Raw genomic sequence first — 55,134 nt, forward strand, 5'->3', positions numbered from 1 at the left:
TAAGGCTAATGCTTTTTCATAATCTATTTTTTCTAAAGCATTTAATTCTAATTCCGCGATGAGAAGCTTTTCTTGTTGAATTTTTGTGTAAGAATCCCAAAAGATGTGAATATCTAAATAAATTGGATGCAATGCAAAAACAGAAATGGCACGATAAGGATATGAATCACGCCAGTCCATAAAAGTACTGGTATCATTAATTGGTAATAATTGAATGATGTCCATCCCAGAACGGTGGGCAAAATCGGCTAACTCTTTCAAATCTGAAAATTGCCCTACCCCACTTGAGTTTTCAGTTCTTAGTGAAAAAACTGGAACTGCTATCCCTGTATGGTAAGCTTTTTTTCCGTAAGGTTCAATTGAAAAATTATTGGTGAGCATTTTTACTCCTTAATTCTCTAAAAATAGTGTAGAATCGCAAAAGAAAACGTTTTCTTTTATTATATATCTTTTAAAAAAAATATACCAATATTTAGTGTGATTTTTCAGAAAATTAATAAGTAATGTTAAATAAGATAACTCATTAATTACAAAAGCTAGAAAAACGTAATAAAAAAAAGCTACAGATAAAATCATCGGTAACTTTTTTATTAATTTTATTTTAAGAAGTTAGTTAATACACCATTAATGAATCGGCTTGATTTTTCATCACTAAAGTCTTTTGAAAGCTCAACTGCTTCATTGACCGCAACAACATCAGGTGTTTCTGTATATAATATTTCATAACTAGAAACTTGAAGGATTGCTTGTTCAACAAGAGTCAAACGTGAAAATGACCAAGTTTTTGCCAAATATTTAGAAACATTTGCTTCCAAATCTTCTTTTTTATCTAAAACTCCATCAACAAGTTGTGTAAAGTATTCAGGAGCTTCAAGATCTTCTGGACGATCATTGTCATAATTGAGAACAAAGCGTTTTGTATTTTTCAAAAGCTCTGACAATTGTGATTGAGCATTATTTTCTGCTTGTGCTAATTGTTCATCAAGTTCTTCTTTTAAAGTGCTTGGAGTGAATAAATCACTTGTATATTTTTCAAGAACATTTTCATGAAGGAATGAGAAGGTTTTTTGGAAAGTTTCAAGAGATTGTTCAGCTGTCGCATTTTCTGGAAGATTTTTGAAAAATTCTAGAACTTTTGGCGCAACAGGTTCTTCATCAAGTTCAATTTGGAACAAACGAATCAATTTCAAATTTGCCATGACACCAACAAATAAATTTGTTGCTTCATATTCATTCATTTTCTTAGCGTAACCACCAAAATCTCGCATGAAAGCAAGAGCTTTAGCAACCGTTGTTTTCTCGATATCTTTAAGTCCAAGAATTTCATAAATTTCATAAATGGCTTCTAAAGGTTGAGAAAGTCCTTTTGGAAATTTACGAACAGTAATTCGTTCATCACGAAAATCAACGTCAAAACGAATAGTTTGAGAAAGTTCTTCTTCTAATTTCTCGACGTTTTCTCTAAAAGAGCTTACGACATTTGTTGCCATTTCTTTTTGGACAGCATAAGAAAATAAGACCTGGACCGCTCGTTGACGAATCTGGTGTTGAGTGAGCGTCTTAGGCATCAAAAAATCCCTCATCAAACAAGTCTTCAAGCGCTGGTTTTGGTTGTTTTTCAGTCATAATTCCGACAACGTGGATATTGACTTCATCAACAATAATCTCAGTAGCTTGGGCAACTGCTTCTTTCACTTCTTTTTGGATTTTTGTAGCAACGGCTGGTAGGCTTACACCGTAAGTAAGGTACACATATATATCAACAGCTACTTTATCATCTTTTGAGTCAATATAAACACCACGGCCTTCATTTTTCTTACCAAGGCGGTCTGAAAAACGTTTGTTACGAAGGGCGTGTACCCCATCGATTTTGGCTGTTGTAATACCGATAATTACTTCAAGAACTTCAGGGGCAATGACGATATCCCCAAGTTCTTCAGAATGTACAGTTTTTTCTGCCATTTTGATTTCTCCTTTTGTCTTTGCAAATTTTTCCAATTGGAAAAATTTCACTTACAAAATGAATTTTCTTTACTGACGAAGTCTTTAAACTTCATAAAGTTACTGACAAAAGGCTGTCAGTAACTTTTTTCAGTAATCGTACTTAATTAAGCACGTTTCAAGTATTCACCTGTTTGTGTGTTGATTTCAAGTTTTGTTCCAGCTTCAACGAAATCAGGAACGTTAACAACAAGACCAGTTTCCATAGTTGCTGGTTTACCAGAACCTGTTACTGTTGCACCTTTAATAGATGGTTGTGTTTCAGTAACTTCAAGAACAACTGTTGTTGGAAGTTGAATACCAATTACTTCTGTACCGTAGAATTGAATTTTAACATCTGTATTTTCAAGAACATAAAGAAGTTCATCTTTAACTTGTTCTACTGGAATTTCATATTGTTCGTAAGTTTCATTGTTCATGAAATTAGCAATACCATCCATTGAGTAGAGGTATTGTGCTGTTACAGTTTCAATAACAGCTTGTTCAAACTTATCTTCAGGACGGTAAGTGTCATCAAAAGTTGAACCTGAGCGTACGTCTTTAAGTTTCATACGCATGATTGTATTCCCTTTACCTGGTTTGTGATGACTTGCTTCCATAACGCGGAGAAGTTTTTCCCCATTCAAAAATGTCATGCCTGATTTAAGGTCTTTTGCTAAAACCATGTTTATGTTTCTCCTAGTATTTATAAATTTAGATATTCTGTCATTTTTCTTTTGTCAGCAATTTTTCTGTACACAAAAGAAGTGAAATGACAGGATTTAACATCTTATTTTATCACAAGTTATTGCTTTTTTCAAATAACGATAAGCTCTTTTGGGGCTTTTGTTAAGACTTCACAGCCATTTTCTGTCACTAATAAGTCATCTTCAATTCTGACTCCACCAAATTCAGGAATATAAATTCCTGGCTCATCTGTAATAACCATCCCAGCTTCCAAGTGATTTTCTGTCATTGATTGATTAAAATAAGGAATTTCATGAACATCTAAACCAAGTCCATGTCCAATTCCATGCGTAAAATACTGACCAAAATTGGCTTCTTCAATGACGGTACGCGGAACCTTATCATATTCGGCATAAGTCATTCCCGCTTTGACTTCTTTGATAAGTGCTTCATTAGCCTTACGCACGGTTTCATAAATTGTTCGCATCTTGTCGTCTACAGAACCCACGAAAATTGTTCTGGTCATATCGCTAGCATAATGTTCATAATAACAACCAAAATCAATGGTCACTGGATCACCAAATTGAATCATTTTACTGGTCGCAACGCCATGAGGCAAGCTACTTCTCTTGCCTGAGGCAACAATGGTTTCGAAGGAAATTCCGCTCGCCTCTAAATCACGCATTTTGAAATCAAGAAAATTAGCAACTTCAATTTCAGTTCGGCCCGGCTCAATGAATTTTAAAGCTGACATAAACGCTTCATCAGCAATTGCACAGGCTTTTTTTATCAAATCAATCTCTGTGTCATCTTTAAATTGGCGCAATTCCAAAACAAAATTACTTGTGGCTAAAAGTTCTAATCCTAGAGTGGCGTCAGAAAGTCTTTTAAAGAAAGCATAGTCAACTGTTTCTTCAAAAGCTATATTTTTAATTGATTCACTTGCTGACAGGTCTGTCAGTAAACTTATTGGATCTCTTGTTTCGATAATTTCAAAATCACTAATCAATCCACGCGCCATTTCACTATAACGGCTGTCTGTCATAAAAATATTTCGCTTCGCTGTCAAAAAAACTGTGCCCGCGGTTCCAGAAAATCCTGTCAGATAAAAGATATTCTTCATATCAGTAATCAATAAACTATCAATATTTTCTGTCAGCATTTTTGCTTTTAATTTTTCAATTCTCATTTTATTCTCCTTTAAATTAAGAATTAAACTTTAAAATATTTCTTCATTTTCTTACATGATAACACAAAAACGCTAACATGAGTTAACGTTTCCTTTTAATTTATTTTTTAAGCGGAAGTAGGGCATCAGCTAATTTAGCAAATTCTTCAATAGATAAGGCTTCACCACGAATTGTTGGCGATATTTCTGCTTGTGCCAATAATTTTTCAATTTCAGGTTTACTTTCTTTACCAAAAGCTGCTTGTAAATTATTCATCAATGTTTTACGACGATGAACAAAACTGCTGTGCATCGTTTTAAAGAACCATTCTTCATCTTCTACTTCAACCAATGGTGCTTCACGACGAACCATTTTCAAAATAGCTGAATCAACATTTGGTGCTGGAATAAAGACAGTTCGAGGTACAATAAAGGCTACACTTGCTTCCATATAATATTGAACAGCAATTGATAATGAGCCGTAAGCTTTCGTTTTAGGACTTGCAGCAATTCGGTCTGCCACTTCTTTTTGCATCATCACCACAAATTCTGAAAATGGAATTTTGCTTTCAATCAAATGCATCAAAATCGGTGTTGTGATGTAATAAGGTAAATTCGCAACCACTTTGATTGGTAAATTTGGATTTTTAAATTTTTGAATTTCTGAAAGTAAATCAACTTTCAAAATATCTGCCGAAACCAAGGTAAAATTATCGTAAGGTGCCATCGTTTCTTCTAAAATTGGAATCAAAGATTTGTCAATTTCAAAAGCCATCACTTCAGCTGCTTCTTCCAATAAATATTGGGTCAACGAACCAATACCTGGGCCAATTTCAATGACATTTACTTCTTTTGAAAGTACAGCGGTTTGAGTAATTTTTGTCAGAATATTATGGTCTGTCAGGAAATTTTGTCCAAATTTTTTCTTAAAATTAAAATCATGGCGACGTAAAATGTCCTGAGTACGGATAATATTGGAAATGCGGTCTATGTTATTTTCTGTCATTTTTTCTTTCTTTTACTTTTTATGTATTTTAAAACTGATATTCAGTTTTTGTCAGTAAATTTTACTGACAGAAACCATTGATGTATTCTATCGGCGATATTTATCTTCTGTCAGTAATTCTTCATTACATTTTCAATTTGTTCTTTTGTAATTTTAAACATGTTAAGTCGTTTCTTAATTTGTTTTCCATTCGCATAACCAATTCTGAGTTGCTCACAAAGAAATTCTCGACGTTTTCTACTGTCAGCGGCCATAACTAAGCCAAAGCTCATTAAATCAGTTTGTGTCAGTTCTGTCAGCACTTCTTTTTTACTGACAGAACTTCTGTCAGAGGATAGTCCTTGCGTTTTAGCACTTCCAAATTCATCAGTAACTTTTTCTCCACCAAATACTTCTGCCAAAGCCTGATTCAGTGCTTCAAAATTTGCATGCTCAACTCCTAAAGAACCTTTTCCTTTAGGTCTTGCCTCATCACGATTTAAAAACGCATGTTTAGCATTTGGAACGGCTTGCATTATGATTTTACGAATTCTTTCTCCTTGGAAATCTGGATCAGTAAAAACAATAATTCCTCGCTTATCTTCTAACCTCTTTAGTCGTTCTAAATCTCTGTCATCAATAGATGAACCTCCTGTTTCATAGGTCTCACAGTCAAAATAACGCTTAAGATTGGCTGTGTCATCTCGTCCCTCTACCACAATTACTTCATTAATTTTTTGCTTTTCTACCATAATTTGCTAAATATTTCTCTTTATCTTTTCGATTTTTAAGGATAATCACTTTACTTTCAGCATTAAATTCTTTTATTTTTTGCTCAATCTGTGGAAACTCTTTTTCAGGAAAGGTCCAAACAAATTTCAAAAATTCCAGATATTCTTTGTCCCATTTTTCTTTAAACTCTTCAGCAATATCTGGGCGATTTTTACCAAAAACACGACTCTTAATCGAGCGCTTAATCACCCGAAACGTTGTTTTTAAACGGGGTGTCTTCAACCAGATTACTTCATCAGCAAAAGGTAATCGCTCATCTAAAGTTGAACCGTAATTTCCATCAATAATCACATTTTCATTTTGGAAAATAAAAATTCTTGTCGCCTCACGTAACTTTTCTCTGGCAATTTCACTTGGATATTTATGAAAAACCTTATCTAAATGCAAAATAGGATAATTTGTAATTTTTCCTAGTTCTCTTGCAAAAGTTGATTTACCACTTCCTGAACTACCAATAATCATAATTTTCATAAAAATAGCTCCTATCCAAATCAAAATAAATACGAATTTATTTTTTCAAGCCAAAAATCCTCAAGGCATTTTCTGTTGTCATTTTAGCCACTTCATCAGCAGAAATTTCACGTAATTCAGCAATTTTCTCAACAATAAATTTTGTGTAAGCTGGTCTATTTTCTTTTCCACGATATGGCGTTGGTGTTAAATAAGGCGCATCAGTTTCCACTAAAATTTTATCCAAGGGAACTGTAGCCGCAGCCTCCTGAACATCAAGAGCCTTCTTAAAAGTGACCACACCTGAAAAAGAAATCATCATTCCAAGTTCCACAAATTTCAACGCCTCATCAGCTGTCCCAGAAAACGAATGCATAATCGCACCAGCAGAACCAACACCTTCTGATTTAATAATTTCATAAGTATCATCAAGAGCATCACGTGTATGAACTTGAAAAGGCAGACCCATTTCCTTAGAAATCTGAATTTGTCTTCTAAAAACTCGTTCTTGTTCTTCTTTCGGACGGACCATCCAGTGATAATCCAAACCAATTTCTCCAAGAGCAATAACTTTTTTTGCTGACAGCTTGGTCAGTAAATAATTTTCAGCTTGATCATCAAATTCAGCAGCATCATCAGGATGCCAGCCAATTGTTGCGTAACATTCTTCAAACTTATCAGCCAGCAAAAGTGCTGCATCATTTAATTCATAATTACTTCCAACATTATTAATTCTTGTCACTCCAAATGTTTGAGCTTGGACTAATTCGTCTTGAATTCGTCCTTCAAATTCACTAGTATTTAGATGTGTATGGGTATCAAAAATTTCCATTATATTTTTATTTATACTTCCTTATTCTTCCTCAAAAGTCTCTAACAATAGTTTTTAGAAGAATTTCAAAAATTGATATTCCCTAATCTTCCTTATGATTCTCTTTGCTTTGGTTAGTTCTTGGTTAGTCTCTTGGTTAGTTATTTTACAGATTAATCTGGTTCAATTTTTGACTAATTTCATTTTTAATTGTACCACTTATATGAGAATAAATCCTCAGAGTAATTGACTCGTCTCTATGACCAACCCGTTCCATAATTGCTTTAATTGGCACTCCAAGTTCCACGAGTAATGATACATGAGAATGTCTCAATAAATGAATACCATATTTTCTTTCACTCCCTAATACTTTTTGACAATTATCACAAATAAACTTATAAAATACAGGTTGTCTGAAAATTCCACCAACCGCATTTACAAAAACAAACTTATCATCTAAACAGTTTTTTTGGAAATAATCAATAATTTCCAAGCAACGATTACTTAAACTAATAGTGCGGATTGAACCTACCGTTTTAGGTGTTTGAATAACTCGATCATCATATTTTGCAACACGATATTCTAAAGTGTGGTCAATTCTTAGTAACTTATTTTTGAAATCAATATCTTGATAACGAATAGAAGCAAATTCACCGAATCTACATCCTGTTAGAAAAATAAATTCCATAGCTAAAGTGTACCTTATATCTTTTTTATAAGATTTGCAAAATATCAAAACGGAACTCATTTCTTCTTTACTTAAAAATTTTTCATTTGCCCGTTCTAATGTTTCAATTTCTAACCTTACTTTAGGTAATACTACTTTGTCAGCTGGATTTGAATCAATATACCCGATGTTTTCAGCATATCTGAACAAAATTCGAATGTAAATTCTACGATTTTTTCTTGTTGAATTTGCAATATCTAATTCCATCAAATAGCTTTGTATATCTGCAGTCCTTACTTCTGAGACTTTATATTTTGAAAATTTTTCGATAAATCCTCTTAAAGAAATTTGCTCCGCTACAAAACTCGCTGGCTTAACGTCTTGTTTTCTAATTACAATCCACTCTTCATAAATTTCTTGTACCGTCTTATTTTGAACGATTTGTTTCTGAAGCTCGTTAGCAGTTGGTACTTTTTTTGATTGTTCAATTTTTGTTGCTAATCTATTTTTAGCTTCTGATTGAGCAACCCTTGATTTTGATTTTAAAGTGACCGTTACTTGTCGCCATTTATTCCTCTTTTCATCAAAGTATTTTTCAAAGTATCTATATTTTCCACTATCAAGTTGCTTAAAAAACATATTTCCTCCTTTTACCAAAGATAAAAGAAAGCTATACAGCACTTATATTATATCATATCTGTATATTACTTTTATCTTTTTTTTAAATTGTACTTTCTCTTAATTTTTGCTTATATTCAAGAAAAGATTTATAACCCTCGACATTTATATAAACACGTTTATGACTTGGTCGTAATATATAAACATTAAACTCTGTCCGTCTCATTTCAGTTAAATCATTATTAAGTGTTTTTATAGGTACATCAAATAATTCTGAAATTCCCCGTTTATCTTTATAATTTTCTTCCATTTTTTCCTCCAACAAAAAATAGAGCAAGATTTTTCTTGCTCTTTACTTAAACTTTAAATATCTCTAATATATCCATGACTTGTTTTTGAATAATCACCAATCGCTAAATCTCGACCATAAGCAACAAAGTTAAAATATCTTTGTAACGTTTCTATACTTAGAACTTCTAAACCACCCATTTGTTCAACTAATTCCTGTGCTAAATCTTCATCATTTTCTGCTTCCACAAAGTCCAAATCATCTTTATTATCGATAATATCATCAATACTATAAATTTCAAGAAAATCTTTTAAATGATCTATATCAGAAATTTCTTCTAATTTTTCCGCATACTCATTAAGTTCCTGAATTGACGAATACTCGCCTACTTTATAACCATAAAAATTTTCAAAGTCATGTATTGCATATTCTTCCCCATGCTCTACATCTAAAAGTAAGTCTGATTTAATTCTTGAAAAATCAACAGGTAATTCATACCACTCACCCCTTGTTCTTCCATTGTTATAACTGTTTAAATTTACAACATAAATTTTTGGTGTTTCCATTTTTATTCCCTCTTATTTTATAATTAATAATTTAAGATACTCAACCAGTTCATATCACTTAAATTTCTACTTTCAGCAAGTATTCCAGTTATAGAAAATCCTTGCTTTTCTAAATCATCCGCATATCTTTTTAGGTAGCGAACACTATTATCTAAATTGTTCGCAAAAATACTTAATCTTTTCCGATACCGCTGTTCCAATTGAACAAGGAAAATAACATGGTCAGAAAATACATGAATAAATGCTTTGTCTATCTGCAAATAACCCAACATTTTTTCTTCTAAGATTCCCCATTCTTTTTTAGATTTTATAATACTACTTTCTTGTATTGCTTTAATTTTCCCAATTGCTATTTTTAGTTGTTCAGCCCATGCTATAACTTCAGATAAAGTCGCATAAGGGTAGAGTTTTAATTCTCCTTCTATTTCTCGTAGTCTGTGGTCAAAGTGTCTAAAATTATTCTCTAATACCCTTTCTGACATTTTCCCACTTGCTCTAACTTCTTCAAGTTCGGTCATACTCTCTCCTTTCCATTGTTCGGAAATAACTTTAAAAATCCTGGAATTTTCAACATGAAAACTATGCTAATACCGAACGTTAATTGACTATTTTTTATTTTCCTATCACATAATGTAATTGACTAGCTTGTACTTTTGTTAATACTTGGAAAGTATAAACTGTGCTAAAACCAGTTCCTGACTGTGAAATCAATACTGAACCGTCTGAATCTATTCCTTCCACAAAAGCCACGTGACCATAAACTGGGTCTGCGTTCCATTGACCGCCTACTGTTTGACCACCGATAAAGCTAACCGCACTATGAATTGTTGGAGTAGTCGTTACAGTATATCCTGCTTGATGTTGCCAATCAGCACCATTTCCCATAAATGGACTAAAAGTAATACCAAATTCTTTCGCTCGATTCCACGTAAACCAAGTACATTGTTTATATTCATAACTTGAAGCAATATAACCGCTTGTGTTAATTGGTTTATCCAAAGTCCAACCAGAAGGTATATCTGGAGTAATTCCTGAACCACCACCAGTTCCACTATCACCACCAGTCGTCATGAACGTGTACCAATATTCCGCAAAACCTTGACGTTTTGAAAGGCTATCAACCGCCCCTGCACGTTCCCAATTTCGCATAATATCTTCAGTCGTTTGCTTAACATTAGTTCCTTTGACTAATTGTTTAAGTAACGTTGAATCTGTACCGTCTTGCTCAAACATAAACTCAACTTGAAGATTAGTATCTGTCCAAGATTTTTTCTGACTTTTCGCATAGTGAAGTAAGTTTACTCGCCTGCCACTATCCCATTGAGCCAAGCCGAAAGCATAACCACCTAGAGTGGCATCCATTGCTTTTGTTTCATTATAAGTTGCATTAGATTGAATAATTGAAGGTTGAAGTTCACTTTCTGCTTGATTATTACCAAGTAAAGCAGCCGCCCCTTCTTTCGTTCCACCTTCTTTTAGAACCCTATCCCAAATCACTTTAGCAGTTTGTTGCTGTGGTGTATTAGTATTCACATCTGCATTTGTAGATGAATCACTTGAACCTACAAATAGAGCAAAGAAAGCTAGAATTGGCAATAAAAGCAATAAAAAAGGAAGGCTAAATAATATAACCTTCCGTTTAATCACCTTTTTCATTTTTCCCCTCTCTATTATTTAATCACAAATGGATTATCTGGTATTTTTTGAGTAAATGGATTGTCATTATCCTTCTCCCACGGCTCTTTTTTCTTTTGTTGTGGTTTTTTTATCCCTTCAGCCATATTTTTACCATGTAAAACTTTTGGTTTCCCTGCATTTTCAGCAATTATTGGTGATGCACTAGAATTATTCTTATTGCCTTCATTAATCACATTTTTATTAATTGACGGTTTAATGGTGTCACCTGATTTTGATTTATTTTTCATCATTGGGTCAACTTTATCCAATGTTTCACTTTTTGATTTTTTATCATTGGTTGAATTAGGTTTATTTTTAAGAAATTCCTCTGCTCTAGCATTAGTTGCATCATACATATTTTTTATTCCTTCACGTTTACCATTGCGTTTATTTTGAAGATTATTATATGCTTCAGTATTTTTACGCAAACGTTGTTTATCAAACGCTTCACGGAATTTAGAACGCTTTGTATTTTCTGACTGATTGAATTTACCTTGACGTTTATTCATTTTTTCTCTCAACTTTTGTTCACGTTGATTAAGTTTTTGACCCTTTTCAGAATCAGAACCCTTTTTTTGCAATTTATTTAAGATTTTGTTGTAACGTTGATTATCCCAACCATGTCTAACCGAACCAGTACCTGCTGTAACTTTATCTTTCGCAAATTTACCTGCAAGCATACCTGCGGTTACTCCACCAGTTACCCCTGCTAAAACAGGAGCTTTCAACGTTCCCATTGCTTTAAATTTTGCATTTGATAACATGTTATCCATACGACCAGTGAATTTTCCTCGCCCCATGTGATGAGATGAGAAAATACGTATAATTTGTTTACGTTTAATATAAACAAAAATATAAAGTCCAATCTTTACTAGGGTTATAAAAAAATAGTTACTTCCTAAAAGAGAACTTAGTGCTAGACTAACAATTCCGTCAAATAGACCAATGAGAGCTGTTCCAAATACCCCTAAACCTGATAAAATTAATACACCAAAACTTGTTTTACCCCATTGAATGATTGTCTTTTCAAAATTTGGAAAAAATGATGCAATCGCTGCAAATGGTAATATAAACACTAGAATAATGAAAAAGAAATCCATAAAGAATGAGAAAATAGAAAAGAATAAATAAATTGCCCCAAGCAACAAAGCATTAAATACACTTGCTAGTGCTGTTAAAAATTTATCCCCTAGTTTTTTAAAGGTTAAGTGTTTATCTTTTAAATCTTCTTGTATTTTCTTAATCGAATCGTTATCATCATCTGAAGTAAGCAAACGGTCAATATCACTCTGCTTAATATTTATTTTTCCGTCTTTATCTATCTTGACATTATCAAAATTAAGGTAAAGAAAAGGAATTTTAACCATTGTCGTAAATAAGTCATTTTTATCAGTTCCTGAAACACCTGCTACTGAAATAGTTTTAACAACACTTGTTGTAACATCATTCATTGCATCATGAACTTTAGTTACTAGGCTATTTCCCCCATAAACAAAAAATGTACTTAAAGCAATGATTAAAAGAACTTTTCTAATTCCCTGCATCATTTGCTTATTTAAAAAATAATATAGAAGTGTCAAAAACAGCCCCATAGCGACTATCGGAAGTAACTCTGGACTCATAAACTTACCGTAAATGGTTTGAGCAGTTTGGAAAACAGATGCTCTCCAATCACTAAGTATTGAATTACCATTTAAGCCTTGATTGACAAAATTTACAAACTGATAAATGGTTTTCGTCACGAAAAATTGTGACCGTATAAACACCATTTGAATACCTGCGGTAAATGAAGGAAGTATCACGACTTTATCACTTGCATACATATAAGAGGTATAATTATCTAAATCTTTTCTAGCTTCCTCATTTTTGGCTTCATCTACTACTGTACTTGGAGAATTAGCATCTCCATAGTCATTCATATTATCAGCAATTGGTGGATTGATTAAACCACTATTCCCTGTATTAGAGGAATCTTTTTTATTAGATGTATCATTTGAGCTATTCTTTGAATCATCTTTTGAATTATTTTTATTGTCTGAAACAGAAAAATCAGGGGTTGACGGAGGAGTAAAGCCTGAACTATCTGCATAAGTGTGTAGGGCTAAAACACTTAAAAATGCGAATAGCCCCACAAATAACAACATTTTCTTTTTCACTATGCCACCGCCTTTGTATTTTTCATTTTAGTTTCTACAGTATCAAATAAAACTGTGACTTCTGGTAATTGGAAATCAACCGTAATTCTAGCTGTCCGTCCAAATGGATCACGCATGATACATTGTCCTTTAGTCATATTGTCATACCATGCCTGCGTTGTTTCCTCAACTGGAAGTTTAAAGTAATTAAGGACTTTATCTGTTTCAGTCGGTTCACGAAAAGCAAAAATTGTACCAAAAGCCGTTGAATCATCTTCTGTTTCCACATCTGAAATAGATTGTGTAATCAATCCTAAGAAATTGTTTTGAGAACGTCCGACACGTTTCATTGACATTAAAATAGATGCTCCGATTTCTGTCTTATTAAAGAACCACGCTTCATCAACAAATATAATGGTTTCTTGTGTTCGGTCACGTTCCCCAAATTCACGACAAAATTCGCCTAAAGCATACATGACAATTAATGACTCTTTATGGTCGCTTGTGATTTTTTCATCTGCTTTAGGAAGATTTAAACCAGTAACACCCAGTACTGTAATGCGTGCGTCCATATCAACTGCTGAATTTTTACCGTGAGAAAAAACTAGCTCCATTTGAGAATTTTTAATTTTTCTTAAAGCCAAATTAGCACGTGTAGAAATCATTTCATCTGTTGAATCTAGTAATCTTTCAAAAACATTTAATAAACCAACTTTTTTTCCTTTTTCTCGTTCACTCATTACTGCATCTAAAGATTCAAGAAAGGCAATTTCAAACTTATCTTCTTTTGTATATTTTTCACCAAGTAATTCTTCAGTAACTTTTACAGAAATTTTCTTACAAGCATCACCATGTAAAAATACTAGAGGGTCTAATGCTCCATGATTGCTTTCTTCTTTTGCATCTAAGCTGACAAAGTGAATGTTATTAATATAATCAACAACTGGTTTATAATACTTATATTCAATCCCTCGAATTACCCAGTAAAGCTGTTCTTCATCTTCAATTGCTTCACGTGCTTGCTCAATTTCAAACTCCATTTTTGGAAAATCGGCTTCATATTTTGCTTTGATTTTCATATATTGAGCCTTCATTTCATTTTTAGGGTCAATATAAAGTGTCAGAGCTTTAAGAAGTGAGTGACAAAGGAATAGTCCTTTAGTTAGGAATGATTTACCTTCACCAGTTTGTCCTACAATGGCAAAAGCTGGATTGTCTGTGATTTTTCCTGCAATCCCTTGCTTATTCGCTTGAAACAGGTTAAGAAATACAGCATTGGTAGAACTAGCAAGTGCTTTTTTATAGTCACCTGCCCAAGATTCGACTGCATGGTCGATTCGCCCAATAGGAAAACCGATATCTGAACCAATTTTTTGACTAGTGAAAAACAGATTTTCACAGGCTGATGAAAGTTTCATAGCTTGAATACAATATTTGTCTTTTTCTTCCAATTGTTCGATAAATCGATTTTTATAAAAGAAATAAAGTTGGTCTGACATGCCAGAAACAACTTGAACTCCAATATCTTTCATATCAGATTGAATAATTTTTTTATAATAATTAACCTCTCTCATACTTTGACCTGCAACTACAAAAGTCGCTAGGTAATTGACAAAGAGTTCACGATTATCTACACCGTCAGTCATTTCATCAAGAATAACACGAGCAGTTGCAAGTGAGCCTTTTTGATTTGAACCATTTTCATAGGCTTCAATTTGGTTTTCTTTGATTCGGTCTGATGCACGTTCTCCTTTTGATGCTAAAGAAAAAGCCCCTTTCATTTTAGAGAAATGGAACTTCCAATGCAATTCAATAGGAAACGGTAATTTTTGAGCATGTTCTACTAAATGAAGATTATTTACAACGTTTGGCATATTAGCAATAGGCAACGTTTTTACTAAACTTTTTCCGTAGCTATTTTTCAATCCAATTACGCCATTTGATAATGGTTCAATAACTGTATCATCAATATTTTGTACGCTACTTTCAATTGATGCTATTTCTTCATCACGATTATAATTAAGACCTCGTAAATAATCTACTCGTTGATAAAAGCCTGTTTCTTTTTTTGTTGTTTTTCGACCTTGAATTAATGAAAGATTTAACTCTAAATCTCTATTCGCCTTGTCATAGGCTTCATACCAGTTCATCTCAAATTCAAGTGTTTGACGAACGACAGCAACTGCTTTTTCTTTAAAGCGCCCCCACGCATCTTTTAACATTTGCTTAATATCACCTGAAACTTCAAACGATTTTAAAGGGATAGTCATAAAGAACTTATAGTTAATCAGTTGACCAATTGAACCATATAAATCTTCATTTGTTTTTTCTAAGAAATAAAGCGCCATATCATAAGTATCATCTGCGCAATCTTCTAGGAGAGCCCCAAAACGTTCTTCTAAATTAATCGGAACTGGTAACATTCCAATATCAAACGATAAATTAGGTGCTAAACTAGCAAATACCGCTTCAGTTCTTTTTTTAAATTTTATCTTTCCTTCTACGTCCATACTTGAAATAATAGACGCAGGCACTTCATACATTGCAATGACTGAACCGTCATCTCTTAGTGCTAAGTTATCATGAACAGAAATAACTCTATTCTCAAAATCGACTTTATTCACTTTTTATTCTTCCTCCATAAATTCTTCTACACTTCGCAATTTTGTTTTTTCATATTTTTGACCCTTATATATTTCAATTGCTTTCAAACCATACCCAAATTGATAAACGATAAAGTCCCACAAAAATACTGGTGGTAATTTATCATCTGGGCGCAAATCAGATACTTTAACCGAAATTTGCCATGATGCAAAAAGGGTGAGCGCTACTTTCACTTGCCATTGAAAATATGGAATCAATTTTCCAACTGTAAAATATAGCAAAATGAATATTAAGAAAAAATAAGCAAATAAGGAAAGACGGACTGCCTTTCTCAATGCAAAATTATCTGTCAGTTGCTGTATCCAAAAAGGTTGGTCTAATGACAATTTATAGGAAAACTTAGGCACTTCTTCTTTTTTTGCTTTTTCAGACATTCCGCCTTCCTTTCTAGCCTAAACCGAGAACTTTTTTCACTAAATTACCAACTGGTGTAAGCAAACCACCTGGATTATTGACGAGTAGAGCCAATAATGAACCAAAAACAATAACAACTATCATTTTCCCATACTTTCGACCGAAAAATTCTTTTCCTGCAAGATAACCAAGCGCTATCCAAACTACGATTTGCCCTTGTTGTTGAAACCAAGACCAACCACCAGTCAACCCAATATCGCCAAAAATAACATTGTTAATTAATATATTTCGTAACATTTTTTCTCCTATTCTTTTTTACCTTCAGGTAAAGTGTGTTTAAAGTCAGTCGCAAAATATGACTGCTTTTGTTTTTCAATCGTAAATTGATAATTTTCTACATGCGTACCGAGTGCATTTTTCATTGTGATTTGAACTACCGCATGATATTTATTGTCCCCTTTTGATTCATAGGTCGCTTGGTCTAAAGATTTAAACTCTTGACCCTTATTAAGAGATAACCCTTTTGAAATCAATTTCAACGTATCACCGTCAGTTGTATAAGCGGTAAACAATGATTTTGTGAACTTATCCAAATCTTTTTTTACAGAATCACTCGTTTTTCCTAAATCAGACCACGTTTTAGTAGGCACTTGATTTTCAGTTGCTTGTAAATCAGGAACACTTGAAAAATAAGGTTCATCTGAAATATAGTAAGCTGAACCTACTTTTTGGTAAGGAATCGTAAACAAAGTTGTTTCATCATGATATTTCACCACATTTTGTTTCGTTGTATCTTTTCCCTTTTTGACTTCTTTTGTTGTGACTTCACCAGCACTATAAGTCACTTTATAAGTCGCTTCATTATCCGTCAAACTCATCATGACCGCACCCTCAAATTTGGAAGGTGTACGTTGAATACCTTGACTAATCACTGGCAGATTTTGAACAAAATAAGCATTAATATCTTTAACTGCTGTTTCTTGTTCTTTTTCATCTTCAGGGAATGTGAAATAAGTTTCAATAAAGCCGTCAAGATAATTTTTCGCTTGCAAATCAAGCCCATTACCTGATGCTTTTTGCGTAGCACTCACTTCTTCACGAATGATTTTATGAGTGGGTTTATATCCACTTGCCATTAAGCCAAACAAGACCACGTTTGACAATATTAAGAAACCGACCCCTCCCACAACCAAAGCCCCTCCCTGTTTAGCTGACATCCGTTTAAATTTAGGAGGTTTTTCATTTGGTAACATCCGCAACATTTCCGTCTTTTCTTTCTTAGGTTTAGCTGAAAGAATTGAAAACTTAGACTTCTTTTTTTCAGGAATTTCAGTTGTTTTTGAAACTTTTGTTTCCACTATAGGTTCTTCTTTTTCAATAACTTCTGAAGTATCTGATTTTTTATAGAAATTTTCTAGTTTTAATACTTCAGCGTCACTCAAAGATTTTGATGTTGATTTAGCTGAAATTCCAAATTCTTGAGCCTTAGAGAGTAACTCTTTCCGCTCAATTCCTAGTTTATCAGCTAATTCATAAATTTTAATTTTGCTCATATTCCTCACTTTCTTTTTCAACAGCTTTAAAAGATACATCACTTCTTAACCATTTTTCAGCCACTTCTTCATCTTTCTTTTTAGTATCAAAAGTAGTAGCAAATTTTAAATGTTTAGTCGCTCCACCATTGGCACAAAGATAGCCACCACGCATTTTTACAACGTACATTTTCACCTCTTTTTCAATTTAAAATAATATCTCACCAAAATAATTTGGCGGAGTTCTTGATTTATATTTTGTTTTTTTCATTTTCACCCAAAATAAAAAGCAGACAATTAAATCTGCTCTTTTCTAAACAATGTCATGTTCATAAGTTTGCTCATATTCATCACAAAAAATAATCACATCTTCATCAAATTCTACAATCTCAAAGTTTTCTCTAATAAAATCATGGAGTTTAACTTCATTTGTTTCGCCTGTTTGTCTTTCTTGTAATTTCAGAAAGAATTGACGAGCCTGTCTTTCAAGTATTCGCCACGCTTTTTCATAGGTCAACTTATTCACCTTCTTCTTTAGCTGATTTTTTCTTTTTCATATAATAAACAGCACCAGTACCAAGAGCGACTAAAACGGCTAATGCACCACCATACATAATCATATCTCCTGTTTCACTACCTGTAGTTGGTAATGAAACTTTAGGGGTTGGTGTAGGAGTGGTACTTGGAGTAGTAGGTTTTGAACTTGACGGAGTTGTTGAACTTGGTGGAGTAACTGGTTTTTTGACTTTTTCGACTGTCAACGTTTGGTCTTGGTCTTTCAAATCATCATGTTTTGCTTTTGGTTCATCTTTTTTAGTGTCCTTCCCTTCATCAAATAAATCTTCAGTCCAAATATAAGTAACCGTTGATGTTTCGGGAACATCAGCATCTTTTGTTGTATCAACAGTAGATTCAATTTGTTTTTCTTGTGCTTTGACCGTTTCATCATCAACCGTGAAATTCAAAGTACGGATAACTTTTGATTCTGTCACTTTTCCGTCTTTATCCGTCACAACACGGTGAAGTGTAGCCACCATTTGGTCGCCTTTTATAGCATTTGTTGTCATGATTTTATCGTAGAGAGGAGTTGTTTTTGACACTTCTACTTTTTGAATAGTTTGGTCACCGTCTTTTGTATGTGCTTTTGTCTTGATTGTAGGAACAACTGGTGTCACAGGTTTATCTACTAATGTTCCAAGATTGACATTAAACATAGTAGAATTATCAGTCACTTTAGTAGTTGTGACATCAAGCGTTGTAATTACTTGTTTTGTAACAGTATCAGTAAATGTTACTGTATATCCTGTGATATTTCCGTCCTTATCTTTATTTGTTGTAGTAACAATAGAGATTGGATTGATTAATTGAAGGGTATCACCTTCTTGTGGTAATTCTTCAAGAAGTCCGTCACCAAACGGAATTTTGGTGAAATTAACTTGTCCGTTGTTAGTCACACCGTTAGAATCTTCAGTTGCTTTAGAGGTTACCTCAATTGGTTCACCTTTTGTTCCATTGGTTGGAGTATAACGGAAAGTACGACCATTTAAACCAGTATGTGATCCATTGACATCTTGAGCTTTTATGAACCCAAAGCTATAATCTAATGGTTTATCAGTAGCGATTACACTATCAACATAGTTATTTGTTTTTGAATCAAACTTATCGTTTTTATCAAATTGAACTTTAATACGTTTGGTGCTTAGGTCATAACCTTCAGGTGCTTGAAGTTCTCCCCACTCATATTCTTTGCTATTATCAAGATTTTTAACAGCAACACCTGCTTTTAAATCTGTCATTTTCAATTAAACAGTATCGTTATTGGTTTTTGTACCTGAAACTACAGAAATTGGATAACCCTTTTGACCGTCAGAATATTTAACCAAAGTGTTTGTTCCTGCTTTGTAAAGCCCCCAAACAGAATTTACTAAACTTCCTTTCCCTTTTTCTATTTCAGTAGAATTGGTATCTGCATCATGTTTTAACAAATCAGCTTCACCAAGTCCGATAATGTTCAAATTTAATGAACCTGATGCCTTTGAAGTGTCTTGAGATGCTAGAACTGATTGACTAGATTTACCTGTACTATCTCCGTCTGTTGAATAAACATAATAAGGGAGTGTCGAGGTTGATTGAGCTTTATTTTGGAACAAAATAGCTTTAGAAAGCAACCCTAATTTACTAGAAATATCAGCTTTAATTTTCACATCATTTCCAGAAGTGCCGACTGTTACACCGTCCACATTACTTTTGAAATAAGGGAAATTTGGAAGTACAGCTTTGGTATCTGTAACTTTCTTTTCTACTCCTTGAATAACATCAACTGTTGAACCATTAAAGCTAGGTAATTCACGCATTTTCTTAGCTTGATTAATTAAATCATTTGCCCCTGTTTTAATTGTATTAGCATCATGAAGTAATGTATTGTCTTTGACTACTAAATCTTTTGTTTGATTTTCAGAAATGCCTGCTTCATCGAGTAAAAGATATGTAGCGTGTTGAGCTTGTGCATAAGCAAGCTCTGAGCCGTCTTTTTGTGCAAGATAATCTACATTATTAAGAACTGCTATTTGTTCATCTGTCAAAGCATTCAAAATTCCATTTGTTGCATCTAATTGAGCTTTTGTGGAATTGTTTGGAAGTGGAACTCCTAGACCAAGACACCATGCAGGTGTACCGTCTGCTAGTTTAAGCATAGGTTTTGGGTGTTCTTTTCCTGTTTGGTCGATTTCATAATACAAAGGCTTGTTATTTTCCCAGTTAACCGTTGTATTCGTCGGTAAACTAGCCTTCGCACTTGTACTTTGTGCACTAGCATATACAAGTCCTGCTGTACCCAAACCCACGGCCAAAACTCCTGCAAAGGCAACAAATGCTTTTTTTCGCTTGTGCATTTTCCAATTTGTGACTTTCTTTTCCGTCAAGTCATTCAACAATTTTTCCAATTTACGCATGAGTAAATCTCCTTTTTTAATTTAGCTAAAATAAAAAAACTGCCATTTCTGACAGTTAAGCGACTAGTTTTTTGTCGTTTCGGACACGACATGCAAATAAATGTTATAATATACACAAATATTTTAACGAAATGGTAATGAATCAAATGAGAAAAAATAAAAATAATTTTAACCTATTGATCGAAATAGCAATGATTCAACAAAAATATTCAAGACTTTATAAGAAGTTTTTGCCTTCCTTTCGATTTCAGAAATTAATACAAAAACTATATAAAAAAAATAAAATTATCTATTTCAAAAATAAATAACTTTTTTACCAAACATTCTTTCCTTACTTCTTTTATAAAATTTCTTTTCGGAATAATTATCGTTGGTCGTATAACTTATCAAATTAATTCTTTTTTTAATTCATTGAATTCTCCTATTAACTATAGTATTTCTAGTTTCAATGCTAAACCATTTGATATAAATAACGGTAAAATAGATACTCCCTCAAAAATGAGCAAAGGTGATAATTTATTTTTTAAATTTTCCTCCACACTAAAAATATCTTCAGGTCAAATTAAGGATTTTTATATAGTTTACTCTACAACTGACAGTCCTAATTTATCATTATCAAATTTCCATAATCTCACTCCAAAAATCTCATATAACAACCGTTTTAAAAAGTATTTATTCTCTTTTATCCCTTACTTATCTAACTCAGAACAGATACCGATAAGTACGGTTACTTTTAAAAGTAAAATAAACTACCAAACTGAAAAGACAACTTACTGTTATAAACCCTTTTACCTACTAACTATCGATAAGCAAAATAATATTGATATAAAAATTCTCATGGTCAGAAGTTATTCAGAACTCTATTATTCCGAATACAACATTCCCTTTATAATGTCCGAAGAATCTTTCACTACTGCACCTTCATATCAATTGCTTTCACCATCTGACTTTCTTAAAACTAAATCCGTTTCCCCAAAATTTAATACAAGTGCTAAAGAAATTCAGCAGGGAATTAAACAAATTACAGAAATTTCTAAAGAATTTTATGCTAAGTAATATCTGATAATATAAAACCTAAACAACTAATTCCAAAACTTGCAAGCCACATTGATATTAGCTTTATAACTTCATACCAATCGCTAACACTGTAAATGTTAAATAAGCAATACAAAATTAACCAAGGTAGCATTACAGCCCAAATCAATGCACAAATCCAAATAAAACCTAAGGGCATCAAAACTATTAACAGTAATATACTTTTTATTACTTTACATATTGTTTTCATTTTCTATCCCTTTCTAATCTCCCAATTAGGTTTTTGAATATTTGATTTTGGTAAAAATCGAGGAGCAATCGCAATTGACAGCGGAGTTGAAATCGGATTGTATTTCTCACACAGCCACATCACCTTTTTTTCATTAATTCCAGACCAAAATTGATTTGTACCATTAGCAAAGAAAATAGTAATATCATATAAATCTTTATATGGTGCTTTATGAAGTGAAAAATCAATCTGTGGTCGTGCTTTGCTCATATTTGTTACTGTCATATTTTTATTTCTCACTCATGGTGAGTATCCTTTCTCTTGCCTTACCATGAGTGAGGCTTTTAACATTGTTATTTTTCAGATAAGGAAAGGCAAACCCTACCCTTATATTAAAGTTTTACGTGGACTATTTATTTAGCGCCACTACGTGCTTGCGCTTCTGCTTCTTCCAGTTTTCCTTTTAATTCATTAAATGATTTCTTTGTAAAGTTGTATGCAGTTGAACCTTTGAGAAGATTTCTAATCAAATCATTTGTACGATTGGCAATCACTTCGACGGTATCATCTGAAATAGAGGTATCATTTTCAAGTGTACGAAGTGCTTTCCCTTGTCCTTTGAGTTTTGAAACGGCTTCTTGATAGGCATTTCCTGCATTGATTACAGCTTCAATTTCGTTTAAATCAGTTGTAAGTTGTTTAAGTCCTGTTTTTAAAGTTGGCATATTTTATCTCTTTTCTTTTTTATTTCCCACCACAAAATTTGCCTTCCCTTATCTGAAAAATAACTTTGTTTTTATTTATGAAAAATCATAAAGTTGCTTGTGCTAAATCATTATCAATTAAAAAGTAAATTGCCATTTTATAGCCTTCAGGCAAATCCGCAATTCTTTTATCTTGATAGAGTGAATAATATTTTTTACGTGTCATTGAATCAGGCGGAAACATCAAGCCTATTTCATTAAGCAACCCTAACGCTTCAGTTTCATTTGGAATATAAAAAAAGAGCTGGTCATAAACTCCCTGCTCAAATTTTTTCAAATTAAATTCATATCCACTCATTTTATACTGGAGCATTCGGACGTTGTTTGGAACTCCTAACATTCTTTTTTGAAAATGTTCTACATTAGGTCTAATCACCTCTCCCTTTCCTCCTTATCTAATTATCAACCAAATATATCCGCAAGTATCGCAATAACAACCACAAATACAATAATAGCTACGATAACTTTAGTTACTATTTCATCAACTGGAAAACCTAGTAATTTGAATATGCTATCCATTTGCACCCCTTATCATTCTAAATTCCTTCAGGAACTTTTCTTGTCTTTCTGTGAGTTCAGCTTCATTAAAAATTTCTTCCAAACGACTTTCACCTGTCAGTTCTTCAGCTTTTTTTAACAGAAGATAAGTTGATACAGGCCCACCACGTTCAAACCATGTATATTTTCGGTTCAAATCAGGCGCTTCAGGACGAACAGTAAAATGATAAGCATCCATTCTGCCCATCATATCGTACCATTCACTATCTAAGTTTCCTTCCTTATCATAAAATGTCAGATTATCATTAATAATTTTGACCCCTTCATCGGCTAAATCAAAATCTTCCTCGATATATCTTTTTATAAAGTCGGTTGATATTTCTTTTCGCATAGAAATTTCATAACGATTTCGCAGACCATACATTTCACGTATCGCTTCAACCGAAGTCATTTCTTGACTTGCTCGCTCATAATCTTTTTCGTAAAACCGAAAAAATAAATGAGTTTGTTTAGATCCAAAATAAACGGTTAGACCGTCATTAATCATTCCTTCTTTTGTCCTTCTTCCACCAAGAACCGCAGAATAGTTTTGTTTACGACCATTCCACCGACCCTCACGGGCAGAAGTTAAAAGTTTGAACAAGTCAAAATTTCCTTCTTGCGGGTTATATTGTTCATCAAGTGCTAAATCAAAACGTGTGATTTTTACAAAATCGTCATTATCTGGTGCTTTTTTGTTGGCATAGAGAAAACAATCGTTAAAAAAATCGTACCAAGTCCGCTGTTTTTGATGATATTCAAACTCATATTCCATTTCACGGCACGCTTGACCACTCATTTCAATTAGCACACCTGCTTTTATATCTTTATCGTGATAATAAACATTGATGTGACCGTAACTAATATAGAAAGGGTATTGATAACGGTTATACTCATTGAGCTGAAAATTCTCAACGTTTAAACCTAAAATCTTAGAAACTACTTCACGAACATTTAAAGTCTGAAAACGAATATTTGTATAGTCATTTGTACTCACAAAGACCGTTGAACTCTCTCTTTTTTTGAAAAAGGAGAGTCTTATTTTTTCTTCCATTTCAGAAGTAACAGCACGTTCGCCTTTTTCCATTTTTCGGTAATAGCTCAAAGATATCCCTAAGAGGTCACACATAAACTGTTGAGTAACATTCGCACTAGAGCGTATATCCTTTAAATCAATCGTTCGTTCCTCACTTTCTAAATTAAAAACTACAATATTTGTTTTTAAAATAAAAAAAGATACTTAAGTTTAAGCATCTTCAATCTTTTGTTTCTTCCTCATCTAGTGCTCTCTGAATACTTTGTTGCCTTTTTTTGTTAATGTAATTTAATACCATAATTACAAGTCCTCCCAAAATAGAAGAGCTAATAAATAAAACTACTAAAACTGCAATAAAATATCCCATACCATCTCTTTGATACATTTCAGAATAAGCAGTATAATTTTTAGTGCCTTGAATAATTGTTACAAGCATTCCCACAAAAAACATTACCGTAAAAGTATTTATTTTTCCTTGTGTTCCTTCCAAATTGATTCCTGCAATAATACTTCTAATTATAGTATAAATAGCTATTCCAACAACACAAAAAAGTTCTACTGCATACTGCTTAAATGGTGCATCAAAAAATATTTGTTGAACGATTACCGATGAAAATAGGACAACACTAATTATAATATAGGCTTCTCCCTGAATGCGATTCATCTGAGTAATAACTCTCTCATCACGTATTATTTTATTCTTTTTCATCATGTTCCTCCCAAAAAATATCGTTCAATGTTTTTTTTAAAACTCTACAAATATCTATGCATAACCTTAAGGACGGATTAAACTTTCCAGATTCAATAAGTCCAATTGTTTGTCGAGTCACACCTACTTTATCAGCTAAATCTGCTTGACTCATTTCAGCCTCAATTCGAGCCATTTTCATTTTCTTGTTTTTCACCATTCCTCCTTCCTTAGTTATAGTATACCATATATTTTGCAAAAAGCAATATATATATTTCTTTAGTATTAACAATTTAAAAATGCTATGAGATAAAATACTCCTAAGAAGAACAATTGAATATTTATTTTTATAGGTAATAGAAATCTAGGTATTTCATTTATTCATAAGAGAACAAGCATAAACTCTTGAGTAATATTAGTCCTGAAGTGTCCCCTTTAAAATCAATTGAGCGTTCCTTACTTTGTAAAATGTAAAAGAAGTGACACAAGCTATACTGTTGGTATGACTAGGATAGTTAGACTTGTGTCACTTGTACCCCCCCTCATTACAAATCGCAATAAAAAAAGGGCTTAACCCCATATTTCACAGATGTTCAAATCCTTACTTTTGATTTTTGGTAGCTTTTTTGGTAGCTTATAAAGATTTAAATTAAAGATTTTGATAAAATGTTTAATATAGTTTATTATTGGAGAAAAATATGATTACTTTGGAATTTATAGACTGGGAACGTGCATGTAAAATGATTCAAAATATTCCCGAAAATACAAAAAATAAATATTTTCAAACCTACTCTTTTTTATTAAAAAATGAAGATTGGAAATACTTAGCTTCAGAGCATTTTTTTTATTCCTATATAAAATGCGGCAAATTTTTAACAGAGATCGATAATCTTAGTTTTCCAAATAGAGTACTACAAAAAAATCATGGAGACTATCGTCATGTCAAAATAGTTTCACCAATTATATATCTTTTTTTAGTAGCTATAGCATCTCAAATTCAACGCATTTATAAAGAAAAAAGATCTTATTATCATATGAGCGCCTATTTTGCGGGTACTTTTGATGAAGATAAGGGGACTGCTTACTATAAGAATAGTTATAATTTATACTTAACAGATATTAATACTTGCCAAAGCAGCTATAAATATTGTTTTAAAATAGACTTTGCTACCTTTTTTCCACTAGTTGATGTAGACGATTTATTTTCTAAGGTGAAAAATTTAGACCCAAAAAGTGAACTCATATATTCTTCTTTAATCAAAATGATTGGACGTGGAAAAATGCCAATAGTTGATGGGAATACTGGTCTTTCTTACTTAAATACTATAGTATACTTAGATGATTTCGACGCAGAACTCATAAAACATTTGGAAAAAATTAAAGAAATACAAGGTTTCCAACTTATAAGATATGTAGATGATTTAGCTATTTTTATAAATTGTGATGAAAGTGATTTACCTTATTTAAACTCTAAGGTTTATAATGGAATACAAGAATTAGCCGTAAAAAATCGTTTAGTACTTAATTCTTCAAAAACAAAACATTTTACCCCAACTGTTGAATTAGGTTCTAAAATGGATATTGCACTATATGATTTTTTTGTAAATAATAAGGATGTAGACTTTGATCAGTATTATTCAAAAGACGATTTAAATTATTTTTTAGATAATCTTATCTCTCTTCCTACACACGCAGATTTTAAAACGTATGAATCTAAAGTTCTTAGTACGTTAGAAAAGACAAATGACCTAGTATATGGTGCATCAGATGTTTTAAACGCTATTGTATATAACAAAGCTTCTTGGTCTAGAGACAAAGAAATATTGAATAAAATTAAAATATTAGTTGACACTGACTATAGAAAACTACGATTTTCTGCCAGGTCACTTATAACTTTAATATTAAATACAAAAGATTCTTCTATTATAAAATCTCTACTTAACAACATGTTTGAATCCTTTAAAAATAATCAGAGCGATTTAATCGATGAAATACTTTCCCTTGAGTACCTCGTACAAAGAAACTTTCAGCATAGGGATTTGATTAAAATAATAAAAAATACCAACCCCTATATTAGTGAATATATTGAAAAATTTCAAATCCTTAATTTCCCAACTCAGATTAAAATCAAGAATAAAATATATTACGACTCAAAAAATGAAGTATATAGTATGTTAGATGATGATCCTTATCTTAACTTTTTGTTCTTCAGATATAAATATTTTGAATCTTTAGGGCAAACCCTTGAGTCATTTGCATATTTTAAAAATTATTTTGACAGATTCATTGCCCATGCTACTCTCTGCATGGGGATAGACCAAGAAAAGCGTCCTAATTACAAAAAATACTATAAAGAAAAAGCAATTAAAAAGGAGTTAAAAAATTTTCAATTATCAATTTCTGATAATGAAATTGATAATATAATATCTACTGCTCATAATATAAGAAATTCGAACCCTGTAAGCCATGCAAGTGCACAATTGATAAAAGACAATAACCTTAGCAAAGATAAAATTTGGGGTACTATAAAAGATTTAAAAAAAATCATAGAAGAAATATTACTCCAAATGCAAACAAAAAAGGACATATAATTATACTATGTCTTTTTTGAATTATTTTCATCAAAATTTTTATATGTTATCAAGTTTCTTAATTGATTAGTTATCTCTTCATCCGCATTCGGATAAAGGTGACTATAAATGCCTAAAGTCGTTCTTATATCTGTATGTCCTAAACGTTTTTGAATTAATAGAGGAGTTACATTATATTCATTGATTAAAAGTGAAGCGTGAGAGTGCCTAAGGGCTTTAGCTTGTATTCTTCGAACACCAGCACGTTTACTATATTTTGTAAGCATATCACGAACAAAATGAGCATCATTAGGTGTTAAATCATAAGAAAGCACAAAATCAAATTTTTCAGAAAGTTCTTTTTGTCTTTCTTTCCAATCTTTCAAAACTTCTATTGTCGTATCATCAAGAGAAATAACTCGTTTTGATTTTTCAGTTTTAAGTTTATTCTTTCTTTCCCAGTTATTCTTATTCGCAAAATCTAAGTTATGGCTAATACTCAGCTTCTTCTTTTCTAAATCGATATCTTCCCAATATAGAGCAAGCCCTTCACTTACACGCATACCAGTAAAGAAGTAAAGCCAAATCATTGTGAAAATAAAATGCTCAAAATAATAAGAGCGGTCTAAGCTATTGATGAAGTTATCAAACTCTTCCGTCGTCCAATAGTCTATGTCAATCTTTTCTAATGGAATATTCCCCACTTTTTTAGCTAAATTATCACGTATCAATCCATAATTTCTGATTGAATTAAAGACAGTAATCAAGTATCCCATTTTCTTTCTTGCTCCATTTTTAGAATATTTTTCTAACAAGAAATTTTTGTATCGAGTAATATCAAAAATAGTGATGTCTTTTGGCTTTTTCTTCCCAAAAAATTCTTTCATTTGTCTAAATTCAAAGGTTTGACTATACCTTTTATTAACCGTTACACGAGCAAAAAAATCCGGCAAATAAATTTCATCTATGAATTGCTCAAAGGACATTTGAGAATATGCCACACCGCCCATATCGTGTACTTTTTTCATTGCTTTTATTCGTGCCTCGTGTGCCTCTTTTGCAGTTCTAAAACCTCTACGACGTTCTTGATAAGCTTTTCCTGTGGCTCGGTCTATTCCAGCTTTGAAATAATACATATATTTACCTGTTTTATCGTCTTTGGTTACTCCTGTGTAGCTTGTTTTACTCATGCAATTTTAGTCCCCAAGATTTCCTCAACAATTTCAAGCGGCACAGTCCCCAAGCGCTTATTATCATAAAAAGTAAAGCCCTTGTTTACCATGATTTGTTTTGCTTGTTTTATCACACTCCGAGAAGCCCCTACTGTGTAACCTAGCGCTACTAAATCTTTGTACTGTACGACCGCTGGTACTACTTTTTTCTTCATTTTTCTTATCCTTTCTACTTACTCACTAAAATCTAACGTCACAGTTCGTTCACTTCTACAATGCTCACAATGAATTGGGAACGTTCCAAAGGTTAACCCTTTAAGATATTCACTTCTTACTAGTGCTGTAATATCAGTAGTTTTTAGACAGTCTCCACAGACCATACCATGATGATTTGACATTATTTCTGTTTTAAGTGATTTATTTTGCTTCATTTTTGTCGTCACACCTTCAAGCTCAAGTCTACTTTTTTTATTTTGTTCTTTAATCATTTTTCTTCTTCCTCATTACTTAAAAGTATTTCAACATCCCCAATTCGAGTGATTTTACTTATATTCTTTCCCCAATTTTCTGATTTTGAGAAGTCTCCTAGTTTCTTCAAAAATTCAAAACAGTCCACAACTGGAACAATCCCAGCATTTCCGCCTTCTTTGTCAGTTATTGAATTTCCTAAGACTTCCTTATCTAGTTCAAAATATTGCCATGAATCAATATAACCTTTGTTTACCGCTTCTCTAGCTATCATTTCCGCAACTTCTAATGGCATGGATACCCAACCATTCGCAATAAATAGACATTCCGCAAGTGTTAAAACTGGCTTTACTTTTTCCATATTTTCAATCCTATTTTTCTTTTTCTAAAATTCCAAGTATCGTTAGAATTTCTTTCGCTACTTTTTTCATTTGATTTTCGCTCTCAATATTTTTACAAATAACCGAACCTAAAGTAAATCTATCTCTATTTTTAGGGTCGTACAATCGAATGACAAACTCTGTTTGTTTATAGCCTAGGCTGATACATTTGATTTCAATTGGTAGCCTCCGATTAATTTCGTGCCTTTTTATCCGCTTAATTTCGAATTCTTCAATCTGTTCATTGGGCATTAAATTATTGACAACCGTTTCTAGGGCATCTGTACTTGTTAGAAAAAAGTAATCTGATAAACAATGCTTATCCTTTCCTCGTGAGTTACTGGGACTATAAGTTTTAGGGTCAAAACGATCTAGAAATTCTTTGTTTGAAAGTTCTAAACCGCTAACTTCATTCCATAATGAAGCTTTTTCCCCATCATATAGCCCAGCAATATCAAACGTTTTATTTTTCCCACTTGCAGGTACCATGTGAATACGGTCTGATAATAATAAGCACATGCACTTAGCTAACCATGTTTTACCAACTTCACTATCTCCCCAAATAAAGAAAGTAGTCAAGTTTCGTCCTTTTAGTTTATAGTCTTCTGCCTTATTTTGAATATACTCTTTAAAGTTTTTTTCAAATATTCGACTGTATTTATTCCAAAGTTTTATCCCTTCAATTTCGTCAAATTTATCTATCAATAATTCACGTGCTTTTAACCAGTATAATTTACCATTCCCAATATCTATTGACAGCCCCATAACAATTTCATCTACTTCCTTTTGAGAAATCGTCCTATCTGACTTGTTTTTAATTAGTTCAAGATAATCACAGTTGATAGTCTGAACTTCATCAATATTATATTGATGTTTGCCGTCATCCATTGCTTGACTGGTTCTATGTGTTAAATATCTAGCGGAACTTGTAATACTTCGAGCATTCGTGCAATTTGCCTCACGAGAGACATTAAACATTTTCATAACTGCTGTTTGTGTTTTTGCCTCTTTAAAGTTTTTCAAAATATGGACGTGTAATGGTTTAGATAAACCGTCTTCTAAAATATCTTTTTCATGAAAAACATAAGCACACCAGCCATCATCAGTATTAAAAGCAATGAGCTGACGTATTTTATTTTTCCATTCTTCAGCAGTCATTGAAGATATTAATTTCCCTTTTTCATTGTGAATTTCATAGTCATAATTTAATGTGATATTCCATGTTCTAAATCGCTTCCCATTTTTTGCCATTTTACCTCCTTTCTTTCAAATTGTCAGAATTGTATAGGATTTACACAAAAGTACCCCCTGTGTAAAAATCACTCTATTTTTTACTTTATTTTCAATCCTCGCTTCGCGCACCCTAGACGGAGTTACAGGGTGCGCGTTATTAACTATACCAATTAAAAGTCATTCGCCATTACATACTATGCAGGCGATTTTTGCTACAAAGTCAAGCTAATTTCACAATCTTTTTAATTAAAATTTAATTTTATAAAATCAGTTTCTTATCGAGAGCGCCTTGTTAGCGGAGCTTCTGACTACTCGCCCTTATCGCCTGTAGGGCGACAGGCTACGTAGTCAGACCACAACGCACTCTCTGAAACTGATTTTATCCATTATTTATTTAAATCTTGTCCCTTACTTGCTTTTTTCAAAATTCCTGAATACCAAGGGATAACTTCATTTTTTGTAAAATAATACCCATTATTCGTCACTTCTAAAGCGACTTTGTCATTAATGGAAACTGCTGGTTTATCCATGGTTTTCACTAAAAAGGTTTGACGGAAAATCGGAATACCCGTATCCATAATCTGAATCTCTGTGCGATAACCGTCAGGAACAGAAGTTTTTGTTTCACTATCCCATTTTGTTTTTTCTACAGGTTCAGCATTAACGTATAACTCTTTTGCATTCTTAATTTGTTCTAGAATTTCTTGGTCTGCTTTTTCAATATTGATTTTAATTTGTGCCATGAGAGCACCTCCATTATTTCTTTTTAAATTTATTTATCAATCCTCTATTTTCGAGGTTTTTTATGCGTTCAGTTAGGTCACTTGTATTTGTTCTCAAAGTATCAAGCTCACTTTGTTGGCTTTGTATCCTTTTTGAAAGGGCGACAATTTGACCACGTAAAGCCTTATCTTGTCGCTTCAATAGCTCAAAATCACTTTGTTCTTTTTGAAGTTCTTCAACTTCCTTATTCCCAAAAACTTCACGAATTGCTTCCACTTTATTTTTCCCAGTTTTTAGCAATCTATCAAACTCTTTAAAGCATTTTACATCTAGCTCATCGAAATCATAAACGGTTCTATTTTTACGCCCTCTACCATTTCTAACTTTAATTCGATTAAATTCGTTTCCTGAAATCTTAGTAATTTCTCCACGCCATTTACGAATGGTATTATAAGGGCGGTCAACTGCTTCAACAAGTTCTTTATAATTCATTAATCTCTTTTTTGGTATCGGCATAAGGAGCTACATGACCATCTTCACGAAACTTTTTTAAAGCTAATTTTTCTTTATAACGATCAAGACTTTCAATCATATTTTCCTCACGTACATGTTCATTACGCTCAAGCTCTGCTCCTTTTTCAAACATCGTATCAGCATATGTTTTTGTCATTTCACATAAACCTGAAAATAAATTTTTTCATATTATTTGAATTATCATAAAACCCACTATCTAATGTTTGTCCTACTAGCATTACCGTAGCAATAGTGTTCATACTTCCAAGTAAATCGTGCAGTTCAAAATTTTTTTCTTCCATTTTAAAATCTTACCTTTCATGCTATAATATAATTATTGAAATTTTTATGCGATTAATGCTTTTTGAAAGTTTAATCGTTGTTTTTATTATTAAAAAATTTAAGCAACACCTCCTATACTTTTATAAAAATAATTCAAATTAACCAAATGTATTCAAAAAGACTATATCGATATTGTATTCTTTTTGAATACATTTGTCAAGGTGGAACTATGTTAAAAGACCGATTAAAAACAATTCGCCTCGAAAAAGGCTTAACTATGGTTCAAGTAGCTGAAAAACTAGGTGTATCTTACCCAGTATATAGTCAGTGGGAACGTGGTAAAAGAACTCCGAAAGAAGAGACTATACAAAGACTAGCAAAAGCTCTTGATGTTACTCCTGACTATCTAGCAGGAAGAACTGGTGACCTTGATGAAATCTTCAATATTATTAGAGAAAATAATCCCACAGAAAATGATAAAGAAATAATAGCTACTTGGCTCAAAGATTATTTTAAAAATAGAGATTAATCTAATTCGAGCAATTTGCTCGACCCTTGTCGCAGGGGGCGAGAATACAAAATAACACCATAAGTTATAACTTATGGTGTTATTTTGTATAGTATTATGAACATTTATATTTTATTTCTTCGCTACAAGTATTTTTAATAACTCAGTAATATCAGAATCTCCTGTAGAATCAGATTTAATTAGACCACTATCAATTTTTGAAAAGATTGTAGGTAAAAGTAATTGTTTTTCTTCGATACTAATACCTAAATGTCCTTCTTGAATCATAGATAAATAATAATCAGTTAATGCTGCTTTTTGAGCGTACTCTACTGATATGTGCTGATTAGAAATTGCAATTTTTATCAAAGTTCTTAAGATATAAATCAACAAAGAAATAAGAGCAATTGGAACAAAATAAATAGGAATTATGCTTATATTTTTCAACTTATCTAAATCTTGCTCACCTATTTTTAATATCCATAGCCCTGTCAAAATTATTAATAATCCTGAAATAACCGCTCCTACTGACCAATATATTGCACTCATTTTATATTTTTTTGCTTCATCTTCCCAGAACTTTATCGGAGCTTTTAACTTCAATTTTTGCTCATAAGAATCTTCGAGATTTGAAACCTGTTCTCTTTTTTCTTTGATAAAATCAGTAAGATTATCTTTTAATTCCTCAATATAAATAACATGTTCCGCATCTGCTTTTTCAAACCGATCTTTTTGTGCCTCTAAATATTTTTGAGTTTCGTCTTCAAATGATACTCTTGCAGAGTCAATAATTGAAGAGACTTGACTCATCTTTACAATTAGATCTGCTCCTTTTTCATCAAGATTAGTATTTAATCCAAGAATAGCCTTATTCTGAACCTTGATAGACAGAAATGCAAGTGAACCTTCAATTTTTGCTTTATTACTGGAGTTAAGATTATTAATTAACTGACCACTATTTCTAAATAGTTCAAAAAATTCCCTATAAGCTTCAACAGAGGTATTTTTTAAAATCTTATAACCAGCCTTATAATTATCTCCATTTACCTCCGATAATAGAGGAGGTTGAATATCAAAAGTAGGATGATAATTACTGTAAGAGAATTGCCATATGAAACTCCACGAGTTTCCCTGCTTATTAACAAATTGATTAAAAAACTTAAATAAATCTTCTCTTGAATTTAAATTTTCTTCACTAATCCCTGAAATTAAATCTTTTTCTATAAACTCAAGAACTTCAGCGTAAGTTTCAGAAAATTTAAAAGCCACCTTTCCTCTTCCTTCCGCCCTTTTCCAATCAACAATCGCTATTCTTAGAGTATCTATTAATTCATTCAAAGATTTAAAGCTTTGAGAATTTCCACCATTCCCTGTATTTAACCTAAACTCAGTATTAGGGACTACTATTTGAAGTCCTGTTACTTTACTCATAAATTTTTTCACTTCCTAAACAAATTACATCTTTGTTTTATTATACAATATTTTTTTAAAAGTAATTTATTTCTGGTAGCTAAATTGGTAGCCAAACAAAATAATATATCATTTTTTCACAAAAACTAATAAACTAAAATGCCTTTATATCAACCATTTAATATCAAAATAACAAACTCCTAGTCTTAGCATTTGGGGGGTCAAGTCCAAGCTGACGGCAAGCCGTCAGCCGTGCAATCACACGCTCACTCCTTACGCTACGCTCGGAGCTATGCTTACGTTCTTGCACTTTTTCAAAAAAAGCATTACGTTTAAAACGCAATAGCCTTAAAACAAAACCCAATAGTTTTTCCTCCAATTCTTTCAAGAATAAACCGCTGTCGCGCACTACCGTTTGCGAGGGCAATTCGACCGTGGAAAATGGCTTGCCTACGGCAAGTTGTCTAAAGACAAACGGAAACAAGTTCCTATCATTTACTCACCGCCGATTGCGTGGTGTTTATCTTCCTTTTTTTCACAAGATTTCATTTGATTTTGAACAGCAAAGAATAGCTTTTCAAAGTCTTTAACAGCAACCCCTCTAAGGGTCAATTCCGTCGTTTTATTATCCTTTGAAATAGTTACTCTAACACTTTTTTCTGCCATTATTTTTACCTCATTTTCAAACTAGGCAACTTCTTTGTCAAAAGTCACAAATTCTTTTTCAAACTCTGCTTCATCAGCTAAGACAGTATCAACGGCTTCATTCAAAGTACATTCTTCTGTTTCTTTGGTTAAGAAAACAGTTTGTAAAGCAATAAAATCATCTTCATTGTAAGGTGATTTTTCACTTATAGAATATCCGCCACTTGTTAAACGCTCTATGGCTGTTTTCACAGTTTTTGACGGTTGACCCAACTTGCGAGATAAAGAGGTAATCGTATAAAATTTTTCTTCCAAAAGCTCACTTTCTGCTCGTTCCTGTTCAACGTTAGAAATTGGTGGAGCTTCAAGCTGAACTTCAGTAGTATCAGCTAAAACTGGTAATTTTGAAAGCTCTTCATGAAAATCATAGCCTTTATCAAATGGTACAGAAGGGCTATAAAATTCACGTGCAAGTTCGCCATTATTGGCAACATAGCCACGACCAATTTTACCCTTGATGTATTTGAAAACTTTTTTCTCATTTTCATCACCAAAGACCATACGATAACCTGAACCAGTCAAACGACCAACCGCCAACCGTTTCATAAAGTTATCACGTAAAGCTGATTTCAGATATTCAGCATCTGGACGTTGCATGGCAAGAATTAAGAAGACCCCTGATTGACGACCCTTTAAAACAATTTGAGTTAAAATTTGAATTACTTCATCAAATTCTCTAAAATCTAAACTAGAAATAAAAGCAGCCCATTCATCAAAAAGTACAAATTCAGGTGTCAAACAATAATCAGAATATCGTTTCCCTGCCTTATAATCAGGGTGATTTGTCATATAATCATAGCGTTCGTCCATAAATTGCATTTTTGAACGTAAACACTCAATCATAGACTCTTTATCAAAGAACACACGATTTTCAAAAACTGGAACATCTCTCATTCCCACAAAGTCAGAACGTTTAGGGTCACATATATCAACATGTCCTACTTTAGCAAGGGCTGATAAAATTGACATCAAAAGAACGGTTTTGCCACCCCCAGTACCACCTGCAATAAGCATATGTGGGTCAGCTTCATAATTCCAGTAAACCCCATTCATTAATTTTAAACCTAATTTTTTATCGACTATGACATCATTAACTGAAATACGATTACGTTCTCCGTCAATAGCAAAAACATACTCAACAAATGCTTTTTTAGAAAGAATTTTACTTTCATTAATAAAATTTTGTTCTTGATAATCGGCAAAAAAAGTTGTTTCTAAACCGTCAGCTAAATCAAGAAATTTTTCTTGATGAACTCCACCGTCAATTGGAAAATATGTATGTAATTCATACGTGTTAGGTTGCTTCAGATAAATAGGCGCTAGTTTTAACTTTTCATGACTTCCTTTTTCATCTTTAACCATTTCTTTTTCAACTAAACCATGCTTCACAACATAGTTCAGTAACAATCTTTTATAATTGTTTTTTGAAAAGAAAAGGAACTTGTGATAAAGCAAAATCAATAAACCAAAAGCCACCGAAAATGCAATGAGCAGAATATCTACAGCATAAATTGCTAGCACTTTTGGTGGCAAGGTTTCAAAATTTTTATAAAAGAACCCTACAGGACTAGCGAAAAGTAAACCAGTAATCAATACAAAAAATTCACGGTCATACTTATCTCTAAGCTTTAAACGAGAGCCTTTACTTATTGTACGTTTTGCCATTTATCATTTCTTCGGTTCATTGTTTTTAGGTTCAGGCTTTGGAGATTGTTCAGGTTTTGAATTAGATTTACCCACTTTTTCAATCCCTTCAGCATTCCATTTTTCACCTGAAAAGTAATTCGTTCGGAACTGACCGTTTCCAGTAGGTACGAGTTCTTTATCAGACCAAAAATTAATTGAGCGATTCGTCAATTTAATTTCATCTTCATATTCAAGCCCCGAAAAATCAGCTTCAGCAGGCATTTTTACAACAATTTGCTTGTCTTGTGCGTCAGAATAAATGTTGACCTCATAATAATCAACTTTATCCGTTGGATAACGTTTAATTTCACCAGTTTCTTCATTTGGTTCTCCGTCCTCAAAGATCATTACTGGTTCAGCATGCAAGAACAAAACTTTACCTAATGCTTTATCAAAATCACCGATTTCTTCAGTCAACTTGTTTTCTTTTTCAAAAATTTTACTTAACTTTAATGACATTTAATTTCCCCCTATAATTACGCTAATTTGAGCGCTTCAGCATAAACAACATATTCTTGTGAATATTTGCCTTTTGGTGTGCGATTACGAACATAAGCAACCGTGACATCTGTCAAAACAACTTCTTGACGGCGAGTAGGTTTAGCCCCTTTACCATTTGGTACACGTAATTCAAAACCTTGCGGTTGTAATGGACTTGTAGCACTATACTTGGTATAACCTGATTCAACACCTGCTCTTGGTGCGACTGGTTCAATGGTCTTATCGACAGTAACTTTTGAACCTAAGAGTTTCGTTGCGTTAATTGGAATTTTAATCATATTTCCACCTTTCTTTATTAGTTTAATGACATCTCGGTCAATTTATGCGAACGTAGGGACTTGAACCCCATTCAACCGTACTAATTCGTTCGCTTAAAGAAAAAATCACTCTCATTTAAGAAAGTGATTTTTTAAATAAATAAAATATTTTATGCAGGCTCAACACCATATCTTATACTATGTTCAAATCCTAAATTAATAACTTCAGCTGAATTTACTGTAGCATCTACATAGCTTTGAGCTTCACCTAAAGTATTGAAAGTTTGAGAATATCTTCTCACTCCGTCAACTGATACCCAACCTAAATATTTTGAAGTATGTGTTGGTTGACCTGAGTTTCCCCCATTAGAACCATCATTATTTGTGTTAGAACCATTCCCACCTGTGTTTGAATTAGAATTATTTTGTCCACTATTTCCTTGACCTTGATTACTTGAACCTGAATTAGTATTGTTTTGAAAAGTATTTGAACCACCTTGTGAATAGTTATTTTGACTTCCTCCACCGTAAAAATTAGAACCACTAGCAACATCATTATTTACTGTGCTTTGTGAATCAGTACCTGTATTAGCATTGTTACTATTATTAGTTGTATTTCCAGTTGAATCTGATTGTTCTTTATTGGTGTTGGTTACCTTCGTTTTTGAATCACTTGCACTCTTAGCTTGCTGTGCTTTTGTAGCGTCATCAGCTTGTTTCTTAAAAGTCGCAAGTTGTTTGTTCAACGTATCTTTCAAACCTTTTGAATAAGAGCTTGTAAGCTTATTTACAGCTTGTTGAGCTGTTTTATACTTATCTTGATTCATAGCGTCTTTTTGATAGTTACTAACGGCTGTCTTAGCTTCAGTTTCCAACTTCACACGATTTTTAATACCAACTACTTGATTGTCAAAAGCTTTTTTTACTTCAGCATTTTTAACTTTAAGAATTGAAGCTTCAGCTAGTTTAATATTCTTGTCAGTAGGAGTTTTTTCAGTAATATCTAGTAATTTCTTACTGTCTGCTTCATTAGATTTTTCAAGTTGTTTTGCTTTTTCGGCCCTAGCCTTACAAAGTTTAATTTTTTTATTTTTTAAAGCTTCAATTTTTCTTTCTTTTGCTTGATGATTTGCATGATTAACTATTCCAGTAGTAACACCACCGATTAAAACAATCGCAACTGCTCCACCAATAATTTGTTGTTTTTTAGTCCAATTTAAAGGGTTCAAATTCTTATTCATAAATGCATTCCTATCTTTACTCTAATTTAAGTTTATTATATCACAAACCAAATGGTTTGTTAAAAGTTAATTAACATTGTTTCTCGATTCGTCTCTTTTAGCAACAAATATATTACAACGTGTAATTTTTTCGATATTCTGCTAAACCAGTTTTAGCTTTCAATCCTTCAATAGTATCATCATATTCAATATTTTCTAAAACATCTAGTAAATATTCCTCACCATTTCTAAGGTGACTAATTCCTAGCATATACATAGGAGTAACTTTGAAGAAGTTAGCAAATATTACAATAGTTTCATTGTCAGGTGTTCTACTTCCATTTTCCCAACGATTATATGTTGATTCATTAATATCTAAACTCTCTCTCACTTGTTTTCGTGTTAAATTATTGCTGTGTCTTAAATGAATTAACCTTTCAGAAAAACTTTCCATAAAATCTCCATTCTTTTTTCATTAAGGGAACAACTGGATTTGAACCAGCACCATTACTTATAAAGTAATTACTCTAGCCTATTAAATTATATTCCCATAAAAAAATCTATCTTAGTTATAAATCAAATTTCCTACGGACAGTATCAACAAATCCCTAAGTGAATTAAATTTATTAAGATAGATTTTTACTAAAACCATTATTTTTCTTAAATAAAAAACTGCCATTTCTAATAGTTTAAGCGACTAGTTTTTTGTCATCTCGGACAATTATTTAAACTTTATTTGTTCATATTTTAATTAAAAGAGAGAATATAGTGTCTCTCATTGACAGCATACTCCCCCTTAAACGGTATATTCAGAATGTCTCACGACAATACGACCTTTCGGTTATCGGGGTGCATTCATCGGCTCTCTCCCCTAGCTTGTTAGATAAATGGAACAAGCACCTGCCACGTGACTTAACACACAGCTATTCAATTGTATAAAGTTTGATTTAAAACTTAGTGCTTGCATTGACTTATCTCCTTCAAAAATGTTAAAATTAATAATGTTCAGGTTATTAATTTAACATTTTAGTGGGAGTTGCCTCAGCGCGCTTCCGCTTCTTTTTTGTAGTTATATTAACTACATTCAATATTGTATATTATTTAACTACACATGTCAAGTATTTTTATAAAAAATTTTTATTTTTTTACTAATGAAGGGAGTAACTGTTTAAAATGCTCTATGAAAGACTTCAAGAACTTATTAAAAAATCCAATAAATCAATGAATCAAATTGAACGTGAACTAGGATACCCTAGAAACACAATTTCAAGCTATAAAAGACAGAATCCTTCCACAAAACGATTAGACGAGTTGGCAGAATATTTTAATGTCAGCGTTGATTATTTATTGGGTCGTGAAAATGTACCAAATTCTGATTATAGTGATGAAGAAAATGAACTTATCGCTGCTTTTCGTATGGAACGTGAAGATATGACACCTGATGAACAAGTAAAATTCAATGAAGCTATTAAAGACTTAATGAAATACGCTAAAGAACGATTGAATGACGATTCTATCTGGAAAAAATAATATTACTCTATGAAAAAAGTTGAATATAGAGTTGTTGATTCTAACGTTTATAATAAGTGTCTAAATCTAGCTAATGAACTACTTAATCAAATTTCGGCTCAAAGTCAAATACCAGTATCAAAAATCTTTCCTAAAGATATAATTTTATACTTTGAGTCCAATTACAATATTAATTTTTCGTTTTTTGAATCTAAAAAAAATGAAATTATCTATAAGGACCTTGTACAGAATCCTGATTTTATCATCCTAGACGATAGTTTAGTGCATAGAACTTCTGGTTTAACAATGCCTAAAAAAGATAGAACATTGATATTTATTAATCAATCAATGCCTTTAACTCGAATCAAATTCACTATATTACATGAGCTTACTCACTTATATTTTCATAAGTTAGAAGATAATAAAAAGGTATTTACTTCAAAATTTTCAGGAAAATATTCTGATGACGTTTTACCATTTGAAGATGAAGCCAATATTATCGCTTCACTCTTATTTTGTTCAACTCCAAAATTAGAAATGCTTTTAACTAGAAATTATTCTTTTGACAAAATTAAAAGTATAACTGGCATGAGCATTAAAGGACTGCATAGCAGACTTTTAAATTTTTTACATCACATCTTAGGGTTAAGTAATTCTAAAGCATTAGAGCTTGTTTTGAAACTCAGAGATAACGATTATAAAACTACTATTGAAATTAAACATCTTGTCAATAATAAAAATAATCAACTTAGAAAATGCAAGAATATATTAATAAAAATAAGTCGTGGACTTGTTATCGAGCAAAACGCTTGCGTTTCTTTTTTAAAGAATTTATCCATAAATGAATTAATCAATGAGCTAGAATATGCCCATTCAACTAAAAACTTTACCTTAGAGCAATTAGTCATGAATGAATATTATCAGAAACAACAATAATTCTTATTTGAACTTATAAAAAACTGCTAGACTTCAATAGTTTAGTAGTTTTTTTATTTGACATTAAAAAAAACTTTTATACTTTAGAACTTGACATAATAATCAAAACGATATATACTTAGTTACATAACCAACTAACCAATTAACGAAAGGAGACATATGAAATTTAATTTTGATAGTGATATTGCTTTGTATCAACAAGTAGCTGAAGAAATTTCTGAAGGCATATTTAATGGTTCCTACGCAGAAGGAACTCAAATTCCTTCTACTACTGAAATTTCAAAGAATTACAAAATCAATCCCGCAACGATATTAAAAGGCATGAATCAATTAGTAGAAGAAAAACTAATCGAAAAGAAAAGAGGATTAGGAATGTTTGTTACAATTGGCGCACAACAAAAAGTTTTAAATCAAAGAAAAGATAATTTTATAAATAAAGAACTACTTAAAGTCCTTGATGAAGCAAAAAAATTAAATATTAGTCAAGAACAACTAATAGAATTAGTAGAAAGAGGGTATGAAAAATGAGTTTAATTATTGAAAATCTTTATAAGACATATGGTAAAAAAAATGTCTTAAATAATATTTCTGTTAATTTTCAAGCAGAAAAAATTTATGGACTTTTGGGAAATAATGGTGCGGGTAAAAGTACCTTATTGAATATTATTAATAATAGAATTTTTGATACCAAAGGTAAAATAACTCTTGATGGTCGACTTGTTACTGAAAATGAAAAATCATTAAATAATATCCATCTAATGAGCGAGGATGACCTTTACCCATCAAAACTAAAAATAAAATCTTTATTTCATTTAATGGAGGGTTTTTATGGTAATTTTGATTGGAGACTCGCTAATGAAATGTTATCAGAGTTTGAGTTGGAACCTACTAAAAGAATGAATAAGCTCTCAACAGGTTATAGAAGCATAGCTAAACTCATCATTGCATTATGTGTGCCCTGTGAGTATATTTTCCTAGACGAGCCAGTTCTTGGTCTAGATGCTAATCATCGTGAATTGTTTTATAACTATTTAATAGAAACATACCAAGAAAATCCACGAACCTTTGTTATTTCAACACACTTAATTGAAGAAATATCAAATCTACTTGAGAAAGTAATCATTTTAGATAAAGGCAAAATTATCAAAGACGATAGTGTCGAAAATATATTAGAAAACACCCATATAGTCACGGGATCTATTGAAGAGGTGGAAACTTTCACAAAGCAACTACAAATCTTAGAAAAAACAACTCTGGGAGGTTCTCTTACCGCTTATGTCAAAGGAGAGTTACCTCAGAAAAAAATGGGTAACATAAAAATAGAATCTATGAGTTTACAAGATTACTTTATGAAAATTGCAAGTAAAAAGAAAGGAAATTAATATGAAATTTCAAGTAGCAACTCGATATATACTCATTCACCAATTAATCTCTTTAGGTATTTTCTTTATCTGGTGGATTTTATTTGGAATCCTCTTTCCAGTTTTTGGACTATACTTTTCTGGAAGTAGCGATCCAGTTTCATCTGATGTGCTCATACCGATAGTATTTTTCTCAATTATTATTTCTTTCCTAAGTATGAATTCAGATTTCAAATTTTTTATTCAATGTGGTCTTAAACGTTTTTCCATTTTTATGGTTAATTTATCTGTGATAGCTATTTCTTCACTTATGAGTTCTATCATTGCACTATTACTATCAAAAATCTCAGTCGATAAATTTAATCTAACAATTTTCTTAATCTCTAAAGATGCCTACCATTCAGATAACTTTTTACTCTCTCTTCTCTTGGTATTCATTCTACTATTTTTCTTTTCCTCATTAGGATTAGTACTAGGAACTTTTAATGATATTTTTTCTGGATTTAAAAAAATTATTATTTTACTTTTGGTAATGAGTATTCCTATAGTACTTTCAATTCTTATACAACTTGGAAATTCAGCAATGAAAAATAAGTGGTTCAACTTTCTAAAATCAATCATTGGTTACTCAAGGGAAAAAGGATTCTCTCCCCTTCCATTTATTACTACACTATTTATTGGTTCCATTGTTTTACTATTCCTATTCTACTTCATGAACCGTTCTCATGAAGTTTGGCGTAAAGGCGTATAATCGATCAATTAAAATACACAAGAAAACTACTAAACTAATCCTGTTTAGTAGTTTTTTTGATTTCATTTCAGAAAATATTGTGCCATCTCTTACTCATAAGAGAATATATTTTTATGACTTATTATCTGATTTATCTCTCAATTGAAATAAAGCATAATACAATAGACTAAACAAGAAAATAAGTCCAAGTATGGAAGTCATAACATATCCCGAGCCATAAAAAGCCCAAAATCTTGAAAGCCCCCCATAAGCACTATTAATCTCAAAAGGCTTCACAAAAATAAATGATAAGGGTATTCTTATGATAAATACACTAATATAAAGAGTTAAACTAGCAAAAGCAAAGTACTTCCCAAAGTAGTGATTCTTTAAAGTATAAAATACAGACAAAGAAATCATCAATATTAAAACAATGGTATCATAAGGAATCTGATTTATCAAAAGATAAAAGAAATCTTCTCTACTTTTACTAATGTAAAAAACCGTATCCAGTTTCTCTTGGTTTACTGTAGAAGGCAAAAACATAGTTCCAATCCAAATAAAGAATAAAACTAGTAGATACCACTTTTTTATTAATTTAGTTTTCATGAAACTTCTCCTCTTAGTCTAATAAGCTCGGTTAGTTGTTTGAAATTTCCATGTATCATTTCCACGTTTCAAAGTAGCATAATAAGTTGCTCCAACAAGAGCCCCAGAAGCAGGAACTTTTACTGGTTTATAGTTACGTGTAATTGTCCACGAAGAACTAATCCCCATATTTTTATCATTTACCTGTTGGGAATAGCCTGAAGTTCCTTTGATTTGACCGGAGGTAGATGTAGTGACTGAAGAGGCAGAGACATAAACTTTATCTACAGCAGTACCATAACCTCCAGACACAGTTGTAAGTCCCGCGTATCCGTTAGATATCGTCCATGAAATATTTAGCCTGAAGGAAATTGAATATGTTTTATCTGAAACATTTTGGTTTTGAGAATTAGCAAAAACTTTTGTCCCAAAAATATTTTGCCAAGCAATACTGCCAAAATTTACTCCCAAGTCGTTGTTTTCATTAACCACTTCAGCTTGACTTAAATCAGTAGTAATTGTTGTAGTACCTTTGGTTGTAGTTCCATCATTTGAAACTATTTGACTATCTACTGTGATTGGTGTTGTAAAATTTGTTCCAGTTGTTAAATTTTGTAAATCAATTGCACTGTCTACTTGATATTTTACTTGTTTATCGTCATCTGTAATGACCTTCTCTGCACTCTTCGGAGCACTTAGTTTAACTTCACCATTTGGTAAAACCTTAATTTTCGGTGAAGTCACATCATCAGCTTTAGCAGTGATTCCTACAAATGTTAATACTGAAAGTGATAATATGGCAATACCCAATTTTTTCTTACGCATAACACTTCTCCTTTTTAAATAAAGTAATGAACAACATCTAAATACATATTTTGCAACGATTATACAAATAATTGAAGCTATCATTCATGGCAATCTCATGATTATGAAAAATACTTACCGATTTTATTATTTCTATAACTTAATCATAACATAAAATGTCTTATACGTATAGAAAATTTGGAAAAATTAGAATATAATAAACATACAGAACATTCAATCTCGCTACTTTAAATTCTCAACCAGCTTGCAAGTATTTAAGAAAATGCTATATACGATAATCTGCTTATCTAATAAGCTTCTTCTTTTTTCTCATCCTAAGTAAAACCATCCCATTATTCTCAAAATACATCAAAACATCTAATGTCTTGAAAATAATAGGCCACTTATAATTAAATAGTAATCCTTTATTCTATAATATTTTACACACATCTTATTGTTGGTTAGTTTTCTGGTTAATTTTTGACATTGTAATCTTCAAAATCCCTTATAAAAAGGATTGCTAGTCTTTTTGTCAGTTTTTTGATAGAATGGCGTAAAAAATCTTATGGTGAAGGTCTATTAGCTTCAATACGCTCTTTTTCGCTGTTTTTATCCCACCTTCTATTTCACATAAAGGTCAGTAAATATCCATTAAATAATTATTTTGAGTTAGTTTTTTTGTTGACTTTCCATTCTAATAGCTCATTTTGCGTCTAATTATTTGGCATTATTACAATAAAAAAGAGCTTGATAAAATCAAACTCTATATTAGTTAGTGCTGTTCTTTTTTTACAGTTTGTTTTTTTAGTCGCTTATATTCTTTTTCGACATCAACTTTAATTTTACTTTGTTCTTGTTTAAAACTACTTTGTAATTGTTCAATTTCTTTATAGAAATTATCATTACTTGCTGGAACTGGGGCTGGTGTAATTACACTCATATTAACTCCTTCACTATTAAATATGTTCTCTATTTTTCATACTCTAAAAACTCTCCCACTTGACCATGTTGTATATTCATATTACTAACTTCCAATTGAAGTTTATAATATTTCTTTACATCATTATTTTGGAGTCCATTTTTTTGAGAATTATATAACTTTAAAAGATCGTCAGAATCTTTTACTATATATTTAGGAACTGAGGAGTAATTTCTCATTCCTTCCAAAGCCTGAATTGATACTGTAATACTATCATTTAAAAACTTCTCCATCGCTTTAATATTATATTTATAGAAAAGCCAACTAATACAATAAGTTAGGGACCAGAGGAATTAATAAATACAACTTCTTAAGTAACAAATAGTTCTCTTTCTACACTAAAATCAATCTTTTATCAGATAACTAATAGCATCCTTATTCTGTTTTTTTTAATCTTTTCTTCACAATCATTCGAAAACAACCACATCTTTGGTACGGTGCTAGTCTTTGAAATGCTTGTTTTGTTTTGTCTAGTCTAGTTATCTTTTTTCTTTGTTTTTAATAAATTTGAAAAACAAAGGAACTTTACAAGAGGAGCTTCATTTTTAACTGAACAGTACCAAAACCAATAAAGTATCGTCGTAGTAATTATGATTTAAACTGCCATAATCCAAAACAAATGATTGTTCACGATGAAGTGTTTGCCATCTTTGGCTAATTGAAGAAGCATAAAATATTGGAGCTGAAATACTAGTTGATTGAAATTTATTGAGTGGTTTACCAGACATAGTATAACCACCACTTATTTTTTGAAGAGAACTAAAAAATTTCATCATTTCTGTCAATACTTGTTTTTCTTTACTACTTTTATTTTTGTTAATTGCTAAATTATATGGGACTCGAAATGCATTGTAGTAATAATCGTCATCATGTTTATTTAATTTTAGGTTTTTATCCTGAGATAAAGAATGTACTTTATTTCCGTTCGTCACTTGGATAAAGTCTGGAACTAAACCAACTTTGCTTTTATGACTAGCTTGATAAAGGCTATCAAGCATTTTAGTTTTAATTAGCCTCCATTGTGAATTATTTGAAAACTTATAAAATTTATCAAAAAAGGAGGGTAAAACATCAGAGGTTCTCATCAAATTTTGATACTTTGATGAAGCATTTGCCCAATTACCCACTGTCAAAATATTGTTATTGTGATTAACATTATATGTTAAAATATCATTCAAAATTTGTTTTGCAGTAGTTTTATAAAGAGGTTTATGCTGTGACCATTTTTCAGAGGCTAAAATTAATGCATAAGCAATATATAAATCACCATCGGTGGCATTATTATTTAAATCAGTTTGTTTTTGTGTCTTGCTTCCATTAATATAACGCCAAGACATAAGACTTGTTCCCTTTATTCGATGATGAGTGTAGTAAGTAAAAAAATCATGAAATTGACTTTCTGAAGCCTTATCTTGATTATTCAATACAGAAATTAACATGCCATATCCCTGAGCTTCAGACAAAGCAATGCGATTTTTACTATTAGCTGAAGTATTGACATAACTTCCTTGAGAAGTTTTAACAATATACTTATATTGCCATTGATTATAAATTTGTTGTTTATTGTGTTGTGAGCTTTCTTCTTTTATATACATCACAGAAAAAATAAAAAGTAATATAACAATAAAAAACCAAACAAACGATAAAATTCTTTTAGACATCTATACTTCCTTTAATCACCAAATCTTTTTGTTTTGTACCATTTTGTACCATCTCTATGTAAAATATGGTCCAAAAGCACAGACACCACAGATACAACAGAAACAACAATAAATAGTTGAGCATATGTTACATATGATATCAGTGCAACTGATAGATTCTTTACCGTTAGTTGTCCAAATTGGCTCGCGAGCGCTATATTGATTTGCAATAGATAAATACCAACCATCAAAAACCAATTTATCATCAATAAATTCGCAAGTTCAATGTTATTACTACCAATTGTAAATAAAATATGGGTACTTGGATTAAACATACTGATTCCCCAAGTCACTATGTTAGCCACAAAAATAATATCAGAAATGACGATTGCAGCATTAAACCAAAAAAATGTACTAATATAATAGAATACTTCCCACTTTATTCGCCAAACGCTCCTATCAAATAAATGTTTGAAATTATCCAAGATCACCTGATAATTCCCCTTTGCCCAACGTTTGCGTTGGTGGTAATAAGCTGACACTGTCTCCGGTTCTTGTTGGAAAGCTTCTGAATTGTGTGCCAAAGCAATTAGCTTCCCACTTTGCATTATTTTGAACGAGATGGCTGTATCCTCAGTCAATGCTCCATTATCCCAACCACCAATATGTTTAACAAAATCAGTTTTGATGATAAAATTTGTACCAGGGATTCGACCAATTTTGAATAGGTGCCATAAACCTACATGATGAATTCTTTGTGTATTAACAATTTCCAAGTTAATACACCTTGTTAAAAAATTCTGTTTATAATTTCTGGTCTTATTTCTACCAAAAACGGCCCCATACTTCTCAGGATTTTCCAAAGCTTTCTCTACTAAAAAGTGAAGTGCATTTTTTTCAGGCATTGCATCGGCATCATACACACAAATCCACTCACCTGTGGCAATACTTAGAGCATCATTCAGTACACCTGCCTTACCACCCGTTCCGGTTCTTTGAATAACTTGAGCACTAATATGTTTATACTTTTCTAATGACACAACACTTATTATTTGATTATATGTGTCATCTTGACAATTATCCGCATATAACAGTAATTCTAACTGTGTCTTAGGATAATTTAAATTCATTATGGATTCAATAGTTTGAGCAATCACAACCTCTTCGTTGTGAGCAGGGACCACGATAGTAATTTTAGGATAAGTTGCTAATCTAAAGACTTTTTGACGTTCTTTCTTAATAGTGGTTAACCAAAAATGGGTTGCGCTAAATAGGATCATCAGTCCCAAACCAGTAGCTATCCAAATGGATATAATTGCTAATATCATAATTGTTTGGATAAAATTCATTCATTCGCCCTCCACTTTAAAAGTGTCAATCACTTTGTAATAAATTATCCATAAGCAAACGAAGAGGATAACGAAACTTGTAAAAAATATGCCTGTCACTAACCATGAAATCAGTACGAAATTGCTTTCTGTCATTTTTTAATCCTTATAATAAGTATTCATCAATTAAATCCGTTTCTAGATTTCTATAAAGCTTTTTCAATACATCATCAAAATTTAAAGGGTGCTGTTGATCTAGCTTTATACTCGCAAATTGATAACGTAGTTCATGTTTTTTTCCGTTAAGCATAAAATATATGTCATTAAGTTGTTTGCGAGTCTCAACATTTAATGCATTAACCTCGTCTTCTTCCATTCTTAGACTCACAATAATAAATTCATTATTATCAAAAGTAAAAATACGCTCACTAGGAAGACGTTTATCTTTTAGTAACACCGAGATATCTGAAAGAACTTTAAACAGTTGATTTTGATCTGCATACTCTCGTTGTTCATAGTATGGAAGTGAGATTAAGGTTAACACCACAAGTTGCTCACTATCAGAAAATTGTGTGACAATTTTGTCATAATATTTTCTAAGTGATACTTGGGTAGGTGTTTTAGTAATCAAATTTTTCTTTTCCATTTTACGCATAATCAATTTTCGATTGTTAATCAATGTACTACGACTCAAAATTCGTATACGAATTAATGAGCTCATAGTAGCGAAAAAAGGAAATATAACAAGTAATAAAGTTTTGACTATACCGTTGACTTGCGAACCAATATTCAAAACAAATGCAATACCAATAAATGTAACAATCGTTACTAACCACACTAAAATAATACGATCAATAAAAAAACCAGTTATAATACTAATCAAAATTATAACTGTTATTGGAATCATTAGATATTTATCTAGAAAACCAACAAGAGTTGTTATTGCTAAAATAAAAACAATAAACAAAAGAATTGTAACTTCTAATGTCAATGATCTAATTTTATGTTTCATTTATAAATTACCTACTAAACTATTGGAAGTGATGATAAATAATATCTAAAATCCGTTCAGACGCTCTACCATCACCATAAGGATTTTTAGCACTTGCCATCCCTTGATAAATATTTTCATCATCGAGTAATAAACGCATGTTTTCTTCAACAATGTCAGACTGAGTACCAATTAATTTCAGAGTACCAGCCGCTACACCTTCTGGTCGTTCTGTATTTTCTCGTAAAACTAAAACCGGCCTCCCTAGAGACGGTGCTTCTTCTTGCACACCACCAGAGTCTGTCATAATGAAAAAACTACGAGCTGCAATATTTTGAAAATCAACCGTATTTAGCGGTGGTAGTAAATGCACTCTATCAATATCATCAAAGTATTGATGGGCAACCTCTTGTACCTTTGGACTCAGATGGACTGGGAAAATAACTTCAACATCACTATACTGATTAACTACATTTTTGACTGCACTAAAAACTGAATCCATACCACTTTCTTGGTTTTCTCGTCGATGCATTGTTAGCATAATAATGCGATGTCCTTCAGTTACCTTATCTAGTACACTGTGATTATATTCTTTATGAACGGTGTACTTTAGAGCATCGATTGAAGTATTACCAGTTACAAAAATGTTATTTCTATTATGATGTTCTAAAATCAAATTCTCTTGGCTTTGAATAGTTGGTGCAAAATACAAATCCGCGAGCGTATCAGTTAATCTTCGATTCATTTCCTCTGGAAAAGGTGAGTATTTATTCCAAGTTCGTAATCCTGCTTCAACATGACCAATAATAATTTTATGATAAAATGCACTAACACTTGCAGCGAAAGTTGTCGCTGTATCACCATGAACCAAAACAATGTCTGGTTTATCCTTTTCAAAAATTTTTCCTAATGATTTAATAACATCAATTGTTATGCTTGATAAGGTTTGTTCCTTCTTCATCAAATGTAAATCATAATCAGGGACAATTTTGAAATCACTAAGAGCTTGATCCAACATCTCTCTATGCTGTCCGGTCACAACAATAATTTCTTGAAAATGATTGTTATTTTCCATCGCCTTAATAATTGGGGCCATTTTAATTGCTTCTGGTCTAGTTCCAAAAATAAGCATTACTTTAATTTTCTTCTTCATAATATCCTCTTTGTATTATGTAAGTCTAAATAAATTTAAAACTTTTTAATTGGTTTTTATACATGTTTGAAAATGATCACTATTGATAAAGTCGCTCTTAGAAAGTACTCATTAAAAAATTCAATATTCATTTGATCTTTCGGATTTACCACTTGATTCAACTAAATCATTTAGAAGATGGTAAAAAATTAATCATTCATAAATATAATTGTCTTTTTTCAGAAAAACTTTAATTTTTCTGAAAAACCAAAGCAAAAATTGCTTAATCTAAAACCATTTTGGTGCTTTTTTTTAGTTTTCAATACTATCCTAATTATATAAAACTAAACCTATTAATGCAAATTACAATATTGGTTCCAAAATTTAAACCATAAGAAACTTTACATATCAAAAAAATATAATTTTAATCAATTAGCATAGATTTTCAAGCTATTATTTACGAAAAATTAAAGTTTTCCTGAAAGAAATGAATAAAAAGAGAGATTATATTCATGAATGATTTATTTTATCGTAGGCTAAAGGACTTGATTGAAAAAAGTGGTAAATCTGCAAATCAAATAGAGAGAGAATTGGGATACCCAAGAAATTCGTTGAGTAATTATAAGTTGGGAGGAGAGCCCTCTGGAATAAGGTTAATTGTATTATCAGAATACTTCAATGTATCTCCAAAATATCTGATAGGTTTAATTGATGATCCTGCCAATAGTTCCACAATGATTTTAAGTAATGAGCACAATGATAGCCCTCCAATTAATATTTTTAAGAGTCTAACTCATAAGGAGAAAAAAGAAATGTGCTTAATCTGTCAAAAATGGCTTTTTTTTGAATATCAGGTAGATTTATAACATAAATAAATTTCATATTATGCTATAAATGGTGCTGAACCGTTTTATGCAAAACTAAATATAAAATCATCAAAAAATGCTTTTAGTTATGGTACGAATACTGTAAACCTACAAGATAATTTTTATTTAGGATATGAAGTATTTTATGGAATAAAATATAAAATTATATCTCCACAAATTACAGTACAACAGGACTAAATCGATCGGTTAAAATATATAAGAAAACTACTAAACTAGTCTTGTTTAGTAGTTTTCTTATTTTTCTTATTTTTTTGATTTCATTTCAGAAAAAAGCGTGCACTTTTTTAATCTTAAGAGAATATATTTTTATGACTTATTATCTGATTTATATCTCAATTGAAATATAGCATAATACAATAGACTAAATAAGAAAATAAGTCCAAGTATGGAAGTCATAACATATCCCGAACCATAAAAAGCCCAAAATCTTGAAAGCCCCCCATAAGTACTATTAATCTCAAAAGGTTTCACAAAAATAAATGATAAGAGTATTCTTATGATAAATTTATAATAAACAAAATGTTATTACCTGATTTAAGGATAATTAATTGGAACTGGCACATTTAGTAATACTAAGATTATCATAACTATCGGAATTATAAATAGAATGAGAAATATTATTCTACCAATAGGATGTTTAGGATTTATATAGACCCCACCCATACGAGGTCTTGTCAATTTTGAAGAACCTTTAAATATAAAAATAGACATTTTATAGGCAAAAAATAGTAGTACGATAATTAACGATAAAACTATTATATTAAAAACCTTTGTTACCATTGGATTAGGTTTTTTTCCAAATAACGTATGAATTGAAAATACACAAATAAGTAGTAGCAAAAATAAATATATTCCAACATGTACTCGTTCATATGTCAAAAAGTTTTTTGGGAACTTTTTGTTTTGAACAATGTTTTTAGTGAGCTTTTTCATATATACTCCAACTAAGTAAAATTCAAACTTCATAGACAATTGTGAAATAATTATCAATCTATTTTTATAATATACCTATATTTATAAAAAATCAAAAATTTTATTAGTCAAATATACTTTACACCAAAAATATTTATCTATAATTTTTAGCGTATAAGACACATTAAAACTATGAGAAATTTACTAAATAAAAAATCACTAGTTATTATTACCAGTAATTTTTTATTTAATAAATTTTTTATATACACTTTTTCTTTACTTGGTTAGTTTTTTGGTTAGTTTTATTTTATCAAACTTCAAAATCACTTATTTTAAGCATTCCAAGCATTTTCTTACTTTAATACCACAATAAAAAGCAATAAATTTATAACGCCATCTAATATACAATTATTTAGGTAAAGAACTATCTTTATATTTTGTGGCTTTCTACACTTGGTATGATAGTATATAATTTAAAAAATCAAAATATAAAATATCATTTATTTAAGAGGTAAAACCTTTTCAATAAAAAGGGAACAATCCTTATGAAAAATATTCTCACTCAAATTCTTACTTAATTCTTGACTCACATTTCGATAGATGAGTGATGGAGTATTTTGAACAACATAATAGTATTTTCCATCATTTTCGTAGATAGGGGCATCTATACTAGTAAAATGAGTTCCTTCAATAGTATTTCCAGCATCAGCTGCTACATCAATTATTAATGCCCCTTTTTTCAATGATTTTTGTTCTGAAAAGCTTAAAATTGGATCATCATCTTTCCCAATTTCAATTCCATTAATAATGATGTCGTACTTTGTATAATTTTCTTTGAAAATTGACATTGTTTTTCGATAATACATTCGGATGTTTGAGGAATATTTTGAGATACTACTAAAGGCACCTTGCGCAACATTTCCAGAACCTAAAATAGCTATTTTTGTCTCTTCAGTTGGAATAAATCCATATTGCAACAAAGCGTCTATAACCCCTGCATAGCCTGCGTAAAAACTATTTTTATATAATAGTCCCTTTGGAATACCTGATTCAAATATCTCATTTTCATAATAAATGCAAGGCGAGTTACTATCTAAATCTACAACAATTAACTTTTTAGGCAGAGCTTGCTCTTTCATGAACGATTGTCCTGAACCAAAAGGATGTGTCCAGCCTATAATCATCTGTCCCTCTCTAAGATGGGAATAGTCAGTAGGCTGGATGAGTTTTAGTGAGAAGATTGCTTCTGATTCCGCAAAAACTTCAGCTCTTGATAAAATGTGACATCCTTTGTCAATGTATTCTTGATCATCAATATCAAGAAATTTTCCAAACCCCTCCTCTACCAATATTTCATTTTTAAAATCTTTAATATCTTTTGGTAGAAGTGGGACTCGTCTTTCTCCAGGGAAGTTTGCTTTTACTAGGCCAATTTTCATAGTTTTTCCTTCTTTTCTTTATAATTTTATAAATTTTTCTAAAGAGATTTTTTCTTTTTTAACCAGTACCAAACTAATAGACTGATTAGAAGTGAAATAACAATTACAAGTAACGAACCATAAGGGACACCTTGAAAAGGCAACTTGAGATTTATTCCCCAAAACCCATAAGTAATTGTTGGTATTGTTAAGACAACTGTAAGCTCAGTTAACGTTTTCATAATATTGTTCAACTGAAACGAACTATTATTATTTATAATTGCATCCAAGCTAGAAAGGTACTTATTATAAGCTCTTACCAAAGACTCTAAGGTGTCCATCCTCTCTTGAAGAAGAGTTACTTCAGTTTGCATATGAATTTCTTTAATATTTTCCATTTGTTCTCTTTTTATAAAGCTTAATATTTTTCTATCGGAATCAATAATAAAATCTAACAAGATAAGATATTTTTTCAGTCGCAAAATTTCATCAAATATTGTCCCTGAAGGTCCTATACTTTGTATTTGTGTTTCCAACAAACTAATTTCTTCTCTTTTCTCTTTAACATCTTTAATTACTTTTTGGATGCTCACATTCAAAAGCTGGATAAAATTTACCTCACTTCTTTCAACATTTTCTTCTGTATTGTTAAAAAAATCAGAAATGAAGTCTTCTTTCTCACTCGTTACAATAATGAGCTTTTCCTCTAGTTTTAAGATAACTAAAGCCTTTATTTTCCGATTCAAATCATTTTTCAAGTTTTGGTGAGGTAAAATAAAAAGTATCTTTAATTCTTCTTTACCTGTCTTTGTATCAGATATCTCGTGTATCACTTCCTCTTCTTCATACAAAAGGTTTTCTAAATCAAGCTGATACTCTTCTTTAAAAAAATCGTAGATTTTATTTTTAGGGTTAAAAAGATATACCACTGAGTGTAAAGAATTACTGTTTGAACAGTTAAGCTCCTTTAAATTACTATTTCCCCCGTCCACTTCAATATAATCTATCATGAAAGATCTCCTTAGACTTATTTGACTCGATACTTCTATCTAAATAAAAAACTGTATAATTGAACTCACTTACTAAAAAAGCCTCATAATAGAGGCTTTTATTTCTCACGATTTATCTAGAAATTTATTTAACTCTAGCTTCTTTATCTGTATTGTCTTCTACTTTGTCTTTTACTTTATCAACTTGTTCAGAGGTGAATTTTCCAGTTGTTTGAGCCGCGCTAGTCACTCGATCTTGAATACTTACATCATCTTCTTTTTGTTGCTCTTTCGTTTTAATATCTGTGACTGTTACGTTAACTTCAACAACTTCCAATTCTGTCATTGCCGCAACCTCTTTACGAATGACTTCTTTAATTTTTTCATAAATATCAGGCACATTCTTACGATATTCTGTAACTACTTTCAAGTCTACTGCAACCTGTGTTTTCCCAACTTCTACGTCAACACCTGTTGTAACATCATCAGTATTAATAAGTTTTCCTGTTAAGTTTGAGAAGAACCCACCTTCTACAGAAAGAAGTCCATCCACTGATTCTAATGCTAGTCCTACAATCTTTTGCACAACTTTATCTTCATAAGTCAAAGTCCCCTTAATTTCTGGTTGGGTTTCCTTTGTTTTAGGAGTTTCTTTTTCTGCCATTGTTCCAAATGCTTTCATGTTTT

66 protein-coding genes and 1 tRNA gene (1 of these 67 cut by a window edge) are annotated in these 55,134 nt (G+C 31.7%); 9 read left to right on the forward strand and 58 right to left on the reverse strand.

Going from position 1 to position 55,134, the window contains the following annotated elements:
- From HFD15_RS07835 to HFD15_RS14335, 23 genes are all read right to left on the reverse strand, one after another.
- Positions 1–381, reverse strand: partial view of a 4-alpha-glucanotransferase gene (locus HFD15_RS07835; protein WP_058207886.1) — the beginning only. 1,623 nt of this gene lie to the left of the window's left edge; only the first 381 of its 2,004 coding nucleotides appear in the window; it begins with the start codon at positions 379–381; its stop codon lies off the left edge, out of view.
- Positions 382–596: 215 nt separating this feature from the next.
- Positions 597–1,568: a transcription antitermination factor NusB gene (gene nusB / locus HFD15_RS07840; RefSeq protein ID WP_039114868.1), complete on the reverse strand. Its 972-nt coding sequence runs from the start codon at positions 1,566–1,568 to the stop codon at positions 597–599.
- Positions 1,561–1,962, reverse strand: a complete 402-nt coding sequence (locus HFD15_RS07845; protein WP_021722362.1) for an Asp23/Gls24 family envelope stress response protein — start codon at positions 1,960–1,962, stop codon at positions 1,561–1,563. Before HFD15_RS07845 ends, nusB begins: the two co-directional genes overlap by 8 nt.
- 146 nt (positions 1,963–2,108) lie before the next feature.
- Positions 2,109–2,666: an elongation factor P gene (gene efp / locus HFD15_RS07850; protein ID WP_003129623.1), complete on the reverse strand. Its 558-nt coding sequence runs from the start codon at positions 2,664–2,666 to the stop codon at positions 2,109–2,111.
- Positions 2,667–2,797: 131 nt separating this feature from the next.
- Positions 2,798–3,856: an aminopeptidase P family protein gene (locus HFD15_RS07855; RefSeq protein WP_167593362.1), complete on the reverse strand. Its 1,059-nt coding sequence runs from the start codon at positions 3,854–3,856 to the stop codon at positions 2,798–2,800.
- Positions 3,857–3,956: 100 nt separating this feature from the next.
- Positions 3,957–4,841, reverse strand: a complete 885-nt coding sequence (gene rsmA / locus HFD15_RS07860) for a 16S rRNA (adenine(1518)-N(6)/adenine(1519)-N(6))-dimethyltransferase RsmA (RefSeq protein ID WP_023188909.1) — start codon at positions 4,839–4,841, stop codon at positions 3,957–3,959.
- Positions 4,842–4,951: 110 nt separating this feature from the next.
- The gene (rnmV, locus tag HFD15_RS07865) at positions 4,952–5,572 is read right to left on the reverse strand and encodes a ribonuclease M5 (protein ID WP_017864273.1); all 621 of its coding nucleotides are present in this window, start codon (positions 5,570–5,572) and stop codon (positions 4,952–4,954) included.
- Positions 5,550–6,083 (reverse strand): DNA topology modulation protein, encoded by a 534-nt coding sequence (locus tag HFD15_RS07870; protein ID WP_023188911.1) that lies wholly within the window; start codon positions 6,081–6,083, stop codon positions 5,550–5,552. The genes rnmV and HFD15_RS07870 overlap by 23 nt, the downstream gene beginning before the upstream one ends.
- Positions 6,084–6,120: 37 nt before the next feature.
- Positions 6,121–6,894, reverse strand: coding sequence for a TatD family hydrolase (locus HFD15_RS07875; RefSeq protein ID WP_023188912.1), 774 nt, complete (start codon positions 6,892–6,894; stop codon positions 6,121–6,123).
- Between the two features lie 145 nt (positions 6,895–7,039).
- A complete protein-coding gene (locus tag HFD15_RS07880; RefSeq protein ID WP_029343564.1) occupies positions 7,040–8,179 on the reverse strand; it encodes a site-specific integrase in 1,140 nt (379 codons plus the stop codon).
- Positions 8,180–8,261: 82 nt separating this feature from the next.
- On the reverse strand, positions 8,262–8,468 hold the full coding sequence (xis, locus tag HFD15_RS07885) for an excisionase Xis (protein ID WP_017864269.1): 207 nt from the start codon (positions 8,466–8,468) through the stop codon (positions 8,262–8,264).
- Between the two features lie 53 nt (positions 8,469–8,521).
- Positions 8,522–9,013 carry an antirestriction protein ArdA gene (locus HFD15_RS07890; protein ID WP_029343563.1) on the reverse strand — a complete coding sequence of 164 codons (492 nt, stop codon included), beginning with the start codon at positions 9,011–9,013 and terminating at the stop codon, positions 8,522–8,524.
- 23 nt (positions 9,014–9,036) lie between these two features.
- Positions 9,037–9,531, reverse strand: coding sequence for a hypothetical protein (locus HFD15_RS07895; RefSeq protein WP_029343562.1), 495 nt, complete (start codon positions 9,529–9,531; stop codon positions 9,037–9,039).
- A gap of 94 nt (positions 9,532–9,625) precedes the next feature.
- Positions 9,626–10,669 (reverse strand): phage tail tip lysozyme, encoded by a 1,044-nt coding sequence (locus HFD15_RS07900; protein WP_080703318.1) that lies wholly within the window; start codon positions 10,667–10,669, stop codon positions 9,626–9,628.
- A 14-nt stretch (positions 10,670–10,683) separates the two neighbouring features.
- The gene (locus HFD15_RS07905) at positions 10,684–12,846 is read right to left on the reverse strand and encodes a hypothetical protein (RefSeq protein ID WP_029343560.1); all 2,163 of its coding nucleotides are present in this window, start codon (positions 12,844–12,846) and stop codon (positions 10,684–10,686) included.
- The gene (locus HFD15_RS07910; RefSeq protein ID WP_095586757.1) at positions 12,846–15,449 is read right to left on the reverse strand and encodes an ATP-binding protein; all 2,604 of its coding nucleotides are present in this window, start codon (positions 15,447–15,449) and stop codon (positions 12,846–12,848) included. Before HFD15_RS07910 ends, HFD15_RS07905 begins: the two co-directional genes overlap by 1 nt.
- A 3-nt stretch (positions 15,450–15,452) precedes the next feature.
- Positions 15,453–15,863 carry a TcpE family conjugal transfer membrane protein gene (locus HFD15_RS07915; RefSeq protein ID WP_012897132.1) on the reverse strand — a complete coding sequence of 137 codons (411 nt, stop codon included), beginning with the start codon at positions 15,861–15,863 and terminating at the stop codon, positions 15,453–15,455.
- Between the two features lie 13 nt (positions 15,864–15,876).
- On the reverse strand, positions 15,877–16,140 hold the full coding sequence (locus HFD15_RS07920) for a TcpD family membrane protein (RefSeq protein WP_012897131.1): 264 nt from the start codon (positions 16,138–16,140) through the stop codon (positions 15,877–15,879).
- An 8-nt stretch (positions 16,141–16,148) separates the two neighbouring features.
- Positions 16,149–17,396, reverse strand: a complete 1,248-nt coding sequence (locus HFD15_RS07925; protein WP_167593363.1) for a translation initiation factor IF-2 N-terminal domain-containing protein — start codon at positions 17,394–17,396, stop codon at positions 16,149–16,151.
- Positions 17,383–17,565, reverse strand: a complete 183-nt coding sequence (locus HFD15_RS07930; RefSeq protein ID WP_032941756.1) for a hypothetical protein — start codon at positions 17,563–17,565, stop codon at positions 17,383–17,385. Before HFD15_RS07930 ends, HFD15_RS07925 begins: the two co-directional genes overlap by 14 nt.
- 123 nt (positions 17,566–17,688) lie before the next feature.
- On the reverse strand, positions 17,689–17,901 hold the full coding sequence (locus tag HFD15_RS07935; protein WP_230579318.1) for a hypothetical protein: 213 nt from the start codon (positions 17,899–17,901) through the stop codon (positions 17,689–17,691).
- Positions 17,894–19,171: an LPXTG cell wall anchor domain-containing protein gene (locus HFD15_RS14330; protein WP_238785327.1), complete on the reverse strand. Its 1,278-nt coding sequence runs from the start codon at positions 19,169–19,171 to the stop codon at positions 17,894–17,896. The genes HFD15_RS07935 and HFD15_RS14330 overlap by 8 nt, the downstream gene beginning before the upstream one ends.
- A 6-nt stretch (positions 19,172–19,177) precedes the next feature.
- The gene (locus HFD15_RS14335; protein ID WP_238785330.1) at positions 19,178–20,326 is read right to left on the reverse strand and encodes a hypothetical protein; all 1,149 of its coding nucleotides are present in this window, start codon (positions 20,324–20,326) and stop codon (positions 19,178–19,180) included.
- Positions 20,327–20,824: 498 nt separating this feature from the next.
- Between HFD15_RS14335 and HFD15_RS07945 the strand changes: the two genes are divergently transcribed.
- Positions 20,825–21,382, forward strand: a complete 558-nt coding sequence (locus HFD15_RS07945; protein WP_029343553.1) for a hypothetical protein — start codon at positions 20,825–20,827, stop codon at positions 21,380–21,382.
- A 232-nt stretch (positions 21,383–21,614) separates the two neighbouring features.
- Here the strand turns inward: HFD15_RS07945 and HFD15_RS07950 are convergent, their stop codons facing one another.
- The 6 genes from HFD15_RS07950 to HFD15_RS07975 all read right to left on the reverse strand — a co-directional run bounded on the left by HFD15_RS07950 (position 21,615) and on the right by HFD15_RS07975 (position 24,835).
- A complete protein-coding gene (locus tag HFD15_RS07950; protein WP_029343551.1) occupies positions 21,615–21,875 on the reverse strand; it encodes a hypothetical protein in 261 nt (86 codons plus the stop codon).
- A 128-nt stretch (positions 21,876–22,003) separates the two neighbouring features.
- Positions 22,004–22,315, reverse strand: coding sequence for a hypothetical protein (locus tag HFD15_RS07955; protein ID WP_015426017.1), 312 nt, complete (start codon positions 22,313–22,315; stop codon positions 22,004–22,006).
- An 85-nt stretch (positions 22,316–22,400) separates the two neighbouring features.
- On the reverse strand, positions 22,401–22,730 hold the full coding sequence (locus HFD15_RS07960; RefSeq protein ID WP_029343550.1) for a hypothetical protein: 330 nt from the start codon (positions 22,728–22,730) through the stop codon (positions 22,401–22,403).
- A gap of 135 nt (positions 22,731–22,865) precedes the next feature.
- A complete protein-coding gene (locus HFD15_RS07965) occupies positions 22,866–24,119 on the reverse strand; it encodes a replication initiation factor domain-containing protein (protein WP_370519735.1) in 1,254 nt (417 codons plus the stop codon).
- Positions 24,120–24,147: 28 nt separating this feature from the next.
- Positions 24,148–24,636, reverse strand: coding sequence for a DUF6773 family protein (locus HFD15_RS07970; protein WP_014570872.1), 489 nt, complete (start codon positions 24,634–24,636; stop codon positions 24,148–24,150).
- Positions 24,623–24,835: a helix-turn-helix transcriptional regulator gene (locus HFD15_RS07975; RefSeq protein ID WP_029343548.1), complete on the reverse strand. Its 213-nt coding sequence runs from the start codon at positions 24,833–24,835 to the stop codon at positions 24,623–24,625. Before HFD15_RS07975 ends, HFD15_RS07970 begins: the two co-directional genes overlap by 14 nt.
- Before the next feature lie 478 nt (positions 24,836–25,313).
- Here HFD15_RS07975 and HFD15_RS07980 point away from each other — a divergent pair, with 478 nt between their 5' ends.
- The gene (locus tag HFD15_RS07980; protein ID WP_167593364.1) at positions 25,314–27,206 is read left to right on the forward strand and encodes an AbiA family abortive infection protein; all 1,893 of its coding nucleotides are present in this window, start codon (positions 25,314–25,316) and stop codon (positions 27,204–27,206) included.
- 5 nt (positions 27,207–27,211) lie between these two features.
- Here the strand turns inward: HFD15_RS07980 and HFD15_RS07985 are convergent, their stop codons facing one another.
- The 9 genes from HFD15_RS07985 to HFD15_RS14340 all read right to left on the reverse strand — a co-directional run bounded on the left by HFD15_RS07985 (position 27,212) and on the right by HFD15_RS14340 (position 31,976).
- Entirely contained in the window at positions 27,212–28,321 is a 1,110-nt protein-coding gene (locus HFD15_RS07985; protein WP_238785332.1) for a site-specific integrase, read from the reverse strand.
- Positions 28,322–28,371: 50 nt separating this feature from the next.
- Complete coding sequence (locus HFD15_RS07990) at positions 28,372–28,572, reverse strand: DUF3173 family protein (RefSeq protein WP_167593366.1); 201 nt, start codon at positions 28,570–28,572, stop codon at positions 28,372–28,374.
- Between the two features lie 18 nt (positions 28,573–28,590).
- Positions 28,591–28,845, reverse strand: a complete 255-nt coding sequence (locus HFD15_RS07995; protein ID WP_167593367.1) for a hypothetical protein — start codon at positions 28,843–28,845, stop codon at positions 28,591–28,593.
- Positions 28,842–29,186 carry a hypothetical protein gene (locus HFD15_RS08000; RefSeq protein ID WP_167593368.1) on the reverse strand — a complete coding sequence of 115 codons (345 nt, stop codon included), beginning with the start codon at positions 29,184–29,186 and terminating at the stop codon, positions 28,842–28,844. Before HFD15_RS08000 ends, HFD15_RS07995 begins: the two co-directional genes overlap by 4 nt.
- A 10-nt stretch (positions 29,187–29,196) precedes the next feature.
- Complete coding sequence (locus tag HFD15_RS08005) at positions 29,197–30,456, reverse strand: Rep family protein (protein ID WP_167593369.1); 1,260 nt, start codon at positions 30,454–30,456, stop codon at positions 29,197–29,199.
- Positions 30,457–30,824: 368 nt separating this feature from the next.
- Entirely contained in the window at positions 30,825–31,181 is a 357-nt protein-coding gene (locus HFD15_RS08010; RefSeq protein ID WP_167593370.1) for a hypothetical protein, read from the reverse strand.
- A gap of 13 nt (positions 31,182–31,194) precedes the next feature.
- Entirely contained in the window at positions 31,195–31,653 is a 459-nt protein-coding gene (locus HFD15_RS08015; protein WP_167593371.1) for a DUF3450 domain-containing protein, read from the reverse strand.
- Positions 31,643–31,831, reverse strand: a complete 189-nt coding sequence (locus HFD15_RS08020; protein ID WP_167593372.1) for a hypothetical protein — start codon at positions 31,829–31,831, stop codon at positions 31,643–31,645. The genes HFD15_RS08015 and HFD15_RS08020 overlap by 11 nt, the downstream gene beginning before the upstream one ends.
- 1 nt (position 31,832) lies before the next feature.
- A complete protein-coding gene (locus tag HFD15_RS14340) occupies positions 31,833–31,976 on the reverse strand; it encodes a hypothetical protein (RefSeq protein ID WP_167593373.1) in 144 nt (47 codons plus the stop codon).
- Between the two features lie 209 nt (positions 31,977–32,185).
- Between HFD15_RS14340 and HFD15_RS08025 the strand changes: the two genes are divergently transcribed.
- Positions 32,186–32,485, forward strand: coding sequence for a helix-turn-helix domain-containing protein (locus HFD15_RS08025; protein ID WP_167593374.1), 300 nt, complete (start codon positions 32,186–32,188; stop codon positions 32,483–32,485).
- Between the two features lie 111 nt (positions 32,486–32,596).
- Here HFD15_RS08025 and HFD15_RS08030 read toward each other — a convergent pair whose 3' ends face one another.
- The 8 genes from HFD15_RS08030 to HFD15_RS08065 all read right to left on the reverse strand — a co-directional run bounded on the left by HFD15_RS08030 (position 32,597) and on the right by HFD15_RS08065 (position 38,793).
- The gene (locus HFD15_RS08030; RefSeq protein ID WP_167593375.1) at positions 32,597–33,895 is read right to left on the reverse strand and encodes a DUF6161 domain-containing protein; all 1,299 of its coding nucleotides are present in this window, start codon (positions 33,893–33,895) and stop codon (positions 32,597–32,599) included.
- A gap of 474 nt (positions 33,896–34,369) precedes the next feature.
- Complete coding sequence (locus HFD15_RS08035; protein WP_012897120.1) at positions 34,370–34,540, reverse strand: hypothetical protein; 171 nt, start codon at positions 34,538–34,540, stop codon at positions 34,370–34,372.
- A gap of 21 nt (positions 34,541–34,561) precedes the next feature.
- A complete protein-coding gene (locus tag HFD15_RS08040; RefSeq protein ID WP_015426013.1) occupies positions 34,562–36,244 on the reverse strand; it encodes an FtsK/SpoIIIE domain-containing protein in 1,683 nt (560 codons plus the stop codon).
- 3 nt (positions 36,245–36,247) lie between these two features.
- The gene (locus HFD15_RS08045; RefSeq protein ID WP_012897118.1) at positions 36,248–36,724 is read right to left on the reverse strand and encodes a DUF961 family protein; all 477 of its coding nucleotides are present in this window, start codon (positions 36,722–36,724) and stop codon (positions 36,248–36,250) included.
- 17 nt (positions 36,725–36,741) lie between these two features.
- Positions 36,742–37,044, reverse strand: a complete 303-nt coding sequence (locus HFD15_RS08050) for a hypothetical protein (RefSeq protein ID WP_012897117.1) — start codon at positions 37,042–37,044, stop codon at positions 36,742–36,744.
- A 149-nt stretch (positions 37,045–37,193) separates the two neighbouring features.
- Positions 37,194–38,264, reverse strand: coding sequence for a hypothetical protein (locus HFD15_RS08055; protein WP_167593376.1), 1,071 nt, complete (start codon positions 38,262–38,264; stop codon positions 37,194–37,196).
- A 112-nt stretch (positions 38,265–38,376) separates the two neighbouring features.
- Positions 38,377–38,697 carry a helix-turn-helix domain-containing protein gene (locus HFD15_RS08060; RefSeq protein ID WP_012897115.1) on the reverse strand — a complete coding sequence of 107 codons (321 nt, stop codon included), beginning with the start codon at positions 38,695–38,697 and terminating at the stop codon, positions 38,377–38,379.
- A gap of 24 nt (positions 38,698–38,721) precedes the next feature.
- Positions 38,722–38,793, reverse strand: a tRNA-Ile gene (locus HFD15_RS08065).
- Between the two features lie 623 nt (positions 38,794–39,416).
- Here HFD15_RS08065 and HFD15_RS08070 point away from each other — a divergent pair.
- From HFD15_RS08070 to HFD15_RS08090, 5 genes are all read left to right on the forward strand, one after another.
- Positions 39,417–39,773: a helix-turn-helix transcriptional regulator gene (locus HFD15_RS08070; RefSeq protein WP_012897114.1), complete on the forward strand. Its 357-nt coding sequence runs from the start codon at positions 39,417–39,419 to the stop codon at positions 39,771–39,773.
- A gap of 9 nt (positions 39,774–39,782) precedes the next feature.
- Entirely contained in the window at positions 39,783–40,688 is a 906-nt protein-coding gene (locus HFD15_RS08075) for an ImmA/IrrE family metallo-endopeptidase (RefSeq protein WP_015426009.1), read from the forward strand.
- A gap of 159 nt (positions 40,689–40,847) precedes the next feature.
- Complete coding sequence (locus HFD15_RS08080; protein ID WP_012897112.1) at positions 40,848–41,216, forward strand: GntR family transcriptional regulator; 369 nt, start codon at positions 40,848–40,850, stop codon at positions 41,214–41,216.
- Positions 41,213–42,070 (forward strand): ATP-binding cassette domain-containing protein, encoded by an 858-nt coding sequence (locus HFD15_RS08085; protein WP_015426008.1) that lies wholly within the window; start codon positions 41,213–41,215, stop codon positions 42,068–42,070. Before HFD15_RS08080 ends, HFD15_RS08085 begins: the two co-directional genes overlap by 4 nt.
- A 1-nt stretch (position 42,071) precedes the next feature.
- A complete protein-coding gene (locus HFD15_RS08090) occupies positions 42,072–42,800 on the forward strand; it encodes a hypothetical protein (RefSeq protein WP_015426007.1) in 729 nt (242 codons plus the stop codon).
- Between the two features lie 111 nt (positions 42,801–42,911).
- On the opposite strand, the gene HFD15_RS08095 is transcribed toward HFD15_RS08090, so the two are convergent.
- The 8 genes from HFD15_RS08095 to wecB form a co-directional block, all read right to left on the reverse strand.
- Positions 42,912–43,388, reverse strand: a complete 477-nt coding sequence (locus HFD15_RS08095) for a hypothetical protein (protein WP_015426006.1) — start codon at positions 43,386–43,388, stop codon at positions 42,912–42,914.
- A gap of 18 nt (positions 43,389–43,406) precedes the next feature.
- Positions 43,407–44,192 carry a hypothetical protein gene (locus HFD15_RS08100; RefSeq protein ID WP_012897108.1) on the reverse strand — a complete coding sequence of 262 codons (786 nt, stop codon included), beginning with the start codon at positions 44,190–44,192 and terminating at the stop codon, positions 43,407–43,409.
- 751 nt (positions 44,193–44,943) lie between these two features.
- A complete protein-coding gene (locus HFD15_RS08105) occupies positions 44,944–45,111 on the reverse strand; it encodes a hypothetical protein (protein ID WP_012897107.1) in 168 nt (55 codons plus the stop codon).
- Between the two features lie 29 nt (positions 45,112–45,140).
- Positions 45,141–45,383 (reverse strand): hypothetical protein, encoded by a 243-nt coding sequence (locus tag HFD15_RS08110; RefSeq protein WP_012897106.1) that lies wholly within the window; start codon positions 45,381–45,383, stop codon positions 45,141–45,143.
- Positions 45,384–45,695: 312 nt separating this feature from the next.
- Positions 45,696–46,811, reverse strand: coding sequence for a glycosyl hydrolase family 8 (locus tag HFD15_RS08115; RefSeq protein ID WP_012897105.1), 1,116 nt, complete (start codon positions 46,809–46,811; stop codon positions 45,696–45,698).
- 11 nt (positions 46,812–46,822) lie between these two features.
- Positions 46,823–48,139, reverse strand: a complete 1,317-nt coding sequence (locus tag HFD15_RS08120; RefSeq protein WP_015426003.1) for a glycosyltransferase family 2 protein — start codon at positions 48,137–48,139, stop codon at positions 46,823–46,825.
- Positions 48,140–48,284: 145 nt separating this feature from the next.
- A complete protein-coding gene (locus HFD15_RS08125) occupies positions 48,285–49,130 on the reverse strand; it encodes a hypothetical protein (RefSeq protein WP_012897103.1) in 846 nt (281 codons plus the stop codon).
- Between the two features lie 19 nt (positions 49,131–49,149).
- Positions 49,150–50,262, reverse strand: a complete 1,113-nt coding sequence (wecB, locus tag HFD15_RS08130; RefSeq protein WP_012897102.1) for a non-hydrolyzing UDP-N-acetylglucosamine 2-epimerase — start codon at positions 50,260–50,262, stop codon at positions 49,150–49,152.
- A gap of 491 nt (positions 50,263–50,753) precedes the next feature.
- Between wecB and HFD15_RS08135 the strand changes: the two genes are divergently transcribed.
- Positions 50,754–51,107 (forward strand): helix-turn-helix transcriptional regulator, encoded by a 354-nt coding sequence (locus HFD15_RS08135; protein WP_015426002.1) that lies wholly within the window; start codon positions 50,754–50,756, stop codon positions 51,105–51,107.
- Between the two features lie 555 nt (positions 51,108–51,662).
- On the opposite strand, the gene HFD15_RS08140 is transcribed toward HFD15_RS08135, so the two are convergent.
- The 4 genes from HFD15_RS08140 to HFD15_RS08155 all read right to left on the reverse strand — a co-directional run bounded on the left by HFD15_RS08140 (position 51,663) and on the right by HFD15_RS08155 (position 55,129).
- Complete coding sequence (locus HFD15_RS08140) at positions 51,663–52,061, reverse strand: XRE family transcriptional regulator (protein WP_225513617.1); 399 nt, start codon at positions 52,059–52,061, stop codon at positions 51,663–51,665.
- Positions 52,062–52,540: 479 nt separating this feature from the next.
- A complete protein-coding gene (locus tag HFD15_RS08145) occupies positions 52,541–53,479 on the reverse strand; it encodes a N(5)-(carboxyethyl)ornithine synthase (protein ID WP_015426000.1) in 939 nt (312 codons plus the stop codon).
- Positions 53,480–53,517: 38 nt separating this feature from the next.
- Positions 53,518–54,468, reverse strand: coding sequence for a CorA family divalent cation transporter (locus tag HFD15_RS08150; RefSeq protein ID WP_029344972.1), 951 nt, complete (start codon positions 54,466–54,468; stop codon positions 53,518–53,520).
- Between the two features lie 124 nt (positions 54,469–54,592).
- Entirely contained in the window at positions 54,593–55,129 is a 537-nt protein-coding gene (locus HFD15_RS08155) for an Asp23/Gls24 family envelope stress response protein (protein WP_223848645.1), read from the reverse strand.
- Positions 55,130–55,134: the final 5 nt, after the last annotated feature.

Source organism: Lactococcus sp. EKM203L (genome assembly GCF_011800585.1).
Lineage (GTDB): Bacteria > Bacillota > Bacilli > Lactobacillales > Streptococcaceae > Lactococcus > Lactococcus lactis.

What these genes read in the sequence shown, in the direction of transcription:
- wecB (WP_012897102.1), bottom strand. Translation starts at nt 50,262, where the DNA reads ATGAAGAAGAAAATTAAAGTAATGCTTATTTTTGGAACTAGACCAGAA.
- HFD15_RS08105 (WP_012897107.1), bottom strand. Translation starts at nt 45,111, where the DNA reads ATGAGTGTAATTACACCAGCCCCAGTTCCAGCAAGTAATGATAATTTC.
- HFD15_RS07880 (WP_029343564.1), bottom strand. Translation starts at nt 8,179, where the DNA reads ATGTTTTTTAAGCAACTTGATAGTGGAAAATATAGATACTTTGAAAAA.
- HFD15_RS08140 (WP_225513617.1), bottom strand. Translation starts at nt 52,061, where the DNA reads ATGAAAAAGCTCACTAAAAACATTGTTCAAAACAAAAAGTTCCCAAAA.
- HFD15_RS07930 (WP_032941756.1), bottom strand. Translation starts at nt 17,565, where the DNA reads ATGTACGTTGTAAAAATGCGTGGTGGCTATCTTTGTGCCAATGGTGGA.
- HFD15_RS07920 (WP_012897131.1), bottom strand. Translation starts at nt 16,140, where the DNA reads ATGTTACGAAATATATTAATTAACAATGTTATTTTTGGCGATATTGGG.
- efp (WP_003129623.1), bottom strand. Translation starts at nt 2,666, where the DNA reads ATGGTTTTAGCAAAAGACCTTAAATCAGGCATGACATTTTTGAATGGG.
- HFD15_RS14330 (WP_238785327.1), bottom strand. Translation starts at nt 19,171, where the DNA reads ATGACAGATTTAAAAGCAGGTGTTGCTGTTAAAAATCTTGATAATAGC.
- HFD15_RS08055 (WP_167593376.1), bottom strand. Translation starts at nt 38,264, where the DNA reads ATGAATAAGAATTTGAACCCTTTAAATTGGACTAAAAAACAACAAATT.
- HFD15_RS07915 (WP_012897132.1), bottom strand. Translation starts at nt 15,863, where the DNA reads ATGTCTGAAAAAGCAAAAAAAGAAGAAGTGCCTAAGTTTTCCTATAAA.
- nusB (WP_039114868.1), bottom strand. Translation starts at nt 1,568, where the DNA reads ATGCCTAAGACGCTCACTCAACACCAGATTCGTCAACGAGCGGTCCAG.
- HFD15_RS07980 (WP_167593364.1), top strand. Translation starts at nt 25,314, where the DNA reads ATGATTACTTTGGAATTTATAGACTGGGAACGTGCATGTAAAATGATT.
- HFD15_RS08090 (WP_015426007.1), top strand. Translation starts at nt 42,072, where the DNA reads ATGAAATTTCAAGTAGCAACTCGATATATACTCATTCACCAATTAATC.
- HFD15_RS14340 (WP_167593373.1), bottom strand. Translation starts at nt 31,976, where the DNA reads ATGGAAGAAAAAAATTTTGAACTGCACGATTTACTTGGAAGTATGAAC.
- HFD15_RS14335 (WP_238785330.1), bottom strand. Translation starts at nt 20,326, where the DNA reads ATGCGTAAATTGGAAAAATTGTTGAATGACTTGACGGAAAAGAAAGTC.
- HFD15_RS08150 (WP_029344972.1), bottom strand. Translation starts at nt 54,468, where the DNA reads ATGATAGATTATATTGAAGTGGACGGGGGAAATAGTAATTTAAAGGAG.
- HFD15_RS08115 (WP_012897105.1), bottom strand. Translation starts at nt 46,811, where the DNA reads ATGTCTAAAAGAATTTTATCGTTTGTTTGGTTTTTTATTGTTATATTA.
- HFD15_RS07925 (WP_167593363.1), bottom strand. Translation starts at nt 17,396, where the DNA reads ATGAGCAAAATTAAAATTTATGAATTAGCTGATAAACTAGGAATTGAG.
- xis (WP_017864269.1), bottom strand. Translation starts at nt 8,468, where the DNA reads ATGGAAGAAAATTATAAAGATAAACGGGGAATTTCAGAATTATTTGAT.
- HFD15_RS08050 (WP_012897117.1), bottom strand. Translation starts at nt 37,044, where the DNA reads ATGATTAAAATTCCAATTAACGCAACGAAACTCTTAGGTTCAAAAGTT.
- HFD15_RS08005 (WP_167593369.1), bottom strand. Translation starts at nt 30,456, where the DNA reads ATGGCAAAAAATGGGAAGCGATTTAGAACATGGAATATCACATTAAAT.
- HFD15_RS07870 (WP_023188911.1), bottom strand. Translation starts at nt 6,083, where the DNA reads ATGAAAATTATGATTATTGGTAGTTCAGGAAGTGGTAAATCAACTTTT.
- HFD15_RS08000 (WP_167593368.1), bottom strand. Translation starts at nt 29,186, where the DNA reads ATGGAAAAAGTAAAGCCAGTTTTAACACTTGCGGAATGTCTATTTATT.
- HFD15_RS08040 (WP_015426013.1), bottom strand. Translation starts at nt 36,244, where the DNA reads ATGGCAAAACGTACAATAAGTAAAGGCTCTCGTTTAAAGCTTAGAGAT.
- HFD15_RS07975 (WP_029343548.1), bottom strand. Translation starts at nt 24,835, where the DNA reads ATGGTGAAAAACAAGAAAATGAAAATGGCTCGAATTGAGGCTGAAATG.
- HFD15_RS08020 (WP_167593372.1), bottom strand. Translation starts at nt 31,831, where the DNA reads ATGACAAAAACATATGCTGATACGATGTTTGAAAAAGGAGCAGAGCTT.
- rnmV (WP_017864273.1), bottom strand. Translation starts at nt 5,572, where the DNA reads ATGGTAGAAAAGCAAAAAATTAATGAAGTAATTGTGGTAGAGGGACGA.
- HFD15_RS07985 (WP_238785332.1), bottom strand. Translation starts at nt 28,321, where the DNA reads ATGTATTATTTCAAAGCTGGAATAGACCGAGCCACAGGAAAAGCTTAT.
- HFD15_RS08095 (WP_015426006.1), bottom strand. Translation starts at nt 43,388, where the DNA reads ATGAAAACTAAATTAATAAAAAAGTGGTATCTACTAGTTTTATTCTTT.
- HFD15_RS07875 (WP_023188912.1), bottom strand. Translation starts at nt 6,894, where the DNA reads ATGGAAATTTTTGATACCCATACACATCTAAATACTAGTGAATTTGAA.
- HFD15_RS08075 (WP_015426009.1), top strand. Translation starts at nt 39,783, where the DNA reads ATGAAAAAAGTTGAATATAGAGTTGTTGATTCTAACGTTTATAATAAG.
- HFD15_RS08155 (WP_223848645.1), bottom strand. Translation starts at nt 55,129, where the DNA reads ATGAAAGCATTTGGAACAATGGCAGAAAAAGAAACTCCTAAAACAAAG.
- HFD15_RS08060 (WP_012897115.1), bottom strand. Translation starts at nt 38,697, where the DNA reads ATGGAAAGTTTTTCTGAAAGGTTAATTCATTTAAGACACAGCAATAAT.
- rsmA (WP_023188909.1), bottom strand. Translation starts at nt 4,841, where the DNA reads ATGACAGAAAATAACATAGACCGCATTTCCAATATTATCCGTACTCAG.
- HFD15_RS07995 (WP_167593367.1), bottom strand. Translation starts at nt 28,845, where the DNA reads ATGATTAAAGAACAAAATAAAAAAAGTAGACTTGAGCTTGAAGGTGTG.
- HFD15_RS07990 (WP_167593366.1), bottom strand. Translation starts at nt 28,572, where the DNA reads ATGAAGAAAAAAGTAGTACCAGCGGTCGTACAGTACAAAGATTTAGTA.
- HFD15_RS07895 (WP_029343562.1), bottom strand. Translation starts at nt 9,531, where the DNA reads ATGACCGAACTTGAAGAAGTTAGAGCAAGTGGGAAAATGTCAGAAAGG.
- HFD15_RS07900 (WP_080703318.1), bottom strand. Translation starts at nt 10,669, where the DNA reads ATGAAAAAGGTGATTAAACGGAAGGTTATATTATTTAGCCTTCCTTTT.
- HFD15_RS07955 (WP_015426017.1), bottom strand. Translation starts at nt 22,315, where the DNA reads ATGCCAACTTTAAAAACAGGACTTAAACAACTTACAACTGATTTAAAC.
- HFD15_RS07945 (WP_029343553.1), top strand. Translation starts at nt 20,825, where the DNA reads ATGAGCAAAGGTGATAATTTATTTTTTAAATTTTCCTCCACACTAAAA.
- HFD15_RS08030 (WP_167593375.1), bottom strand. Translation starts at nt 33,895, where the DNA reads ATGAGTAAAGTAACAGGACTTCAAATAGTAGTCCCTAATACTGAGTTT.
- HFD15_RS08145 (WP_015426000.1), bottom strand. Translation starts at nt 53,479, where the DNA reads ATGAAAATTGGCCTAGTAAAAGCAAACTTCCCTGGAGAAAGACGAGTC.
- HFD15_RS08025 (WP_167593374.1), top strand. Translation starts at nt 32,186, where the DNA reads ATGTTAAAAGACCGATTAAAAACAATTCGCCTCGAAAAAGGCTTAACT.
- HFD15_RS08015 (WP_167593371.1), bottom strand. Translation starts at nt 31,653, where the DNA reads ATGAATTATAAAGAACTTGTTGAAGCAGTTGACCGCCCTTATAATACC.
- HFD15_RS08125 (WP_012897103.1), bottom strand. Translation starts at nt 49,130, where the DNA reads ATGAAACATAAAATTAGATCATTGACATTAGAAGTTACAATTCTTTTG.
- HFD15_RS07845 (WP_021722362.1), bottom strand. Translation starts at nt 1,962, where the DNA reads ATGGCAGAAAAAACTGTACATTCTGAAGAACTTGGGGATATCGTCATT.
- HFD15_RS08120 (WP_015426003.1), bottom strand. Translation starts at nt 48,139, where the DNA reads ATGAATTTTATCCAAACAATTATGATATTAGCAATTATATCCATTTGG.
- HFD15_RS08035 (WP_012897120.1), bottom strand. Translation starts at nt 34,540, where the DNA reads ATGGCAGAAAAAAGTGTTAGAGTAACTATTTCAAAGGATAATAAAACG.
- HFD15_RS08045 (WP_012897118.1), bottom strand. Translation starts at nt 36,724, where the DNA reads ATGTCATTAAAGTTAAGTAAAATTTTTGAAAAAGAAAACAAGTTGACT.
- HFD15_RS08135 (WP_015426002.1), top strand. Translation starts at nt 50,754, where the DNA reads ATGAATGATTTATTTTATCGTAGGCTAAAGGACTTGATTGAAAAAAGT.
- HFD15_RS07970 (WP_014570872.1), bottom strand. Translation starts at nt 24,636, where the DNA reads ATGAAAAAGAATAAAATAATACGTGATGAGAGAGTTATTACTCAGATG.
- HFD15_RS08100 (WP_012897108.1), bottom strand. Translation starts at nt 44,192, where the DNA reads ATGCGTAAGAAAAAATTGGGTATTGCCATATTATCACTTTCAGTATTA.
- HFD15_RS08110 (WP_012897106.1), bottom strand. Translation starts at nt 45,383, where the DNA reads ATGGAGAAGTTTTTAAATGATAGTATTACAGTATCAATTCAGGCTTTG.
- HFD15_RS08070 (WP_012897114.1), top strand. Translation starts at nt 39,417, where the DNA reads ATGCTCTATGAAAGACTTCAAGAACTTATTAAAAAATCCAATAAATCA.
- HFD15_RS08085 (WP_015426008.1), top strand. Translation starts at nt 41,213, where the DNA reads ATGAGTTTAATTATTGAAAATCTTTATAAGACATATGGTAAAAAAAAT.
- HFD15_RS07855 (WP_167593362.1), bottom strand. Translation starts at nt 3,856, where the DNA reads ATGAGAATTGAAAAATTAAAAGCAAAAATGCTGACAGAAAATATTGAT.
- HFD15_RS07950 (WP_029343551.1), bottom strand. Translation starts at nt 21,875, where the DNA reads ATGACAGTAACAAATATGAGCAAAGCACGACCACAGATTGATTTTTCA.
- HFD15_RS08010 (WP_167593370.1), bottom strand. Translation starts at nt 31,181, where the DNA reads ATGGCACAAATTAAAATCAATATTGAAAAAGCAGACCAAGAAATTCTA.
- HFD15_RS07890 (WP_029343563.1), bottom strand. Translation starts at nt 9,013, where the DNA reads ATGGAAACACCAAAAATTTATGTTGTAAATTTAAACAGTTATAACAAT.
- HFD15_RS08080 (WP_012897112.1), top strand. Translation starts at nt 40,848, where the DNA reads ATGAAATTTAATTTTGATAGTGATATTGCTTTGTATCAACAAGTAGCT.